This window comes from Cyclobacteriaceae bacterium, from assembly GCA_030584025.1.
Taxonomy (GTDB): Bacteria; Bacteroidota; Bacteroidia; order Cytophagales; family Cyclobacteriaceae; genus UBA2336.
Genome location: CP129487.1, coordinates 2,076,172 through 2,133,842, shown reverse-complemented (window position 1 = coordinate 2,133,842; position 57,671 = coordinate 2,076,172). Strand labels below are relative to the sequence as shown.

Annotated in this window: 37 protein-coding genes (2 of these 37 only partly in view); 28 read left to right on the top strand and 9 right to left on the bottom strand. The window is 42.6% G+C overall.

The genetic code is table 11. From position 1 onward, the window contains the following. Together QY309_09485 and QY309_09480 are read left to right on the top strand one after the other, a co-directional pair. On the top strand, positions 1 to 722 hold the 3' portion of the coding sequence (locus QY309_09485) for a SusE domain-containing protein (GenBank protein ID WKZ58100.1). 709 nt of this gene lie to the left of the window's left edge; 722 of the gene's 1,431 nt are visible here — the last part of the coding sequence; its start codon lies beyond the left edge, outside the window; the stop codon is at positions 720 to 722. A 63-nt stretch (positions 723 to 785) separates the two neighbouring features. After that, entirely contained in the window at positions 786 to 3,623 is a 2,838-nt protein-coding gene (locus QY309_09480) for an alpha-amylase family glycosyl hydrolase (GenBank protein WKZ58099.1), read from the top strand. 74 nt (positions 3,624 to 3,697) lie between these two features. Here the strand turns inward: QY309_09480 and QY309_09475 are convergent, their stop codons facing one another. Beyond that, positions 3,698 to 4,777, bottom strand: coding sequence for a glycosyl hydrolase 53 family protein (locus QY309_09475; GenBank protein ID WKZ58098.1), 1,080 nt, complete (start codon positions 4,775 to 4,777; stop codon positions 3,698 to 3,700). Between the two features lie 67 nt (positions 4,778 to 4,844). Between QY309_09475 and QY309_09470 the strand changes: the two genes are divergently transcribed. Beyond that, on the top strand, positions 4,845 to 7,427 hold the full coding sequence (locus QY309_09470; protein WKZ58097.1) for a cellulase family glycosylhydrolase: 2,583 nt from the start codon (positions 4,845 to 4,847) through the stop codon (positions 7,425 to 7,427). Positions 7,428 to 7,429: 2 nt separating this feature from the next. On the opposite strand, the gene QY309_09465 is transcribed toward QY309_09470, so the two are convergent. Further along, positions 7,430 to 8,473 carry a LacI family DNA-binding transcriptional regulator gene (locus QY309_09465; GenBank protein WKZ58096.1) on the bottom strand — a complete coding sequence of 348 codons (1,044 nt, stop codon included), beginning with the start codon at positions 8,471 to 8,473 and terminating at the stop codon, positions 7,430 to 7,432. 207 nt (positions 8,474 to 8,680) lie between these two features. On the opposite strand from QY309_09465, the gene pgmB reads away from it, so the two are divergent. The 13 genes from pgmB (at position 8,681) to QY309_09400 (ending at position 33,864) form a co-directional block, all read left to right on the top strand. Beyond that, positions 8,681 to 9,322 carry a beta-phosphoglucomutase gene (pgmB, locus tag QY309_09460; protein ID WKZ58095.1) on the top strand — a complete coding sequence of 214 codons (642 nt, stop codon included), beginning with the start codon at positions 8,681 to 8,683 and terminating at the stop codon, positions 9,320 to 9,322. 5 nt (positions 9,323 to 9,327) lie between these two features. Then, on the top strand, positions 9,328 to 11,607 hold the full coding sequence (locus QY309_09455; GenBank protein ID WKZ58094.1) for a glycoside hydrolase family 65 protein: 2,280 nt from the start codon (positions 9,328 to 9,330) through the stop codon (positions 11,605 to 11,607). Between the two features lie 202 nt (positions 11,608 to 11,809). Beyond that, positions 11,810 to 14,752 carry a SusC/RagA family TonB-linked outer membrane protein gene (locus QY309_09450; protein ID WKZ58093.1) on the top strand — a complete coding sequence of 981 codons (2,943 nt, stop codon included), beginning with the start codon at positions 11,810 to 11,812 and terminating at the stop codon, positions 14,750 to 14,752. A 20-nt stretch (positions 14,753 to 14,772) separates the two neighbouring features. Next, positions 14,773 to 16,293 (top strand): RagB/SusD family nutrient uptake outer membrane protein, encoded by a 1,521-nt coding sequence (locus QY309_09445; protein ID WKZ58092.1) that lies wholly within the window; start codon positions 14,773 to 14,775, stop codon positions 16,291 to 16,293. Between the two features lie 69 nt (positions 16,294 to 16,362). Then, entirely contained in the window at positions 16,363 to 19,659 is a 3,297-nt protein-coding gene (locus QY309_09440) for a VCBS repeat-containing protein (protein ID WKZ58091.1), read from the top strand. After that, positions 19,628 to 20,239 carry a hypothetical protein gene (locus tag QY309_09435; protein WKZ58090.1) on the top strand — a complete coding sequence of 204 codons (612 nt, stop codon included), beginning with the start codon at positions 19,628 to 19,630 and terminating at the stop codon, positions 20,237 to 20,239. Before QY309_09440 ends, QY309_09435 begins: the two co-directional genes overlap by 32 nt. Positions 20,240 to 20,256: 17 nt before the next feature. Further along, positions 20,257 to 23,577 (top strand): FG-GAP-like repeat-containing protein, encoded by a 3,321-nt coding sequence (locus QY309_09430; protein WKZ58089.1) that lies wholly within the window; start codon positions 20,257 to 20,259, stop codon positions 23,575 to 23,577. Then, positions 23,570 to 26,869 (top strand): VCBS repeat-containing protein, encoded by a 3,300-nt coding sequence (locus QY309_09425; protein ID WKZ58088.1) that lies wholly within the window; start codon positions 23,570 to 23,572, stop codon positions 26,867 to 26,869. Before QY309_09430 ends, QY309_09425 begins: the two co-directional genes overlap by 8 nt. Positions 26,870 to 26,875: 6 nt before the next feature. Beyond that, positions 26,876 to 28,906 (top strand): glycoside hydrolase family 65 protein, encoded by a 2,031-nt coding sequence (locus QY309_09420; GenBank protein ID WKZ58087.1) that lies wholly within the window; start codon positions 26,876 to 26,878, stop codon positions 28,904 to 28,906. 28 nt (positions 28,907 to 28,934) lie between these two features. Further along, positions 28,935 to 30,290, top strand: coding sequence for a vanadium-dependent haloperoxidase (locus QY309_09415; GenBank protein ID WKZ58086.1), 1,356 nt, complete (start codon positions 28,935 to 28,937; stop codon positions 30,288 to 30,290). Between the two features lie 72 nt (positions 30,291 to 30,362). Next, a complete protein-coding gene (gene treF, locus QY309_09410) occupies positions 30,363 to 31,943 on the top strand; it encodes an alpha,alpha-trehalase TreF (protein WKZ58085.1) in 1,581 nt (526 codons plus the stop codon). 26 nt (positions 31,944 to 31,969) lie between these two features. Continuing rightward, a complete protein-coding gene (locus QY309_09405; protein WKZ58084.1) occupies positions 31,970 to 32,884 on the top strand; it encodes an ROK family protein in 915 nt (304 codons plus the stop codon). A gap of 5 nt (positions 32,885 to 32,889) precedes the next feature. After that, positions 32,890 to 33,864, top strand: a complete 975-nt coding sequence (locus QY309_09400; GenBank protein WKZ58083.1) for a PfkB family carbohydrate kinase — start codon at positions 32,890 to 32,892, stop codon at positions 33,862 to 33,864. A 3-nt stretch (positions 33,865 to 33,867) separates the two neighbouring features. Here QY309_09400 and QY309_09395 read toward each other — a convergent pair whose 3' ends face one another. Next, positions 33,868 to 34,188 (bottom strand): hypothetical protein, encoded by a 321-nt coding sequence (locus QY309_09395; GenBank protein ID WKZ58082.1) that lies wholly within the window; start codon positions 34,186 to 34,188, stop codon positions 33,868 to 33,870. An 84-nt stretch (positions 34,189 to 34,272) separates the two neighbouring features. On the opposite strand from QY309_09395, the gene QY309_09390 reads away from it, so the two are divergent. Further along, on the top strand, positions 34,273 to 35,475 hold the full coding sequence (locus QY309_09390; GenBank protein ID WKZ58081.1) for an IS4 family transposase: 1,203 nt from the start codon (positions 34,273 to 34,275) through the stop codon (positions 35,473 to 35,475). A 277-nt stretch (positions 35,476 to 35,752) separates the two neighbouring features. Here QY309_09390 and QY309_09385 read toward each other — a convergent pair whose 3' ends face one another. Continuing rightward, positions 35,753 to 37,033, bottom strand: a complete 1,281-nt coding sequence (locus QY309_09385) for an MFS transporter (protein ID WKZ58080.1) — start codon at positions 37,031 to 37,033, stop codon at positions 35,753 to 35,755. Between the two features lie 161 nt (positions 37,034 to 37,194). Between QY309_09385 and QY309_09380 the strand changes: the two genes are divergently transcribed. Genes QY309_09380 through QY309_09355 form a run of 6 tightly spaced genes read left to right on the top strand, consistent with a single transcriptional unit; the run spans position 37,195 to position 41,445 of the window. Continuing rightward, the gene (locus tag QY309_09380; protein ID WKZ61692.1) at positions 37,195 to 38,328 is read left to right on the top strand and encodes a Gfo/Idh/MocA family oxidoreductase; all 1,134 of its coding nucleotides are present in this window, start codon (positions 37,195 to 37,197) and stop codon (positions 38,326 to 38,328) included. A gap of 18 nt (positions 38,329 to 38,346) precedes the next feature. Further along, on the top strand, positions 38,347 to 39,399 hold the full coding sequence (locus QY309_09375; GenBank protein ID WKZ58079.1) for a sugar phosphate isomerase/epimerase: 1,053 nt from the start codon (positions 38,347 to 38,349) through the stop codon (positions 39,397 to 39,399). Next, positions 39,396 to 39,782: a cytochrome c class I gene (locus QY309_09370; protein ID WKZ58078.1), complete on the top strand. Its 387-nt coding sequence runs from the start codon at positions 39,396 to 39,398 to the stop codon at positions 39,780 to 39,782. Before QY309_09375 ends, QY309_09370 begins: the two co-directional genes overlap by 4 nt. 5 nt (positions 39,783 to 39,787) lie before the next feature. After that, positions 39,788 to 40,213, top strand: coding sequence for a hypothetical protein (locus QY309_09365; protein ID WKZ58077.1), 426 nt, complete (start codon positions 39,788 to 39,790; stop codon positions 40,211 to 40,213). A gap of 10 nt (positions 40,214 to 40,223) precedes the next feature. Continuing rightward, a complete protein-coding gene (locus QY309_09360) occupies positions 40,224 to 41,096 on the top strand; it encodes a sugar phosphate isomerase/epimerase (GenBank protein ID WKZ58076.1) in 873 nt (290 codons plus the stop codon). Positions 41,097 to 41,118: 22 nt separating this feature from the next. After that, positions 41,119 to 41,445, top strand: coding sequence for a hypothetical protein (locus QY309_09355; protein WKZ58075.1), 327 nt, complete (start codon positions 41,119 to 41,121; stop codon positions 41,443 to 41,445). Positions 41,446 to 41,495: 50 nt separating this feature from the next. Here the strand turns inward: QY309_09355 and QY309_09350 are convergent, their stop codons facing one another. Both QY309_09350 and QY309_09345 read right to left on the bottom strand, forming a co-directional pair. Further along, on the bottom strand, positions 41,496 to 42,041 hold the full coding sequence (locus QY309_09350; GenBank protein ID WKZ58074.1) for a gluconate 2-dehydrogenase subunit 3 family protein: 546 nt from the start codon (positions 42,039 to 42,041) through the stop codon (positions 41,496 to 41,498). An 11-nt stretch (positions 42,042 to 42,052) separates the two neighbouring features. Beyond that, positions 42,053 to 43,774, bottom strand: coding sequence for a GMC family oxidoreductase (locus tag QY309_09345; GenBank protein WKZ58073.1), 1,722 nt, complete (start codon positions 43,772 to 43,774; stop codon positions 42,053 to 42,055). Between the two features lie 174 nt (positions 43,775 to 43,948). Here QY309_09345 and QY309_09340 point away from each other — a divergent pair, with 174 nt between their 5' ends. Genes QY309_09340 through QY309_09320 form a run of 5 tightly spaced genes read left to right on the top strand, consistent with a single transcriptional unit; the run spans position 43,949 to position 55,496 of the window. Continuing rightward, complete coding sequence (locus QY309_09340) at positions 43,949 to 45,745, top strand: alpha-amylase family glycosyl hydrolase (GenBank protein WKZ58072.1); 1,797 nt, start codon at positions 43,949 to 43,951, stop codon at positions 45,743 to 45,745. A gap of 6 nt (positions 45,746 to 45,751) precedes the next feature. Next, a complete protein-coding gene (locus QY309_09335) occupies positions 45,752 to 47,710 on the top strand; it encodes an alpha-1,4-glucan--maltose-1-phosphate maltosyltransferase (protein WKZ58071.1) in 1,959 nt (652 codons plus the stop codon). Between the two features lies 1 nt (position 47,711). Then, positions 47,712 to 51,059 (top strand): maltose alpha-D-glucosyltransferase, encoded by a 3,348-nt coding sequence (gene treS, locus QY309_09330; protein WKZ58070.1) that lies wholly within the window; start codon positions 47,712 to 47,714, stop codon positions 51,057 to 51,059. Between the two features lie 30 nt (positions 51,060 to 51,089). Then, entirely contained in the window at positions 51,090 to 53,063 is a 1,974-nt protein-coding gene (glgB, locus tag QY309_09325; protein WKZ58069.1) for a 1,4-alpha-glucan branching protein GlgB, read from the top strand. 36 nt (positions 53,064 to 53,099) lie between these two features. Beyond that, entirely contained in the window at positions 53,100 to 55,496 is a 2,397-nt protein-coding gene (locus tag QY309_09320) for a DUF3536 domain-containing protein (protein WKZ58068.1), read from the top strand. Position 55,497: 1 nt separating this feature from the next. On the opposite strand, the gene QY309_09315 is transcribed toward QY309_09320, so the two are convergent. The 3 genes in view from QY309_09315 to pfkA are tightly spaced (at most 2 nt apart) and all read right to left on the bottom strand, a layout consistent with a single transcriptional unit that may run on beyond the window. Continuing rightward, positions 55,498 to 55,776 carry a hypothetical protein gene (locus QY309_09315; GenBank protein ID WKZ58067.1) on the bottom strand — a complete coding sequence of 93 codons (279 nt, stop codon included), beginning with the start codon at positions 55,774 to 55,776 and terminating at the stop codon, positions 55,498 to 55,500. 2 nt (positions 55,777 to 55,778) lie between these two features. Beyond that, the gene (locus tag QY309_09310) at positions 55,779 to 56,756 is read right to left on the bottom strand and encodes an ROK family protein (protein WKZ58066.1); all 978 of its coding nucleotides are present in this window, start codon (positions 56,754 to 56,756) and stop codon (positions 55,779 to 55,781) included. Further along, positions 56,756 to 57,671 carry the 3' portion of a 6-phosphofructokinase gene (gene pfkA / locus QY309_09305; protein WKZ58065.1) on the bottom strand. 68 nt of this gene lie beyond the right edge of the window, so 916 of the gene's 984 nt are visible here — the last part of the coding sequence; its start codon lies beyond the right edge, outside the window; its stop codon occupies positions 56,756 to 56,758. The genes QY309_09310 and pfkA overlap by 1 nt, the downstream gene beginning before the upstream one ends.

Sequence of the window (57,671 nt, the reverse complement as noted above, 5' to 3'; positions counted from 1 at the left end):
CAACTGGGACCGGCACTCAAGGTGGGCCTGACATTCCGATTTCTACCTCCGGATACTACAAGATAATTTTTAACGATCAGACTGGCGAATACAGTTTTACTGCTGCAGGGTCTACCGTTTTCACTACAATCGGAGTAATTGGATCCGCAACAACAGGAAGTGATGATACAGGATGGTCAACCGACATTGATCTTGCGCAAGATCCAAATGATCCGCATATTTGGACTGGCACCATAACGCTTTTCGAAGGGGCAGCAAAGTTCCGTGCAGAAAATGATTGGGCAAACAATTGGGGTTCGGATACTTATCCTTCAGGTTACGGTGTTGGTAATGGTCCAAACATTCCGGTTTCTGTGGGTGGCACATATTTCATTTGGTTTAATGATGCCACAGGAGAGTATTTCTTTGGACCAACAGCAAATGCGAATCCTTACGCTTCTGTGGGATTAATTGGTTTTACCCTAACGGGCAATGATGATGGTTGGAATTCAGATGTTGATTTAATACAAAACCCTTCAAATCCTTATAAGTGGTCAAAGATCTATAATTTATTTGAAGGGTCTGGCAAATTCAGAGCTAACAATGATTGGGGGGTAAACTGGGGTGCGTCAGGATTTCCTTCAGCTATTGGTGTTCAAAATGGAGCTGACATTCCAGTTCTTGAAGGCTCATATTTTGTTACATTCAATACTTTAACAGGAGAGTATAAATTTTTGAAATAGTATTTTATCGGATATTTTAACATAGACCAAGACTGTAAAGTCTTGGTCTTACTTTTATCACTTATGCGAAGGTTCTGCTTATTACTTACATTACTTATTCCTGCTTTCTTAAGCGCACAGGATAAAGTCAGTATCAATCCAACTATCTCACCTGCTTCATTTCAACCAGACGATGAAATCACCGTAACCTATGATGTTACTGGAACCACCCTTGCATCATTAAGCAACGCCTGGGCATGGGTTTGGATACCCGGTAAAAATATTGATGCCAGGTATAATGTTAATCCTGCAAACGCTACAGCTGATCCAGCTAAGTTCACCAAGGTTATTGAGTCCGGAAAAACGCTTTTTCGCCTTACATTTAAGCCGCAGGATTTTTTCGTTCAGCCAATTTGCCTGGAGACTCAGTTAGGTATATTGATAAAAGCCAACGATTGGAGTGGTGGCCAATCAACGGATTATGTTGCAACGATGACTCCATTGACAACTTGCTTCCTTGTCGAATTGCTTTCTCCTTCTGTTAACCCGGTGTTTATAGATCCGGGAGAGGATCTATTAGTTGAGGCTGAATCCTCCGAGGTTGCAACCTTCATTTTATATGTGGATGGTGTGCCTGTTGATGAACAAATGTCCATAACGGATTATTCATTTTCTTACTCCATTCCTCAGTCCTCAGGATTATATGCTGCTAGTTTAGTAGTTGAAAATGCAGAAAATGATACGACCATAACATTTAAGTATATGGTTAGTTCTCCTTCTGTAGAGTCACCTCGTCCCACAGGGATCATCCCCGGTATTAACTACCACGATGATGCTACCAAAGTAACGCTTTGCCTGTGGGCACCAGGAAAAAATTCTGTTTATGCACGTGGCGATTTCAGCGATTGGGATGTGCTACCTGAAAATCAAATGAAACGCGATGGTGAATACTTCTGGTTGGAATTATCAGGATTAACAGCTGGTGAGGAGTACGCCTTTCAGTATCTGGTAGATGAAAGCGTCTGGGTGGCCGATCCGTATGCCGATAAAATTCTTGATCCGGATGACCAGTATATTCCGGAAACAACATACCCGAATCTTAAGCCTTATCCACAAAAGGCCTTACTGGATCAATGGTATTTCAACCGGTTGTCTGTTTTTCAAACTAACCAAACTCCGTACGAATGGCAAGCCACCGATTATGTGCGGCCACCAAAAGAAAAATTAGTTGTATACGAATTGCTGATACGCGATTTCTTTGGATCGGAGAATCGGAACTATCAGAATCTTATTGACACATTATCATACCTTAAGCGTTTGGGCGTAAATGCCATTGAGTTGATGCCCATCATGGAGTTTAACGGCAACGACAGTTGGGGGTATAACCCAACGTTTATGTTCGCGGTAGACAAATATTATGGCACCAAGAATAAATTAAAAGAATTTATCGATGTCTGCCATCAAAACAACATGGCTGTTATCCTGGATATTGCCATGAACCACCAGGATATTCCGAATTCCTACGCGATGATGGATTTCAATTTCTCAACATTCCGACCTACTGCGGATAATAAATGGTTTAATGTTACAGCTCGACATCCATTTAATGTTTTCTTTGATATGAACCACGAAAGCAGTTACACCAAGACTTACCTGGATACGGTAAATTATTATTGGTTGAATGAGTTTAAAATTGACGGATATCGATTTGATTTATCGAAGGGCATGAGTAATGTGAATTACTGCACGACACCTGATTGCAATACCCCAGCTGAGGTATCGGCCTGGTCTGGATACGATGCAAGCCGGGTGGCCCTTCTTAAACGAATGGCTGATAGAATTTGGGAAAGCTTTCCCGAGGCTTATGTGATTCTTGAGCATTTTGCCGCCAACAACGAAGAACGTGAATTGGCTGAATACCGCGCGGGCGAAGGTAAAGGGATGCTGTTCTGGGGCAATCTTACTCATGCCTATAATGAGAATACGATGGGCTATTTCCCTCAATCGGATATTAGCTGGGTGTATCATGGTACACGTGGGTGGTCTGTACCGCATGTTGTGGGTTACATGGAAAGTCATGATGAAGAACGCCTGATGTATAAGAATTTGCAGTTTGGTAACAGTTCAGGTAGTTACTCTGTTAAAAATTTGCCAACAGCGTTAGATCGCGTAAAAGCTGCCTCAACGTTGTTTTATACCATACCGGGCCCTAAAATGCTTTGGCAGTTTGGTGAGTTGGGATACGATGTGTCCATTGATGAGGGGGGTAGGGTTTCACCCAAGCCAGTGAAATGGGAATACCGAAGTGATTACTCACGCTATAGGTTGTACCAGCATACTGCCGATTTGATCCGTTTGAGAAACACCTATGATATTTTTACTGAAGGTGATGCTACATTGGTGGCCGGAACAAATCCTGTTAAACAGTTAACGCTAAAGAATAGTCCGTATACAACAACACCAACAGTTCCGGAAGATATGAACGTTCAGGTGGTGGTGAATTTTGACCTCACCATTCGTACGGCAAGTGTTGCTTTTCCGCACACCGGTACCTGGTACGATTATTATGCATTTGGCGAGCCGGTTAACGTGACCGCTACGCCATTCAATATCTCACTAAAACCAGGTGAGTATAAAATTTTTACTGATGTGGAGATCACCAATCCTTTAATTACATCGACTGAGAATCCGTTGGCGGAAGTGCAGGTTTCAGTTTATCCTAATCCGGCAAGTGATGTGTTGATGGTAAATTCAGATAAACCAGTTCGAAGTTTAAAATTGGTTACAGCGAATGGTGTGACGCTTTTCCCTGAACGTATAGATTCAACTACCTGGGATTTGCGTGATGTGAAGGATGGGTTTTACATTGTGGTAGTTGAGCACTATGGTCTCACACAGCGATTGAAGCTTATTAAGCAGTAATTATTTGATCATGCCTGTCATCCTGTCCACAGGACTCCTTTGGAGAGTGGGTCGAAGGGTGGCAGCGTTGGTCATTATTCCTCTTTAAATACCTCCATTGCATCAAGCGCCTGAAAGTTAAAATCGAATAAGGCCATGTTTTCCCAGGGTGAGCCATCGGTAGCTTCTTCACCTTTATAGGCTACCCACTCCGGTGCCCAATAAGCAAGCCCGAGTCCACGGGGGGTGTCGTGCATGATTTTACGCAGTTGCATCATAAAGTCGTGTTGACCTTTCTCTGTTGCTGGATAGCCATTTATGAGATGTTCAGTTAATCCTACCAGGTTATTTGTCCAATCGTTCCATTGTAGCGTAAACGGATAGCCAGTTTCGGCCAGAATAATGTCTTTATCAAAATTGTTAGCCAATCCTGTTAGTGAATTCCTAACAACATCTAAGGATTTCTCATGCCAACGGGGATAGTACGAGAGCGCAATAATGTCGTAGTCTACCGCATGGGTTTTTAGTTCATTATAAAACCAGTCGGCACCTGTAATGCCGGCATAGTGCATCATGATTTTGGTAGATGCAGAAGCATCTCGAACCGCTTTTGAGCCTTCTTTCAGTAATTGAATAAAATTATCCCGGTTATCAATTTGTCCATCTGGCCATAGTAATCCGCCATTGATTTCATTTCCGATTTGGATGTACTCAGGATTCAGAAGCGTAACAATTTTTTTTGTGTAATTGTAAACACTGTCTTTAAGATCAGTCAAAGATAAATCCTTCCAGGCTTCGGGTTTGGTTTGTGTACCAGGGTCTGCCCAGGTATCGGAGTAATGTACGGTTAACCAAATATCAAAACCAAAATTCCTTAGTTCTTCAGTAAACGCTTCAACCTCATCCAATCCTGAATGAGTTGTTTCTGGCGAATGCCACAACCTAAGCCGTATGGTGTTGCAACCGGCTTCTTTTAAAATGGTGAGCACGTCCTTGACTTCACCCGATGCATTCTTAAACTGCGTTCCGGCATTTCTGATTGCGGGCAAAAATGAGATGTCAGCAGCACGAACTTCAATAGCGGTCGACTCAGGTTCATTGGGTTTATTCGAATTTTCATCGCAGCCCTGAAGAACAGAAAATAAACTCAGGAATAACCACTTAACATATTTCATTTTAATTTCTTCTCTTATTACCGTTGATTGAGTAAAATTAACATCTTAAAGTTAATTCTGATTATACATGAAAGCATTTCCAAAACTTAGCTTGTTGGTTCTATTGCTGTTGTTCAGCCTGGTTGTGTTAGCTCAACGCAACACCGATGTTTATGTGGACAAGAATGGTGTAATGCGTTGGGGAGCTAGTAATGAGGAGGTTAAGGGTTTTGGTGTGAACTATACAACTCCGTTCGCACATGCTTATCGCACAGCAAAGAGGTTGGGTATTGATGTTGAAAAGGCTATCGATCAGGATGTGTATCATTTTGCCCGTCTGGGTTTTGATTTATACCGTGTGCATGTGTGGGATACTGAAATCAGTGATACGCTTGGAAATTTATTGGAGAATGAAAATCTGCGGTTGTTCGACTACATGGTGAAAAAAATGAAAGAACGGGGAATGAAGTTTGTGATTACCCCGATAGCCTTTTGGGGTAACGGTTGGCCCGAACCGGATGAACCAACCCCCGGGTTTTCAAGAAAGTATGGTAAGGATGCGTGCCTGACCAATCCCGAGGCAATTAAAGCACAGGAAAATTACCTGGCCCAGTTTATCAATCATGTTAACCCATATACGGGTATGGCCTACAAGCATGATCCCGATATTATTGCTTTTGAAATTTCCAACGAACCACATCATCGCGAAACAGAAGCAAACGTTACCGCCTTTATTTCCCGAATGGTGAAATCCATGCGAAGTACCGGATGTAAAAAGCCAATCTTGTATAATATCTCCCACAGCATCCATTTGGTTGATGCTTATTTTAAATCTGGTATTCAAGGTGGCACATTTCAATGGTACCCTACCGGGCTGGGGGCGAGGCACGAGTTGGGTGGAAATTTATTGCCGAATGTTGATCGTTATAGCATTCCATTTACCAATCATCCTAAGTTTAAAAGTTCCGTTAAGCTTGTGTATGAATTTGATGCTGCCGATGTAGGTCGTTCATATATCTACCCGGCCATGGCAAGGTCATTTCGTGAGGCCGGTATGCAAGTGGCTACGCATTTTGCGTATGATCCAACCTACATGGCGTATGCCAACACGGAGTATGGTACGCATTATATGAACCTGGCTTACACACCGCAGAAGGCCATCAGTCTTATGTTGGCATCGGAGGTTTTTCATAGAATTCCTATGTACAAAAGCTTTGGTCGGTACCCTGATAACACTTCGTTTGATGCCTTTCGGGTAAGCTATGAAGAGGATCTAGCTGAAATGGTAACGGATAAACAGTTCATCTACACCAACTCAACGGATACTAAAGTGCCAGCTGCGGAGAAACTAGAGCAGGTTGTGGGCAGCGGTAACTCTGCTCTTATAAAATATGAAGGAACAGGAGCTTACTTTTTAGATAAACTTGAAGATGGCGTATGGCGATTGGAAATAATGCCAGATGCGGTATGGATTAAAGATCCCTTTATTCGAACAAGTTTGAAGCAGACGATCGCTGTAATTAAATGGCGGGAGTGGCCAATGAATTTGAATTTGCCTGATCTGGGCAAGGAGTTTGAGGTGCGTGGATTGAACGAGGGAAATTCACTAACAGGAAAAGCCGCAGCGGGTAATATCAAAGTAAAACCTGGAACCTATTTATTGGTCCGAAAAGGTATTGTTACTGAAAAAAAATCAACCGATCGATGGAAAAATATTTTTCTTGGTGAATTTGTTGCTCCATCCGCTACCGTGAAAGATGTGCACGTTGTCCACGAACCGATACATGAAATATCAGCCGGAGAAGCCCATACCGTTACAGCAAAAATTGTAACTCCCGCTGAACCAGAAGCCGTTGACTTGCATGTGTGGGCAGGATTTCGACCTGAGGTAATCAAGATGACGCGTGCTAACGGTTATTCTTATACGGCTACAATTCCTGCAGAAAAGGTTCAGCCAGGATTTCTCCGGTATTTTATAACTGTAAAAGAGAATGGGCAGCATTTCACTTTCCCATCCGGTAACCAAACGCATCCGTTTGATTGGGATTTTCATGGAGATGAGGGGTATCGTGTAGCCGTTTTGCCAGAAAAAAGCCCCGTTTACCTTTTCAATGCAGCGACAGATTCCGATCAGTTATTGCGGCAATGGGTGAGGGGTTCGGCAGTTATACCAACCGGTCATGAGGGGCAGGCAGTGGTGGTAGTAAATATTGAGCAATTGTTTAGGGAAGACCCTGAAGACAAGTATAAAGAGCGCATTTACGATTACACCATGAAGTATTGCTTCGAAAGAAAAGTTTCAGCCCAAAAAACCTCGTTAACTTCAGCCAGGCAACTTGTATTTCGTGGCAGGTCGTTAAACGAAAAGCCGTGTCCGATTCAGGTAGCATTAGTGATGAAAGATGGAACTTCATATGGAACAGTAATTGAGCTAATGCCCGGCTCGCGTGATTATGAGGTACCTTTAACATCACTTAAGAAGGTAAAAACGGTAACGATGCCGCGACCTTACCCGACATTTTTGCCGTACTTCTTTGAGCCGACTTCCTCAACTGCCTTTTCAATGGAGAAAGCAGAGAGTCTTCAGATTTCAATTGGGCCGGGTATACCGGAAAATCAGTTAAAGAACAGGCATGGAATTGCTATAGAAAGTGTTTGGGTAAAACCCTGAACTTACTTTTTAGCTTTCTTTTGCGATGACTCCCGAATGATCAGGCGTGTTTTTAAAATCTTCGTTTCCGGTGTGATGTCCTCATCATCTTTCTCCTGCTTTTCGATCTGGCGGATAAGAAGTTTAGCGGCTTCCTGACCCATTTCGAAACCTGGTTGGTCAACCGAAGAAAGCGGTGGATCCATCAGCGAGCTAAAGAACCAGTTGCTGAAACCAACAAGGGCAACATCATCTGGCATTTTCAAACCTTTAGCTTTAATGGCCTGCATGGCGCCCATGGCAGCCGGATCGTTGGTGGCAAAGATGGCATCAGGAGGATTTTTCAAGCTTAGTAATTTTTCCGTTGCCTTTTTCCCTTCTTCAATAGTACCTGAAGGACATATGGCTACCAATTCTTTGTTGAAAGGCATGTTGTGTTCTTTCAATGCTTCTTTGTAGCCTTCCAAACGTTGCTTGCTAATCTCCAGGTTTGGCGGCCCTTCAATGTGTGCAATGCGTTTACATCCCTGATCAATCAGGTGAAGCGTAGCTTCTTTGGCTCCAGTAAAATCGTCTACAATAATTTTACTCGCCTGGCCGGTATCATATACCCGATCAAAGAATACAATCGGAACACCCTTGGCCAGCATGGATTCAATGTGATCAAAGTTTGTAGTCTCACGCGATACGGACATGAGCATGCCATCTACGCGGCTGTTGAACAGCGCTTTGATATCGGAAATCTCACGGGTTTGCGATTCGTTGGATTGGGCCAGGATAACATTATAACCGGCACTGTAGGCTACATCTTCTATGCCGCTGATAACGGTAGAGAAAAAGAAATGAACAATCTCGGGTATGATAACACCAATCGTGTTGGTTTTGCTTTGTCGGAGGCTAAGGGCTACAATGTTGGGTTGGTAATTTAATTTTTCGGCCAGTTCGTTCACGGCTTTTTTCGTATCCGGGCTAATATCCGGGTGGTCTTTCAAGGCGCGTGAAACTGTGGAAGGAGAAATGCCTAGCTCTCTCGCAATGTCTTTAATTGTTACCTGGTTGTATTTCATAAACTAATCTAACTCCAAAAATTCGTGACTCACTCAGGGGGACAAGTTACAATAATTTTTTGCAATCGTTTGCATAACAATCCTGCCTGTTGCGGTAACTATAATTCTTTCTGATACGCGTAATTACAATCGTTAAACCTAAAACATTTAAAAACTAAAGCTAAGTTTAAGGCAAAATTTATTTCTGATTACTAAAGTTGCAAGCCTGTGGTTGCATGTATTTTTGATTTAGACGGAGTGATTGTAGATACTGCCCGATACCATTTTTTGGCGTGGCAAAAATTGGCGAAGGAGTTAAATGTAGAGCTAACCAGCGAGCTTAACGAGCGCTTAAAAGGAGTAGGTAGAATGGAGTCGCTTAATATCATTTTGGAGTTGGGTCGTTTACAGCGCAGCGACCTTGAAAAGGAGGCTTTAGCTACACGTAAAAATGGGTGGTTTGTGGAGTTTATCGAGGCTATGAAGAAGGAAGAAATTTTTGATGGAGCAACGGAACTGTTCGCTGAGCTTAAAGCTCATGGTGTTAAGGTTGCCTTAGCTTCCAGTAGCAAAAATGCGCAAACCGTTTTAAAGAAATTGGAGATCGGTAATTATTTTGAGGCGATTGTAGATGGTAATATGATTGCCCGCTCTAAACCTGATCCAGAGATTTTTTTAAAGGCGGCAGGTATGCTTCAGGTAAATCCGAATGAATGTGTAGTAGTGGAAGATGCTGAAGCTGGAGTTGAAGCTGCCATTCGTGCGGGAATGAAATGTGTGGGAATAGGAAAGAAGGAACAATTGCATAAGGCTAATCTGGTTGTAAATCGGATTGGTCAACTGAACTATCAACTATTAAATAACCTCTGATCACCATGAAGGATTATTTCAAACATCATCCGTGGCACATTATTGAAGAAGGATTCAATCCGCACTATAACAAAATTGCTGAAAGCGTTTTCAGTATCGGTAACGGACGGATGGGGCAACGTGCCAATTTTGAAGAGGCCTATAGTGGTGAAACGTTACAGGGAAGTTATGTGGCAGGCGTTTATTATCCTGATAAAACCCGGGTAGGGTGGTGGAAGAATGGTTATCCTGAATACTTTGCCAAAGTGTTGAATGCACCTGCTTGGATTAGCGTGCACGTTACGATTGGGAATCAAAAACTGGATCTGGCCACTTGTAAGGTGGAAGAATTCAAACGCATTCTGGATATGAAGACAGGTTTACTATCACGGGCGTTCATAGCCACCCTTGCTGATGGTAAGCGATTGAAAATTGACGCGAAACGTTTTTGCAGCATGGCCAGGGGAGAGGTGGGTGCTATCCGATATGCCATTACCCCGTTGAACTTCTCATCGAAAGCCACTTTGTCTTTGTATATAGACGCAGATGTCAAGAATACTGACTCTAACTACGATGAAAAATTCTGGACTGAGGTTTACAAACATGCGGAGAAGGGTGAGTGCATAGTAACAGCTGAAACGAAGAAGACCTTCTTTCATGTGTGCTCCGGCATGCGTTATTACATTCAAGAGGAGGGAAAAGAAGTTAAAGGAAGAATCAATACAGAGTTACGTGAAAAATTTGCGGGCAATGTCATTCAGGTCGATCTGAACGAAGGAAAAGAGTTGGTGGTATACAAGTATGCAGCTATCCTATCTTCTGAAAATCATCCAAAGGAAAAACTGGTATCGCATTGTCAATACATTTTGGGTGACTTGCAGCAAACGGGTTTCGAAAAACTTCTTGCTGAGCATGAGGCCGTATGGGAACATAAGTGGAATGAATGCGACATTACCATTGAAGGGGATGTTGCCGCCCAGCAAGGAATACGGTTTAATATTTTTCAACTTACCCAAACCTATACAGGTGAAGATCAACGCTTAAACATTGGCCCAAAAGGTTTTACCGGAGAGAAATATGGAGGCAGTACCTACTGGGATACGGAAGCCTATTGCCTGCCTTTTTATTTAGGCACATCAGAACAGAAAGTGGCGCGAAATCTTTTAGTGTATCGGTATAAGCATTTGCAGAAGGCTATCGAGAATGCACAGAAGTTAGGTTTTAAAGATGGCGCAGCACTCTATCCTATGGTTACCATGAATGGGGAGGAATGCCATAACGAGTGGGAAATTACCTTTGAAGAAATACATCGGAACGGGGCGATTGCCTATGCGATCTACGATTATATCCGGTATACCGGTGATGAGGGTTACTTGATTGAGTACGGACTGGAAGTGTTGATTGGTATTTCCAGGTTCTGGGCTCAACGTGTTAATTGGTCGGAAGACAAAAAGAAGTATGTAATGCTTGGCGTCACCGGCCCGAATGAGTATGAGAATAATGTGAATAACAACTGGTACACAAATTACATCGCTACATGGACGCTGTCGTATACTAAAGAATCGCTTGCCTATGCTAAGTCGAGAGACAGCAAGGCATATAAGGAAATTATGACCAGGCTAAACTTTAAAGATGAAGAACTTACTCAATGGGAAGCTATTATCAACCAGATGTATTTTCCTGAAGATGCAAAGAGAGGCGTCTTTCTTCAGCAAGATGGTTTCCTGGATAAGGAACTGATGAGCGTTAGTCAATTGAAAAAAGAAGATCGACCATTGAATCAAAAATGGTCGTGGGATAGAATTTTACGTTCATGCTTTATCAAGCAGGCAGATGTATTGCAGGGCTTGTATTTTTTTGAAGAGCGTTTCGATAATGAAACCATCAAGCGCAATTTTGATTTTTACGAACCCATGACCGTGCACGAATCGTCTTTATCGCCTTGTGTGCATTCCATACTAGCCGCCAAACTTGGATACGAAGAAAAAGCGTACGAGATGTACCTGCGTACTGCCCGTCTTGATCTAGATGATTACAATAACGACACCGAAGATGGTTGTCACATTACCAGTATGGCAGGTACTTGGTTGAGTGTAATCAAAGGGTTTGGTGGCATGCGCGTGGTTAAGGGCCAACTTCAATTGAACCCCTTCATTCCATCAAGATGGGAGTCGTATACATTTAAAGTGAAGTTCAGAAATAGTGTAGTAAGAGTTGAAGTCCGTAAAGATTCTCAATGCGCTTTTCTTGAAGCTGGTGATCCGCTGACGATTCATATCAACGGCTCATTAGCGTCATTGCGTTAAACAAGATCATGCTTTGTGCAACTGTTGCGCCTTGAGTTGCACATTTATTATAAGCCGCAAACGTTTGCGAAGTCGTTTCCGAAGAAAATTGACTGCTTTTTGAGGCTATTTTCTTTCAATTTCGGAAACAAAAGCCCTATATTTAATAGAAGTATAACATACTAATAACCTGTTTAACACTTAACCTTAACACTTCTTAATTATGAGAAAACTCTATCTGTTAACACGAGGGTGCCTGCTAGTTCTTTTAATGCTTGGCGCTTTCACATCATTCGCGCAGCGAACCGTTACGGGCAAGGTCACGGCATCCGATGATGGCAGTGCAATTCCTGGCGTGAATATTCTGGAGAAGGGAACCAGTAATGGAACCACTTCTGATGCTGACGGCAACTATTCTATTTCAGTTGGGTCTGATGCTACGCTTGTCTTTACGTTTGTGGGTTTCGCCACGCAGGAAGTGCAGGTTGGAAATCAAACGACAATTAATGTTGCACTGAACTCAGATGTAACGGCATTGTCAGAAATTGTGGTTACAGGTTACGGATCTCAAGATAAAAAGGAGATCACGAGTTCCGTTGTTTCTTTGACTACAAAAGAATTTAACCAAGGTAATATTAACGATGCAACCCAATTGCTGCAGGGCAAGGTTCCAGGTCTAAGTATCTACAATCGTGGAGGTAACCCGAACTCAGCAGCTACAATTCGGTTGCGTGGTATTTCAACAGTTGGAGCAAACACTCAACCCCTCGTTGTTATTGATGGTGTAATTGGAGCTTCTCTTGATAACGTTGATCCAAATGATATTGAATCAGTAAGTGTTCTTAAGGATGGTTCTGCAGCTGCTATCTATGGAAGTCGTGGATCCAGTGGTGTTATTCTTGTAACAACCAAGCGAGGCTCAAGCAGAGGAGGTGTTGGTGTTAGCTATAATGGATACGTATCGGCAGCAACGGTTTTGAGGAATCAGCCAGTTATGTCAGCCAGTGAGTATGTAGATGCGGGAGGAAATGATCTTGGATCGGTAACTGATTGGCAGGACGAAGTAACAAGAACAGGTATTACTAATGTCCATAATATTGCAATCTCAGGCGGAACCCAGCAGACAACCTTCCGCATGTCCACTAACTTTCGTCAGGTTCAAGGTATTTTGGAACGTTCAGGGTTTGACCAGGTTAACACACGCGCAAATCTGAATCACAAAACACTCGATAATAAACTTCAGGTTGACCTGAATATGTCGCTCACCAATAGAAATAGCGACTTCTCATTTAATGAGGCCCTTCGCTACGCGGTTTTATTTAACCCAACTGCTCCAGTTCGCTTTGATAATGGAGAGTTTTATCAGGCTATTTTATTCGACAACTTTAACCCGGTTGCCATTATTGAGCAGAATATTAATGAGGGCAAGCGCAAGAATTTGAATTACAATGCTAAAATTGATTACGGCATTACCGATCAGATTACCCTTACGGCAAATTATGGTCAGCAGTATGAGAACAACCTTAATGGAGAATATTACTCAAGAAATTCTTTGTTCAGAGGTTTGAATCGTGGTGGATTGGCCCGTAGGTACACGTCTGACAGAAGTTTTACGTTGTTTGAAGCTTACGGTACCTACTCGAACACATTCAACAAAGTAAATCTTGATGTTTCAGCAGGATACTCATATCAGCAAGATCAATTTGAAGATATTTTTATTGAATTGGGTAATTTTCCAAGTGATGAATTGGGATACAGGGCTCTCGAAACTTCAGGTGATAGAATTTCAGGTCTTGCTAGTTTGGTTAATATTAGCAGTAGTGTTTCGCCAAAAAATAGAATCATTGCTACATTTGCTCGATTCAACCTCACATTTGATAATGCAATTTTCATCAACGGATCGGTAAGAAGGGAAGGTTCTACTAAGCTTGGTGAAAATAATCGGTTTGGAATTTTCCCTGCTGTTGGTGTTGGTGTTGATGTTAATCGATATTTAAGTTTAAATAATTTTGATGCCTTAAAAGTACGCGTGGGTTATGGTATTACTGGTTCATTGCCTAATGAGTCAGGACTTGCGCAGGATCTTTATACCTACAACTTTCAAGGCGGTGGCAGTGTTTCGAAAGTTCGTGATGCTAACCTTGATTTAAAGTGGGAACAAAAGGCTGAATTGAATTTTGGAATTGACTTTGGAATTGGGGGGAAACTTTCTGGTGCGCTGGATGTGTACACAAGAAAGATTAGCGACTTTATTTTGGAGCGAGATGTTGATGTTGCCCTATATCCTTCTGGAAGAAGATTCGAAAATGCTGGAGAATTAAAAACAACTGGTGTGGAGTTAAGCTTAACCTATGGATCGATTGATTTTGGTCAAATTAAATGGACACCTGGAGTTGTACTAAGCTCGTATAAGACTACGCTTGAATCCTTTATTATTGACCAACAAACGCGAGCTAACTTGGGTGCCCCAGGTCAAAACGGTACCAATATGATCCGCGTTGCCGTTGGTGAGGAAATTGGTCAAATATGGGGTCCTGTATTTGATGGTGTAAACGAAGGCAATGGTACACCGATATTTGCTGATTTAAATGGCGATGGTCAAGTAATTGCCGATCAGGGTTCTGCACTCTTACCTAATGGTGATTTTAAAAATCTCGGCAGTGGTATACCGGCACTTGAGCTTGGCTGGACAAACCAGATTACCATAAAGAACTGGGATATTAATGCTTTTTTCCGTGGTGCTTTTGGTCATAGTTTAGTCAATAATTTTAGGGCCTTTTATGAGCCTATTGACCTAGGAGCGATCAATTCATATAACCGAATTAAGACAGATAAGGCAGTGGATGGTTTAACCTCTGCACAGTTTAGTTCACTTTATGTTGAAAAGGCCGATTTCTTCAAGTTAGATAACTTGACGGTTGGTTATAACTTCAATACCTCGTCAAAATTAGTTCGAAGCTTTAGGGTTTACGCTAACGTTCAGAATGCTTTTGTGATTACCAAGTACACGGGTATTGATCCAGAACCTGTATTGCAGGACTTTGGTTCGGTAGATAATGGTGCTTTTGAATCAACCACTCCGGATGTACTATCACCTGGTATTGATAGACGGAACAGCTATTTCACTGCCCGCACATTTACGTTCGGTGTTAATATTGGATTTTAATTGTTAAAAAGTAGAGTGATATGAAAAACTTAATCAGATATACACTTTTTTCGACCCTGCTCTTTACCGCCATATCTTGTGATTTGGACGAAGAGATTTTAGGTGATTACACAAAGGAGTTTGATCCAGCGAATCAGGGAGTAGGTATACGGAATAATGTAAACAAACCTGCTCCAAATGATGGATTATCTGCTGCATTTACCCGTGTATTGAATGGAACAGCGAACCATGGAAGTTATTTTTCAGTAACTGAAGTATCTACCGATGAGGTGGTTATTACACAGAAAGGTGGCGATTGGTTCGATGGCGGTATTTGGCTGAATATGCATCGACATAATTTTTCACCTACGGTGGGCGGAATAAATGGTGCTTGGGTAGATACTTATGGCGGAATTTTTCAATGTAATGACCTCTTGACTGATCCGGAAATTTCTGATGGAAACCGGGCACAATTGCGTTTCTTGAGAGCTTATTTCTACTGGAGGTTGATGGATCTTTTTGGGCGGGTTAAAATTGTAACAACGCCTGGCGTTGATGTGCCTCAGTCCGATCGTGAAGACGTATTTGATTTTATTGAGTCGGAATTACTTGCGGCTATCCCGGATCTTCCGGAAGGAAGGGGCGAGTATTCACGAGCTAGTCAAGGAGCTGCTTATGCACTCTTGTCACGTCTCTATCTTAATGCAGAGGTTTATACAGGTGTGGCCATGTACGATGAAGCCATCGCGGCAGCAGATGAGGTTATTAATTCCGGGGTTTATGAATTGTCTCCGAGCTATGCTGCAGTTTTTGCACCTGATAATGTTGATAATATAGAGCACATTTTCATTGCACCGTTTGATGAAGCCACTGGGACAGGAATGAACATCGCTCAGATGACCCTTCATTACCCTAGCCAACTTACCTTTAGATTGCAACAACAACCATGGAATGGTTACTCAACTCTTGAGGATTTTTACAATTCATATCAGGATGGTGATGAGCGTAAAGAAAATAACTTTATTGTTGGACCTCAAACTGATGTTAACGGTAACCCAATTCTAGACTTGGCTTTTGATCAGGCTGATCAAGATGGGGCGGAAATAAACTATACACCTGAAATAAATGAATTAGCTCCAAATGGCTCCCGTCAGGCTGGTGCAAGGCTTGGTAAGTTTAGATTTAAAATTGGACAGAGTCCTGAAATGGACAATGATTTCCCGCTTTTGCGTTACGGTGAAGTATTGCTTAATAAAGCTGAAGCTTTAGCCAGAAAGAACGGCTTTGGTGATGCAACTGCTTTGGGTCTAGTTAATCAACTTAGAGATCGGGCAGACGCAACCCCGCTTGGAGCGCTCACTGAAGGTGAATTGTTAGCGGAGCGTGGCCGTGAGTTATTCATTGAATCTTTGCGTAGAACTGACTTAATCAGATTTGGAGCTTGGGGTAACGCTTGGTGGGAAAAAGCTTCACATGCAAATCCAAACTTGAATGTGTTCCCAATACCGATAGAACAAATAAATGCCTCAGCGGGTACGCTAACGCAGAATCCAGGGTATTGATTCGATAACTTTTTTAGTATTTGATTGATTTCAATAGCGTCTAACTTTGTTAGACGCTATTTTTATGCCATGAAAAATTTCTGGTTCCAGGTATTACTACTTGCATTGATGATAGCATCCTGTAAGGAGCCGGATAATCTCAAGGATCCACTTTTTGTAGATTTTACTAATCGATCTGGAATCAATTTTAACAACTCCTTGCAATTCACTGAGGAACTCAATCCATACACATACAGAAATTTTTATAATGGTGCAGGAGTTGCAGTAGGGGATATTAATAATGATGGTTTGGCTGATATTTACTTTGCTGGAAACCAGGTTGATAATAAACTATTTCTGAATAAGGGCGGATTTCTCTTTGAAGATGTTACGGAAATTGCTGGCGTTTCGTGTTCGGGTTCATGGGCCACTGGGGTAACTTTTGTTGATATAAATGCTGACGGCTTTTTAGATATTTATGTGTGTAAGTCAGGAAGTCCTGATGCTCCTGTACGGCATAATGAACTTTTTATTAATAATGGTAATCTTACCTTTACAGAGAAATCAAAAGAGTATGGTTTAGATGTTGTCGGACTCTCTGTGCATGCCGCTTTTTTCGACTATGATCGTGACGGTGATCTGGATTGCTACTTGCTGACTAATTCTATAAAACCTGTTGGTAACTATGATCTCATAAAGGACCGAAGGAAAATCCCGGATAGTCAAGGTGCTGGGAATAAATTCTTTGTTAATGAAGAAGGACGATTTAAGGATCGTACATCAGAAGTTGGAATTTACAATAGTGATATTGGATTTGGTTTGGGCATTACATTGGGCGATTTTAATGCTGATGGTTGGACGGACATCTACATATCAAATGATTTTTTTGAGCGGGATTATTTATATCTGAATAATAAAAAGGGTGGCTTTGTAGAGTCTTTACCTGATTTTTTTGAATCGATTAGTATGGGTTCAATGGGTGCTGATTTCGCTGACCTAAACAATGACGGTTTCGCTGAATTGTTTGTTACCGAAATGCTTCCTGATTCGTTGAGTAGAAGGAAGACTAAAACTGTATTTGAAAGTTGGGACAAATTCCTATTGAATATACACTCAGGTTATCATTACCAGTTACCAAGAAATGTACTTCAAAGACGTTTAAACAATGGGAAATACGTTGAAGTGGGCAGATACGCAGGTGTTGCTGCAACTGAATGGAGTTGGGGAGCTTTGATTTTTGATATGAATAACGATGGTTTGCGTGATATTTATGTTGCAAATGGCATATCTAAAGACTTGCTTGATCGTGATTACTTAACTTATGTTGGTAATGATGATAATATACGAAAAATAATGGCCAGTGATCAAGATGTTATTCATACACTCATTAGCAGAATGCCTGCTGGTGCCGTTTCAAACTATGCTTTTAACAATCAAGGGTTCCTTAAATTCGAAAATAAATCAACAGAGTGGGGGCTAGGTGCTCTTATGTTTTCAAGTGGTAGTGCATATGGTGATTTTGATAATGATGGCGACCTTGATTTGGTCGTTAATAATATTAATGAACCTTCCCGAATATTCAGGAATAATACCCATAGAGGAAACTACCTAACAGTTGTACCTCAAATGGACGGGTTAAATCGTTCTGCCATAGGTGCAGAGGTTAGGGTGTATTCAGAAAACAAAGCGTTCGTAGGTGATAATTTTATGGCTAGAGGCTTTCAAAGCTCTGTCCAGCCAATTGTATTTATTGGTTTGGGTAATGTTGCTACTATTGATTCTCTACTTGTAAGATGGCCTGATATGAGTCGAACTGTTTTATATAATGTTCCGGTAAATCAACGACTTGAAGTGAAAAAAAATAGTGACAAGAATCTACAGGGGGAGGAGGGTATCATTTCAGGGATAAGCACAATATTCAGTGGGAATGTTTTCTTGAGAGCTGAATCAAATAATTTATTCCGACATAAAGGAAATGGGATGAATGATTTTAATCGTGACAGATTGCTCCCGATGATGTACAGCAATGAAATGCCATTTATTGCGCGTGGAGATATAAATGGTGATGGAATTGATGAAATGTACATCGGTGGAGGTAAAGATCAAAGCGGGGGATTTATCCATTATAAAGAAGGAAAGTTTGAGTTTAAAGCTGTCCAGGATGCGGATAAGTACAAGACGTTTGAAGAGACAAGAAGTGTGTTATTTGACGTTGATGGTGATGGTGATCTCGATTTATATCTGACTTCGGGAGGCAGGTTTTATTCCAAAAGCTCAAGCAATTACATGGACAAATTATTGATTAATCAGGGTAAAGGAAATTTTTATGACTCCCCTCATCCGTTGCCATTCAGTGAAAATATATCCACCAGTGTTGTGGTGCCTATAGATTTTGATCAGGATGGAGATCTTGATTTGGTTATTGGCGCGCGTTCTCATCCGTTTAATTATGGAATAGGTGGAGGTGCGCTTTTATTTGAAAATGATGGACAAGGAAAATTTAGTGATGTTACAAAAAGCTATGCGGAATCTTTCTATTCATTAGGTATGTTAACCGATGCCCTTGCAACCGATTTTGACAATGATGGATGGATGGATTTAGTTTTGGTAGGCGATTGGGAGCCTATTAGACTTATAAGGAATACCCAAGGTAGTTTTATCGATGTTACAGATAAATACAACCTTAATTCAACCCAGGGCTGGTGGCAATGTATTACTTCAGCCGATCTGAATGGAGATGGTCGCCCTGATTTTGTTGCTGGTAATCATGGTTACAACTCATTCTTTAAAGAAACAGATAAAATGTATGTTCATGATTTTGATGGAAACGGTGCTGTTGAGCAAATTTTTTGTACCATGGTAAATGGCAAATATTATCCCTTTGCCGATAAGGATGATTTGACGGCCCAAATGCCGGGTTTGAAGAAGAAACTATTGTATTACAAAGACTATGCTCAGATGTCAATGGATGATTTGTTTAGTCGATCTTTGCTAGATCGGGCTAACTATTATGAGGTAAATATGCTCGCTTCGGTTATGCTGCTATCAAATGAATTAGGATACGAGGTTGTTAAACTGCCTGCCGAGGCTCAATATTCCCCTATTTATAGTTTAAAAGTGGCCGATATAGACGGTGATGGCATTATGGATTTATTGGCAGGAGGAAATCAATATTTCGTAAAGCCTCAGTTTGGCAGGTATGATGCTTCTCAAGGGTGGTTTTTTAAAGGTAGATTAGATCGTGGCAAATTTCACCTGGATGATGGGTTTAGCTTGGGTGTTGAGGGACAAATACGCGATATTGAGGTTTACACCAGCAAAGAGGGTACATATATTCTATTTTCAAAGTATGATGATGAGTTGGAAATTTATAAAGTTAATCGGTAGTGTATTGGTGATATTCATGATTGGGGGATGTTACCAATCTGATTATACAAAGTTGGTGAAAGAAGAGTTGGCTAAGGGAGTTCGCCAGGATTCAATATTACTCGGATTAAGCTTCGGAAATACCAGAAATGAGTTTTATGGTCGATGCTTTGATTTGAATAAAAAGCAATTGGTTTCCCAAGGTCCGGACAATGCCTCTGTACAATATGTCTGGAAAGATTCACTGGTACATGATGAACCAACTGATATGAGACTCTTATTCTATCCTGGCTTTGATGAACAGGATAAAATATCAAATATGGATATGGAATTTAGTTATTTGGGATGGGCACCTTGGAACACAAAACTTCAGTCGGATTCTTTAGAAATAAAGGTAAGGCAACTACTCCTTATGTGGTATAAGGGCAATGATTTCGTCATGGCTAATAGCGATGATGTGGAGTTTCCGGTTAAGGTGGATGGAAATAGAAGAATCATCATCTTGATTAAAGATGCCCAAACGGTACGGGTACTGGTTCAGGATATCCTACATCCGAAATTTATGCATTCAGTTACGAAGGAAAAATTTGATGATAAATGAGGTCTGGCTTTTTATATTTGGCTCGTGTAGTTATTAGTATTCTTCTGCTTCTTTTTCATACTGACTGTGAAAGATTTGCAGGTCAACAAAAAAATACTCTATTCGAATCTGTATCACCAGAAATTTCGGGAGTTACATTTAAAAATGTATTAACCTTTGATCATCAGTTTAATATCTACACATATCGGAATTTTTACAATGGAGGAGGTGTGGCATTGGGAGATGTTAACAACGATGGTTTGCTTGATATTTATTTTACTTCTAATCAGGGCTCAAATAAGCTTTATCTGAATAAGGGTGATTTTCAATTTGAAGATATTACCGAACAAGCAGGCATGGCGGGAAATAAGGCGTGGTCGACTGGTGTCAGTATGGTTGATGTTAATGGTGATGGCTGGCTTGATATATACGTGTGCAATTCCGGAGATGTTGAAGGCGATGATAAAGAAAATGAATTGTTTATTAATAACGGTGACTTGACCTTTACCGATCGTGCAAAGGAATGGGGCGTTGATGATAGGGGGTATACAACCCATGCCGTATTTTTTGACTACGATCGGGATGGCGATCTGGATTTGTATATACTGAATAACTCCTATCAAGCTATTGGAAGTTTCAACCTTCAAAAGAATGAACGGCCGAAACGTGATTCGTTGGGAGGCGACAAGCTTTTGATGAATGAAAATGGGAAGTTTATTGACGTTAGCGAGGAAGCAGGAATATTCGGTAGTATAATTGGTTTTGGCTTAGGAGTAACAGTTGGTGACATAAATAAGGATGGATGGCCCGATATATATGTCTCCAATGATTTTTTTGAACGGGACTATCTCTATATCAACAATACGGATGGTACTTTCAAAGAATGCTTGACTGAGGAAATCAATTCAGTTAGCGCAGCTTCAATGGGCGCTGATCTGGCAGATATAAATAATGATGGTTGGTCAGATATTTTTGTAACAGATATGTTGCCTTTTGATTATGGGAGATTAAAAACTGTGACCACATTTGATAACTGGGACCGATATCAATATGGTGTAAAAAATGGCTACCATCACCAGTTTACACGAAATACGCTGCAGGTAAATAATGGCAATAATACATTTAGCGAGTTGGGGAGATTGGCTGGTGTGGAAGCAACTGATTGGAGTTGGGGAGCGCTGATTTTTGATATGGACAACGATGGACTCAAAGATATTTTTGTTGCTAATGGAATATATCAGGATCTAACGAATCAAGATTACCTGCAATACATTTCAAATGAAGAGGTTATTCGTTCAATTGTAAGTGAAAATGGAGTGGATTATCAAAAGTTAGTGGAACTTATCCCTTCAAACCCCATTTCTAATTTTGCTTTTCAAAATAATGGTAATATTCAGTTTACGAATATTACCAAATCTTGGGGGCTGGATAGTCCAGGATTTTCAAATGGATCGGCTTATGGTGATCTTGACAATGATGGTGACTTGGATCTGGTTATAAATAATGTTAATGAAACAGCCTCATTATTTCGTAACCATGCAAAGGAGATTCTCCCTAATAACCGCAGTCTTCAATTTGAATTGGTAGGTGACTCATTAAACCGAGCTGCTTTCGGAGCTTCAATTATTGTAAGCCACAAAGAGCATTTGTTTTACATTGAACAAATGCCTAATAGAGGCTTCCAATCTTCTGTAGATCCTCGTCCTGTTATAGGCTTAGGTGCCATTGATACAGTTGAACGTATTGTGGTACAGTGGCCTTACGGTACAATAACAGAATTATTTGAAGTGCCAACGGATCAGCTTCTGACATTAAATATTCGTGAAAGTAAGATAGATACATCTTCTAAAGCCGTAAGCTATAATGATCCGTTGTTCAAGTCTGCCACTATTCCGGGATTGGAGCTTAAACATACTGAGAATGATTTTGTGGATTTTGATCGCGATAAGTTGTTGTTTCATATGTTAAGTAATGAAGGGCCACGCGTGTCGAAGGGAGATATTAATGGAGATGGTCTTGTTGATTTGTTTATAGGTGGGGCCAGGGATATTCCTGGTAAGATTTTTATTCAAGTGAATAATGGAGTATTTAAGGAAATAGAACAGCGTGTCTTTGTAGAAGATAGGTTATCGGAAGATCAAGGTAATGTACTCTTTGATGCTGATGCAGATGGGGACTTGGATTTATACGTTTGCAGTGGTGGGAATGAATTTTCTACGAGTTCATCAGCTTTATCTGATCGTCTTTATTTTAATGACGGTAAAGGTAACTTTAGCCGATCTAGTCAGCTACTGCCGACAAAGCAATTTGAAAGTTCGTCAGTTGTAAAGGTAACGGATTTTAATGGAGATGGTCATTTAGATCTATTTGTGGGTATTCGATGCACGCCATTTAAATATGGAGTTCCGGTAAGTGGCTATTTGCTTCAAAATAATGGCTTGGGCTTTTTTGAGGAAGTTACCGAGCGAATAGCTCCAGATTTGAAAAATATTGGAATGATAACAGATGCAACATGGGCTGATGTTGATCTTGATGGAGATGATGATCTTGTTTTGGTTGGGGAGTATATGCCGATGTCAATATTTTTAAATGAATCGGGTAAATTCATTAATAGAACAGAGTCATTTGGACTCTCAGATTATTCAGGCTGGTGGAACAGAGTAGCTGCTGCCGATCTTAACGGAGATGGGTATGTTGATTTTGTTGTTGGAAATCATGGGTTGAATTCCAGGTTCAAAGCATCTCCATCTAAACCCATCACCATGTATGTTAATGATTTTGATAAGAATGGTACAATGGAGCAAATAATCTGTATGTATTATGAAGATAAGGATTACCCAATCGTTTTACGTCACGACCTAACAAGTCAAATCCCTTCTCTAAAAAAGAAATATTTAAAATATGAGAACTTCAAAGATCAGAAAATCGAAAGCATATTTGATGCTCCAACACTTGCTGAATCGATTGTACTTCGAGTGAATTTATTACAATCAGGTGTTTTTATGAATGATGGAAGTGGTAAATTTATTTGGAGAAGTCTACCAATTGAGGCGCAGTATTCTCCGGTATATGCAATACATGTTTCTGACTTCGATAAAGACGGATTCCCAGATCTTTTACTGGGTGGTAATCTGCACCGGGCAAAGCCAGAAGTGGGTCGATACGATGCTAGCTATGGACTTTATCTGAGAGGTGACGGCAAAGGTGGATTCACTGCTATAAAAAGTGAGCAGTCAGGGGTTAAGTTTGATGGAGAGGCACGTGATTTCGTAGACATTGATATAGGTGGTAACGCTTATCTATTGGTCATTAGAAACAACGAACCTTCATTGTTATATCGCATTGATGGGAATGAGTAAGAAAAGTATTCCGATATTTTTTCTGGCGGTAATATTATCCGAAGTACTTGTTTCGTGTAAATTTAAGGAAAGTTCATTGCCCGCAGCTTTTACTAAGATTTCACCATCGTATTCTGGAGTTAGTTTTTCAAATCAACTTATTGAAACCGATGATTTTAATGTTATAGAGTATTTATACTTTTATAATGGCGGAGGGGTTGCGGTTGGTGATATTAACAATGATGGATTACCAGATATTTATTTCACATCAAATCAAAGCAGCAATAAGTTATATCTAAATCGTGGAGGTTTCCGATTTGAGGATATTACAGATAAAGCTGGGGTAAAAGGGATAGGGAATTGGTCAACCGGTGTGACAATGGTTGATGTGAATGGCGATGGATTGTTGGATATTTATCTTTGTGCGGTGGGCGGATATAAAGGATTTACTGGGCAGAATCAACTACTTATCAATAACGGTGATCTTACGTTTAGTGATCAGACTGAACAGTATGGACTTTCTTTTCAAGGATTTTCAACCCATGCGGTTTTTTTTGATGCAGACAATGATGGTGACCTTGATTTATACCTCTTAAATCATTCTGTGCATACAAGTCGCTCATATGGTAAATCTTCCTTGAGGTTTCAACATGATACTAAGGCGGGGGATAGATTCTATTTGAACAATTTAATCCCAACCGGGAAAATAGGATTTACTGAAGCTAGTAAGCAAGCGGGTATTTTAACTAGCCAAATCGGTTACGGGCTAGGTGTTGGTATTTCAGATTTGAATAATGATGGATATGCCGATATATATGTCGCCAACGATTTTCATGAAAATGATTATTTATATATAAATAATTGCAATGGTACATTCAGATTGGATACTGATATCAGTCTTCCACATACCAGCAGGTTTTCTATGGGACTTGATATCGGAGATGTTAATTTGGATGGCTGGTTTGATATCATTACACTCGACATGTTGCCTCGTGATGAGGCCGTACTGAAATCGTCTGCAGGAGAGGATCCGTATGAGATAGTACAATTCAAGCTTAATTTTGGATATGGCTACCAGGTTTCGAGAAATACCTTGCAACTTAATCAAGGGCTTCAGCATAACGGTCAATTAGTATTTAGTGATATAGCGCCTTTGATGGGAGTAGAAGCAACAGACTGGAGTTGGTCGCCCCTTTTTGCAGATTTTGATAGTGATGGTTATCTTGACTTATTTGTAGCAAATGGCATAGTGAAAAGACCTAATGATTTGGACTACATCAATTACATTTCATTAGACTCAGTTCAGTTAAATTTTAGCGATGCACAGCTAATAAGTGAAATGCCTTCTGGTAAGGTTTCAAATTATTTTTTTAGAAATGATTTAGGTGACAGTTTTGAGAACGTAACATCTAAATGGATTGGAGCTGATGATTCTTTCTCAACTGGAGCTGCTTATGCGGATTTAGATAATGATGGAGATTTGGATCTAATCATCAACAATGTTAATGATGTGGCTACATTGCTAAGAAACGACATCGTTTCGCAGAATTATATACACGTAAAATTTGATGGGAATGAAGCAAATCGACACGGAATCGGGGCAAAAGTCATGGCTTATGTGGGAGGGAAGAAAATTATTCGTGAACTTCAGTCATCGAGAGGTTGGCAATCTTCTGTTGAACCCAAACTCCATTTGGGGTTAGGCTCTGCTTCAATTATTGATTCTTTGATTGTAGTTTGGCCGGGAGGAAATTATCAAAAACTCTTCAACGTCACCACAAATCAATCGTTGACACTACATGAAAGTAATGCATCCCCTGGTTGGAATTATGGGTTAAAGAAACAAAAGGTATTTCTGAAGCAAGATTCAGTACTGGATTTTACTCACCGGGAGAACCCATTTGTTGCCTTTGAACGTGAACGGTTGTTGCCCAGTGCTGCAACAACACAAGGCCCTGGACTTGCTGTAGGTGATGTAACGGGTGATGGATTAGATGATGTGTTTATTTGCGGAGCATCAGGTCAGGCCAGTAAATTATATATCCAAACGGAATCGGGTAGGTTTAACTCTGTGCATGAAAGTCTCTTTGCTCCATCAGCAACAGCCGAAGATGTTGATGCACACTTTGTTGATGTAAATAATGATGGAGGATTAGATATACTTGTTGTAAGTGGAGGTCAGGAGTGGTTAGAAGATACAGAATACCTAAAGCCCAGGCTATATCTGAATGATGGATCAGGTTCCTTCCGATTGGATCCTGATGCGTTTCCAGAGATATATATTCACGGATCTTGTATTGAAGCCTATGATTTTGACAAAGATGGTAATGTGGATTTATTCATAGGAGGAAGAATTGAGGCGGGTAAATATGGGGTGTCTCCAAGGAGCTATCTTCTAAGGAATGATGGAAGGGGAAAGTTTATAGATGTATCCCAAGTTGCATTGCCGAAATCGAAATTGGGAATGATTACTGATGCCTGCTGGCATGATGTAAATGCCGATGGATTAGTTGATTTAATCATTGTTGGGGAATGGATGCCAATTACTATCCTCCAACAAACCAAAGCGGGAAAATTTGAGGATATGACCGAAAAATTCGGCCTTGCTAATTCCCAGGGTTGGTGGAATACAATTTTTAAGCGCGATTTGAACAAAGATGGGAGTTTTGAATTTTTGGTAGGGAATGCTGGCTTAAATTCAAGACTTAAAGCCTCTGTTGACAAACCTGTTGAATTATTTGTGGCAGATATTGATGGTAATGGAAGTCTTGATCCTGTACTTACATACTACAATGATGAAGAACGCTATCCTTTTATCTCTCGTGATAATTTGATTAAGCAAGTTCCTTCTTTAAAGAAGAAATTTATTAAATATTCTGACTTTAAGAATGTAAGAATAGAGGATATATTGGAGGCCGACAACCCGATTGTAATTCACAAAAAAGCGGAATTATTTGAATCCGTAATGCTATCATTTGGAGATCAACGAGCAGTTATTGCCTCCTTGCCTATTCAAGCGCAATCTTTTCCAATATTTTCTTTTTGCGATTTTGATATTGATAAAGATGGTGATTTGGATATTCTTATCGGGGGTAATTTGTATGCAGTTCATCCAGATATTGGAAGATTTGATGCCGGACATGGTCTAACATTATTGGGTGATGGGGAGTTGGGGTTCAAAGCATTTCCAATTTCGCAATCAGGTTTCTATGTACCTGGGGAGGTTAGAAGGATAAGTAGGATAAGATTGGCAGATAATAAGGAAGGAATTATTGTAGGTAGAAATAATAATTCAATTTTAATATTTAAATAATACTCCATGCAAAAGCTTGTTCTTGCAATCATACTTACATTCTGGGTAGTCTCTCCATTATTTTCACAATCTAATGCCTGGCATGTATCGGCTACCAACATCAACCCCTCTAACTACTATGGCGTTACCGTAGCCAACGGCATGGTCGGTATAGTGTCTTCGCCAGAACCGTTGCGCGTGAAAGATGTGGTGTTGAATGGTGTGTATGATAACTATCAACGCGGTCGTGTTTCTAATATTCTAAAGTCTTTCAATCATGTTAACATGAATTTGGATGTGGATGGACAACGGATCAACGGACGTACTATAAGCAACTATCAACAGACCCTCGACATGAAAAAGGCAGCCTTGATAACTACCTTTGATGTGGGCGATAAGGTTTCAGTACGACACACGTTAATGGCACTTCGTCATTTACCCTATACCTCGTTAAGTATCGTTACGATTTCCGCGAAGAAGGATGTTAAAATCACCCCAATGAGCGTGATCGAGGCACCCGATCACCTGGCGGACGTGAGAAACTATTTTAGTGAAATTGACAGGCCGCATGTTAAGATTCCCTTACTAACCTCAGTGGCAAAAAGTCCATCGGGCAAGCATACGGTAGCAGCCAGTAACAGCTTTATTTTTTCAGAACCACATGGTCAGGAGCCACAATTAATTCATGAAGATTGGGATTACAACATGCACCTGGCCAAATTCCACAGGAATATGAAAGCAGGAGAGATCTACACCTTTAGTATCGTTTCTTCGGCTGTTTCAACCGCACATTATGCCGATCCGCATAACGAAGCTGAACGGTTAAGTGTATACGCCATGCTGGAAGGCACGGAACGTTTGCTTACGCGACATGAAGCGGAATGGGAAAAGTTATGGAAGAGTGATATTGTAATTGATGGTGACGAACAAGCGCAACGTGATGTTCGGTTTGCGCTGTATCATCTTTATGCATTTTCGCGTGAGGGCACAGCCTACTCGCTTTCACCTATGGGGTTAAGCGGATTGGGCTATAACGGTCATGTGTTTTGGGATACAGAATTGTGGATGTATCCACCCTTGCTGGTGATGCAACCCGAGATTGCGCGTTCGCTATTGGAATATCGATTTGAACGCCTTGAGGCGGCTAAGCAAAATGCTTTTTCTCACGGTTACAAAGGCGCCATGTTCCCATGGGAATCATCGGCTGATGGTACAGAGGACACTCCAGTATGGGCACTTACCGGTCCATTTCAACATCATATTACTGGTTGCATCGGTTGGGCTTTTTGGAAGTATTACCAGGTAACAAAAGATAAAACTTTCCTTGCTGAACGTGCCTACCCTGTATTAAAAGAAGTGGCTGACTTTTGGGCTAGCCGGATAGAGCGCAAAGGTCCAGGACAATATGAAATCAATAACGTAATCGGTGCGAATGAATGGCAAGAGAATATCGACAACAATGCGTTTACCAACGGCATGGCCATAACGGTTTTGAAATACGCCACCCAGGCAGCAACCTTGTTGGGCATTAAGCCCGATCCGGATTGGATGCACGTGGCCAATAACATTCCGATACTCAAGTTCCCCGATGGTGTAACCAGGGAGAATGCCACCTATGATGGGGTTATGATTAAGCAAGCGGATGTGAACTTGCTGGCGTTTCCGCTGGATGTAATTACTACGAAAGACCAAATTGAAAAAGACCTGAAGTATTACGAACCTCGTATGGCGCCCGATGGGCCTGCTATGGGCAATTCAGTTTTGGCCACGCTTTATGCCCGTTTGGGAAATCCACAAAAGGCACATGAGTTATTTGTTAGATCATACAAATCCAATGAAGTTCCGCCTTTTGGCGTGCTGGCTGAAACGGCCGGTGGCACTAATCCATACTTTGCCACCGGAGCTGGAGGGATGTTGCAGGCCATTGTGTTCGGATTTGGCGGTTTGAATATTTCCGATCAGGGTGTTACCCAGATAAAAACCAAATTGCCGTCATCGTGGCGTTCATTGGAGATTAGAGGTGTAGGAGTAAATCGTCAGAACTACGTGGTGAAATGATTATCTTTGTTTGATTTTTTGAGCAGTTATGAAAAGGTTCATCGTATTCATCAGCATTGTTGGTATAGTACTCTCCTGTGGAAAGAAGGATGATGTGGCGTTTGATCCGGGAGAGGTTGATCCCGGCCATCTGCATCGAACGATGAAGAAGATTACAGACATCATCGTGCATGATATCTTTTCTCCGCCTGTGGCCAGTCGTATTTATGTGTATTCAAGTATTGCAGCTTATGAAGCAGCTGTGCCGGGCAATCCAAATTTTGTTAGCCTGGCCGGACAGCTACACGGTCTTGAAGAGCTACCCAAACCCGATTCAGCAAAGCAGTATTGTTTTGAATTAGCATCTGTGCATGCGTTGGCGATTGTTGGAAAGGCACTGATTTTTTCTGAAGCAGATATGCAGGCTTTTCATGATCAAACGTTGGAAGAATTTAAGAAGTCAGGAATGCCAAAGGTCATGTATGAGAATTCCATAGCCTATGGCTCAGCAGTAGCTAACCATATATTGGAATGGTCTGGAAAGGATAATTATAAACAAACACGGACATTTGAAAAGTATACGGTTCCCTTGAACGATCCGGGAAAATGGAAGCCAACACCACCGGCTTACATGGATGGTATTGAGCCGAGTTGGAATAAAATCAGAACGTTTGTTATTGATTCTGCGAGCCAGTTTGTACCAGAGCCCCCCACGCCATTCAGCACCGATGTTAATAGTCAGTTTTACAAGGAGGCACTCGAAGTTTACGAAGCAGTAAAGAGCACCAATGCTGAATATGAGGAGATCGCCAACTTCTGGGATTGCAATCCATTTAAAATGAATGTGCGTGGTCATGTTATGTTTGCCACCAAGAAGATTTCACCTGGCGGCCATTGGATCAACATCACCAATTTAAGTTGTAAGCTAGCCAACCGGGATTTTTTTGAAACAGCAGAGGCATATGCTATGGTTTCCATTGCGTTAGCCGATGGCTTTATAGTATGCTGGGATGAAAAGTACCGAAGTAAATTGGTTCGTCCTGAAACGTTTATCAATCAGTATATCGATGAAGATTGGTTGCCCTTATTACAAACCCCACCATTCCCGGAGCACACCAGCGGCCATAGCGTAATTTCAACTTCGGCAGCGGATGTATTGACTGCTTTGTTTGGTGATAATTTTCATTTTGTTGATTCTACCGAGTTGGAGTTTGGGCTACCAGCCAGAACGTTCTCCTCCTTTAAACAAGCATCAGACGAAGCTGCAATCAGCCGGTTATATGGTGGCATCCATTACCGGCCAGCCATTGATGAAGGTGTGAAGCAGGGGCATCAGGTTGGCGATTGGGTTTTAACCCATGTTCGTACGCGTAAGGATCAACTCGCCTGGAAGGACAAGCCTTAAAAAGGATTCAGCATAAATCGCTGGTAATTCCAATCTTTATTTGATATTTTAAGCTGATTATCCGATCAGCTTATGAAGCGTTCTCCAGTTTATGTTATCCTTCTTCTACTGGTAATTTCTTGCCAGAAGAAAGAGGCTGTAGTTCAGGATTTTTATGCTTCCGATTTGTTTCGGGATGTGCAGTTGGCGGCTGTTTTCCCTGATTCTAAAACCTTTGTGGATTGTGTTCCCAGAAAACCGCTGTCTGAAATTCAAGATGAGTATGCTGTTGAAAGAAATGAACCAGACTTTGATCTGAAAGCCTTTGTACTGGAACATTTTGATACCCCCGTTTCGCCAACAACCAACTTTCAGGCGGATACTTCACGTTCGGTTGAAGAACACATCATGGCACTTTGGCCAGTGCTTACCCGCCAGCCTGATGACAATAAACCTGGATCTTCATTGATCACGCTCCCACAATCCTACATTGTGCCGGGCGGCCGATTTTCTGAAATTTATTATTGGGATAGTTACTTCACCATTCTTGGGTTAAAAGCTTCCGGTAGAACGGACATGGTTGAAGCCATGGCCAATAACTTTGCCTATCTCATCGATTCAATCGGTTTTATTCCCAATGGAAACCGACAGTACTATCTGAGCCGTTCACAACCTCCGTACTTTTCCTTGATTGTAGGTGTGGCCGTGGATGGAAACGATGAGAAGTTACTCAACTACCTACCTGCACTTCAACGTGAATACGATTTCTGGATGAAGGGAAAAAACGAGTTGAAAAATGCTGGTGATGCATCCTTACGTGTTGTTAAGCTTGATGATGAAGTTGTGCTTAACCGATACTGGGACAACGATCCGCGTCCCCGGCCAGAAGCGTTTAAAGAAGATGTACACCTGCAACAACAATCCGGTCGTGATGCAGAGGATCTGTACAGAAACCTGCGTGCTGCGTGCGAATCAGGTTGGGATTTCAGTGCCCGATGGTTTGAGCCTGGACAAGGATTGGAGAGTATCCGCACCACTGAACTGATTCCGGTCGATTTGAACTGCTTGTTGTACTACCATGAATTTATGTTGCAGCGTGCCTATGCGTTGAAGGGTGATGTCGAAAAAGTTAACTTGTACGCAAAGCTTGCTGAAAGACGAAAAGCCGCCATCTTGAAATATATGTGGAATGATGAGGCAGGTTATTTCTTTGATTATCATTTTCCTACACAAACCCAATCAATCATTCCAACATTGGCCGGAAGTTTTCCGTTGTATTTTTTCGTGGCTGATCAGGAACAGGCAATTGCCGTGGAGCAAAAACTTCAGTCTGAATTTCTTGGCCCGGGCGGGTTGCGTACAACATTGAATGAAAGCAAACAGCAATGGGATGCACCCAATGGTTGGGCTCCCTTGCAGTGGATTGCTTATAGAGGCTTAAAGAATTATACCCAGGTATCAACAGCAGATACTGTTCGCTCCCGGTGGCTGTCAGTTAATACGCGGGTGTATAAGGCCACTGGTAAGATGATGGAGAAGTACAATGTGTCTGATATTACGCTGTATGCCGGTGGTGGAGAATATCCGAATCAGGATGGCTTTGGCTGGACAAACGGTGTATACATGGCCATGACAAAAGATCAGGATTGGACATTTTTTGGATTGCAGAAATAATTTGAACTAGTATTCACAATATAATTATGCGTAAGCAGCTGTGGGGAATTGATTTGGGAGGTACAAAAGTGGAAGGGGCGATTATGACTTCTTCCAGCAGTAAAGAGACTATCTTTCGCGACCGTGTACCAACGGAAGCTAACCTTGGTTATGAGCATGTGCTTCATCAAATAGGCAAACTGGTCGACATGATGGAGAAATCAGTCGGCTACCGCCCTGACTCAATTGGCATTGGAACCCCGGGCACCATGGATCCGCATACCGGCTTGTTTAAAAACAGCAATTCAACAGTGTTGAATTTTAAGCCGTTGAAGCAAGACCTGGAGTCCTTGCTAAAGATGAAAGTGATTACAGCCAATGATGCCAATTGCTTTGCTTTGGCTGAAACCAGACTTGGTGTTGTGCAGGAAAGATTTCCAAATGCCGAGGTGGTTTTCGGTGTGATCATGGGAACCGGGTGTGGCGGTGGTATTGTGGTTAATAATAAGGTTATCAACGGCTTACAAGGAATAGCGGGCGAGTGGGGACATAATTTTCTCGATGAGTCGGGCGGCCAGTGCTACTGTGGAAAGATTGGATGTGTGGAAAACATTATTGCTGGTCCTGCTCTGGAACGTTTTTATCACCAGCAAAGCGGACAGGTTTTGAAGTTGAAGGATATTTATGACCGGTACCAGGAAGGCCGCGATCCCAAAGCTATACAGACTATAAACCGGTTGCACGAAATGTTTGGTAAAGCCTTGAGTGTAGTGATCAATATTCTTGATCCGGATGTTATTGTAATAGGAGGAGGTGTTGGTAACATTCCAACATTATATGACAAAGGTATTGAACACTTGAAAAAATATGTATTCAACGACCGGTTTGATACACCAATTGTAAAACCCATGTTAGGTGACAGTGCAGGTGTATTCGGTGCTGCATTTCTTACAGAAAATTAATAAGCATGAAGCGTATAGCGGTTTTAGGCCCCATTCCCCGAGATCATATTGTAACGCACAATGGTGATTTAATACAAAAATGGGGATGCATTACCCACCCTGTCATAGCCTTGTCCATCATGGCAGGCGAGGAGCTTGAGATTTATCCGGTAGCACATGTACGAAAAGTTGATGTAGATAATGTGCGGGAAGTTTTTTCCGGATATAGGGGAATTAATATGAAGTACATAACCTCCAAAAATGATCAGGGTGATATCATCAGTCTGAAGTTTCTAGATATGAATAACCGCATGGAACGCCAAACCGGCTTCATGGATCCGATTTTACCTGAAGATGTGAAGGATATTTTGAATAGTGATGTATTTGTGTTTGTTCCAATAAGCGATTATGAAATTTCCTTAGATACGTTAAAGTACATTAAAAGCAAAAGTAAGGGCACCATCATATTTGATGCACACGGCCCAACTACAGCCTGCTTGTTTAATGGCGAGCGTCAACGCAAATTCTGGATTGATCGCGATCAGTGGCTACCGTATATCGATGTATTGAAGATGAATCTGGAAGAAGCACATGCTTCCTGGTTTAAAAAGGAATACGAAACCAGTGACTATACGGATACTTCTCATCTCGATCGGGTTGAGTTACTGAAGTTTGCTACGCATTGCCTGAATCATGGTGTGCAGTGTGTATATATCACAGCCGACTCAACCGGTTGCCTTGTATACTATAAAGAAAAAGATAAGGTGATTGAAACAATGGTTCCGGCCGTAAAGGTAAAGGAGGTGATTGACACTACCGGTTGTGGCGATTCATTTGCCGGAGGTGTGGGGTATGGCTTATTAGAAGATCCAACCAACTACATCAAAGCGGCTCAATATGGAAATACATTAGGTGCGCTTCGCACACAGGGAAAAACGTTTAATGTATTTAAGCCATTGGCGGAAGTGAAGGATATTATGCGCAACACCTACGAGGTGTAGCCATTACTTTTTAGTGTTTTGCCAATTTAGTCTTCGTTCTTTTAAATCGTTAATATAAGCTTCGTAGTGAGGATCAGTTGCCTTATGTGCACCTTTGGCGGTTTTAAGTATGCTGGCCGTATCCGTGGATATATTTAGTCTTGTAAACTTCATGCTGAATGAATCATTCTCACAGAAAAATTCATCCTTTGACAAACGTTTAAACTTTAAGCTGTTCTGAACCTGTCCCTTGTTGATTATTAATAAGCTATCATTTCTGAATTTGTACTTCATAATTAAGTCTCCTGCATTTTCATCAAATGAATAAAATATATTTTCTGTCATTATTGTCCGACTAAAATTTTAAAAGGGCGGCTTGTTTAGGGCTGCCCTTTTGGATTATGTTTGATTACCACATCAGTCATAATCATGGATAAAGTTAAGAAATTTGTCGGACAGCCGATTTTGTCTCAAATACTTTCTTGCGTTTCTACTTCACTCATCAAGCAATCGGCCCAAAAGCATAATAGCAACCGGTATTACAAGCGTATTCCACTTCGGGTTCACCTGGTAAGCCTGTTGTATGGGGTTTTCAGCTATTGCAATGGACTCCGGGAGATATGCGAAGGCATGCTGGCCTGTGAAGGTAAACTTGCTCACCTGGGATTGGATAAAGCTCCGCCCCGTAGCACATTATCGGATGCCAACAACAAACGAAGCTACCTGGTGTTTGAGACGATCTATTTCAAACTGCTCAAGCAGTACCATAGCTTTATCTCGGACAGCCGGTTGCGGGGATTGAGCATCCGCAATCTGAAAATCATCGACAGCACCACCATCCGACTATTCAGCGATATTCTTCGTGGCGTAGGACGCAATCCATTAGATGGCTCGCGCAAGAAAGGAGGCATTAAAGTTCATGCCCTCATGAATGCATTCAGTGGCGTAACGGAATTTTTGAGAATCACTGAAGCCAAAGAACACGACCGTAAATTCCTCTATCACATTAAGTTACCGGCCAACAGCTTTCTGGTTTTCGACCGTGCCTACAATCTGTACGGGCAGTTTGCCAAATGGACGAGTCAAAAAATCTGGTTCGTTACGCGCATGAAAGCCAACGCAGTATATCACGTCACTAAAGTGATTACAGACAACACAAGAAAGAAAAATGCCAAGGGGATATTGAAAGAACAATACATCACTATTGGCTATAAAGCTGATGGTGAAGAGCAGCGTTTAAAGCTCAGGCGTATCACCTTCCGTGCCGATGACGGCAAGATGTTTATCTTCATCAGTAATAATTTCAGTTTACCTGCTCAGCAAATCGCATTGATTTACAAATACCGGTGGATGATTGAGCTGCTTTTCAAGCAAATCAAGCAGAATTTCCCCATCCGCTACTTCTGGGGTGAAAGCGAAAATGCGATCAAAATACAAGTGTATTGCGTGCTGATTGCCCAACTGCTAATGGTAGTCATTCGAAAGAAAGCCGAAACCAAAAAATCGTTTGCCAACATGATTACCGTTATCAGACTGCACTTGATGAGCTACGTAGAACTCTTTGGCTTCATCCACGATACTTACAAAGCTTGGCGAAAGGCTCATGAACCCCCGCTGCCCACAATCACTTAAAATTGATGTGCCAGCTACCCCCATTTTTAATGCCTCGGTTTTTCATTATTTCTCCCTATGAGAATCATCTCTTTTTCTCTTACTTTAGTCGGACAAGAATGATTTTCTGTAATGATCACTTCTTCATAAGTATGGTTGTTGACTATTGTAACCCATAGTCCTCGAATATCATTGTACGTATTGGCGCTGTTTCTCGTGCACGCAATGAACACGATGCTTGAAAGAGTAAAAATCAGGTTGTTTCTGATGTACCTTGAAACGATAGGAAATTTTGAAATCACAATTTTGGTTGCTCTCTCTTCTCCCAGAATGTAGTAAAGAAAAGAATGGCCACGCCTAACGCCAAAGCCGATGGCATAATCCAGAAAGTAAATGCACCATCAAGCCAGCCTGCTTGCGAAGAACCATCCAGACTAATGTTATCGCCCCACCAGCCCAGGATATAATTTCCGATGAGCATACCTGCACCATAGGTAAGCAGCGCAAATAAACCTTGTGCACTGGCGCGTATGTCTTTGGGCGCTTTACGGTCAACGTATAACTGACCCGTTACAAAAAAGAAATCGTAGCAAATACCGTGAAGGGCAATACCAACAATGAGCAAGGCGGGCGATTCAGGAAATGCAGCAAACAAGAAATACCGTAGCGTCCACGCCAACATGCCCACTACCAACATCCACTTAACACCAATTCGCAGCAGGAAGAACGGAACCAATAACATGAACAATACCTCACTTACCTGACCGATCGTCATGAACGAAGCCGACTTCTCACCAAAAGCCATGGCTGAAATGAAGTCGTTGGTTCTGGCGTAGTAAAAGGCAAGTGGGATACAGATGAGAAAACTACATAGGGCAAATACCCCGAAATTTCTTTCACCCATTAATTTGATCGCATCCAAACCTAAAGCCTTGCTAAAGCTAAACGCCTGGCCTTTGGCTTGCGGTGGGGCAGGAGGAAGTGTGAAGCTGTAAACACCATAAATCAACGACATGATGGCACACATCTTCAACGGAATATTGGTGGCCTGCGCATTCTCTATACCGGTAAGCATTTTAATGAGCGGAATGTCTACCCAACCCAAAACGGTCTGTGCCACTACCAGGCCTGCTACAATCCATCCGATGGTACCCCACACACGAATGGCCGGAAATTGCTTATCTGGATTTTCGATGTTGGCAAAGGCAATGGCGTTGACCAGCGCAAGCGTAGGCATAAACAGCATGAAGTAGGCAAACATAACCCAAATGAACGTACCCGGATCGATTACTGAGGCCGCGTACCACAATAAAGCACCGCCCACCAGGTGACAAAATGCGTTTACCTTCTCGGCATTGATGTATCGATCGGCAATCAACCCCACAAATAAAGGAGCGAGTAAGCCAGCCCAATTATGCGTGGCATAGGCGCTGCCGATAATTGAGTTGATTCCTTCCGTTCCTTTAAATACTTCCAGCAGGTAACTGCCCATCGTTACGAAGAAGCCGCCCCAGATGAAAAACTGGAAGAACATCATGATGCTCAGACGAAGTTGAAGGTTGGATTGTGTGGTGGTCATGGTGGTTCAGATTATGCACCTAAAATTGCACGAATAAATCGATTGCGCAAGGCCATTTATAAATTGCAAACGTTTGCGGAAATCAGGTTTATTGTTTTACAATCTTTTGGATATATTGCTTAGCAACCAAAAACGAAGCTATAGTGAAACGAAAATTACGCATGGGCATGGTAGGCGGAGGGCTTGATGGTTTTATCGGAGCCGTACACAGAAAAGCCGCAGCCATGGATGGACAGATTGAGTTGGTGTGTGGGGTATTCAGCAGCGATCCGAAGAAATCGAAAGCTACCGGAGATTCGCTTTACCTCGATCCTTCCCGAATCTATTCAAGTTATGATGAAATGATCAAGGCTGAAAAGAAATTACCGGCAGATCAGCGAATGGATTTTGTCTCGATTGTTACGCCTAACCACATGCACTTTGCACCGGCAAAGGCGGCTCTTGAAAACGGCTTTCATGTGATCATTGATAAACCCATGACCTTGTCGTTGGTGGAAGCTAAAAAGTTGAAGCAGGTGGCCGATAAATCCGGACTTGTTTTCGCGCTCACGCATACCTACACTGGGTACCCCATGATTAAAGAAGCGCGACAATTGATTAAATCGGGTAAGCTGGGAAAAGTCCGGAAAGTTTATGTGGAATACATTCAAGGCTGGCTGCATGCACCACTTGAAAAAACCGGGCAGAAGCAGGCAAGCTGGCGATCCGATCCAAAGAAATCCGGGTTAGGTGGAGCGTTGGGCGACATCGGTACCCATGCTGCAAACCTTGCAGAATACATTACGGGGTCATCCATCACGGAGCTTTGCGCAGAACTGAATTCGGTTGTACCCGGCCGGTTGTTGGATGATGATGACATGATGTTTGTTCATTTCGATAATGGTGCGCATGGTACATTGATCGCCACACAAATTGCTGCCGGTGAAGAAAATAATTTATCGATCCGGGTGTATGGTGAAAAGGGTGGAATGGAATGGCGCCAGGAAGAACCCAATACATTGTTGCTGAAGTGGCCGGATAAGGCAAAAGAAATTTATCGTTCAGGAATGGGGTACACTTCTGATGCTTGTAAGCAAAATACCCGAACTCCATCAGGCCATCCCGAAGGTTATCTGGAAGCGTTTGCCAACCTGTACGTTGCCTTTGCTAAAGCTGTTCGCGATTATAAGCCCGGTAAAAAAATTGATCCTGCTAAATATGATTTCCCGGATGTGTATGATGGCGTGAAAGGGATGGCCTTTATTGAAGCGGCCATCAAGTCATCGAAAGGAAAGCAGAAATGGGTGAAGATTTAAAATCCTAAGAAGAATTAGATGAAAAACATAAAAGGACCTGCCATTTTTTTGGCTCAGTTCATGAGTGATGAGGCTCCGTTTGATGATATGCGTACCATTTGTAAGTGGGCAGCTTCCTTGGGGTATAAGGGTGTTCAGATACCTACATGGGATGCGCGATGCATTGATCTGAAGCGTGTGGCTGAGAGTAAAACGTATGCAGACGAGTACCGCGAAATGGTTGAAGATTGTGGTGTCCAGATCACTGAACTAAGTACGCATCTTCAGGGCCAGTTAGTAGCTGTTCATCCGGCTTACGATGTGATGTTTGATGGTTTCGCACCCAAGAGTGTTAAGGGAAACAACAAGGCCCGTACAGCATGGGCTGTTGATCAATTAAAATTAGCAGCCAAAGCCAGTAAAAATCTCGGACTAAAGGCCCACGCAACATTTTCCGGAGCCTTGTTATGGCATACCGTTTATCCGTGGCCACAACGTCCTGCCGGACTGGTTGATGCGGGATTCAAAGAACTGGCAAAACGCTGGCTTCCGATATTGAATGCGTTTGATAAAGCCGGGGTGGATGTGTGCTACGAAATACATCCCGGTGAGGATTTGCACGATGGCGTCACCTTCGAGCGGTTTTTGAAGGAGACGGGAAATCATCCACGCGTGAACATCCTGTACGATCCAAGTCATTTTGTGTTGCAGCAACTGGACTATCTGCAATACATTGATTTCTATCATCCCTACATCAAAATGTTTCATGTGAAGGATGCTGAGTTTAATCCAACAGGAAAGAGTGGCGTGTATGGAGGTTTTCAGGATTGGATAAACCGACCGGGCCGGTTCCGCTCATTGGGCGATGGTCAGGTTGATTTCAAAAGCATTTTTTCAAAACTGGCACAGTACGATTATGAGGGGTGGGCTGTGTTGGAATGGGAGTGTTGCATCAAACATCCGGAACAGGGCGCACGTGAAGGTGCTCCGTTTATTAAAAACCATATTATTCAGGTTACAGAAAAGGCGTTTGACGATTTTGCTTCGGCAGGAACAGATACTAAATTGAACAAAAAAATATTAGGACTATGATGAATAAACTCGGTATGGCAGCCCTTGTGGTTGCATTTTTAATGGCGTGCGGAAGCAAGCAGGAAACAAGTGAACAACAGGATGAGCCTGTACAACTTTCAACCAGTCAGTTGGCTGCTATTGGTAAAATCTTGGTCGATGAATCGGATTGTAAGACCTGTCATCACCCTACCAATAAAATCATTGGCCCTGCCCATACCGATGTGGCGAAGAAGTATGAATTCAACGATGAAAATATTAAGCTATTAGCCAAGCGCATCATAGAAGGTGGCTTGGGTGTTTGGGGAGAAATACCGATGAATGCCCATCCAGATCTTTCACAGGAAGATGCCGAGAAGATGGCGATATATGTGCTTTCTCTTGATGGTGAAGAAAAGAAGTAGTAGTCATGACTTCGCTGGTGTTTGAGAATGACTATGTGTTGTGCGAACTGGACGACACATTACCCGTTCTTAAGCATCGCTGGAAGAAAGAACCCCCCGGAGAGAGTTTTAGAAAAAACCTGATTGCCATTCAACAGCATTATATTGAATTGGTAAAGGAGTATCCGCACCTGGCCTGGTTGGCAGATACCCAGTTACTCGGTGAAGTTGATCGGGAAACAGAAGAATGGTTTTCAACTACCTGGGATGACTTGATTTTCAATAAAGCCAATGTAAAGATTCATGCCGTTATTCTTGGCGATGATTTATTTGCAGAATATCCCATGGAGACATTCAAGATTAATGCAGAGCAGAAATTCAGTACACACAATATTCAACTGGGCGTTTTCTCTGATGAGGAAGAGGCTTATGACTGGATAAGAACCCGATAAACGAACCCATATGAAAAGAAGATCATTTATTCAGCAAACTACATTGGCTACCGCAGCAGGTCTTGTATTGCCCTCACTCATGAGTTGTGCAACTGCGAAAGAACGAGCCATTGGCATTCAGCTCTATACGCTAAAGGATATTATCCTGAAGGATGTAAAGGGCACGCTTCAGCAAGTTGCCAACATCGGCTATAAGGAACTTGAACTTTATGGATATGGTGACGGTAAGGTGTTTAATATGCCGTATGCAGATTTCCATAAAATGGTTTCCGATATGGGTTTATCTGTTGTCAGCGGGCATTACCTTACGGGACAAGCTTTTCCCATGATGAAGGGTTCATTAGTAAATGAATGGGAGCGTGCGGTTGAAGATGCCCAAAAGATCGGGCAGAAATACATGGTGATTGCCTGGCTTCATCCAGATGAACGAAAAACGTTGGATGACTACAAGAAGGTTGTTGAGCTTCTGAACAAAGCGAATGAGACTTGTAAACAAGCCGGCATTACATTAGGGTATCACAATCACGAGTTTGAGTTTATTGAACTTGAGGGTCAGGTACCGTATTATATGATGGCTCAGGAAATGGATTCTTCCATTGCCCTTGAGTTGGATATTTATTGGAGCACATTTGCTGAAGTGGATGCGGTTGAACTTTTTGACAAGTATTCGGGCCGAATTCACTTGTGGCATGTAAAGGACATGGATAAAGTCCAGCGCAATTTGCAAACCGATGTCGGGTCTGGCGCTATCGATTACAAGCGCGTTTTTGAAGCAGCCGAAAAATCAGGATTGAAGCACTTTTTCCTGGAGCAGGAGTATTTCACACGTCCACAGATTGATGCGATCACGAGCGGCTATGCGCACTTGAAGTCAATTGTTTAGCAGCGCTCAACACTTGCTATTTATGCGACTTATTAATTCAATTCTGACCGTACTTTTTATCGTATTGGCCGCAACACACATTCAGGTTGTTGATGCCTGGAAGTGGGTATTGCTGTTTGGTGCCATGTCAGTGCTTTCTGTTATGGCAATTTTTGAGTTGTTTTTTAACAAGGTGTTGCTGATCATGTTTGTCGGTTTGCTTGCATGGAGTTTCTTTCTGTTTCCAAAAAGTGATGAGATGAGCTTGCTTCAAACTGACTTCGCTAAAGTAATCCTATGTTTACTTGTGTTAATTTTGTTTCTGCTTCGATCGCGGTGGTATAATTCCAAAAGAGCCAGGAAAGAATAAAAAAAGCCAGACGGTTACATCTGGCTTTCGAATAATTTTCAAATCTTTTCTTAGGTAGCCCAGGTCCTTCCCACTTCTTCCAACGGCATGCAACCATTGTAGTATCCGGGTACAGCTTCATAGCGTAATACTTCCGTAGCTCCGGGTTTGCTGGAGAAATAACCCAACATGGTGAGCTCTTTCATCATCATCACAAACGGGCGTTCTTCTGGTTTCTCTTCAATGGCTTTGGCATGTGCTTCTATTACAACCTTCGTTTGTTCTTCAGCTGAGATATTGATGAAGTCAGAAGTAGTGGTAAAGTCTTCGAGGGAAGTCAGAAATTTGGTGCGATCTGCCTCGTTATAAGCTTCAAAGATTAATTCTTCGATAAAAGCTGGTACACCTGCATCTTTCGCCCCGGCAGTATCCGTTTTTGGGATGATAATCTCAGCCATTTCAGTGATGACATAAGCTTGCTCCTGCGTAAAATATTTCGGCTGCCACGCTACACCGGGTTTTGCCTTGCAACCTTTAAGAATGCCCATGATGGCGGGGGCGGACACAACACCACCCATCAGAATTGCGGTTCGTTTAATTACATCTCGTCTGTTCATATCCGTGGCAATTAAAGGTTTTGTTTTTTCATTTCTTCAACAGCATAGTTTACAGCACGCGCGGTAAATGCCATATAGGTTAACGATGGATTTACGCAGGAGGCTGATGTCATAAACGATCCATCGGTAACGAATACGTTCTTACAGGCATGCACCTGGTTCCATTTATTCAATACCGATGTTTTCGGGTCGTTGCCCATGCGTGCGGTACCCATTTCATGTATACCTAATCCCATTCCGTGTTGGCTTGGATTATCATACGACCTTACGTTTTTGAAACCTGCCGCATCCAGCATTTCTGCTGCATCGTTGGCCATGTCTTTCCGCATCTTGTAATCATTCTCTTTAAACTCTGTGTCGAAGAGTAATGTAGGTAAGCCGTGCTTATCTTTCTTGTCAGGATTAATACTAACCCGATTGCTGTGATCAGGAAGAATTTCACCAAAGCCCATAATCCCAATGCTCCAACTTCCAGGCGTGGTTACAGCCTCTTTCAGGTCAGCGCCTATGCTGACCTCACTGATCAATCGCGACCAACCTTGACGACTCGCACCGCCCTGGTAACCGAAGCCACGCAGGTAGTCACGCTTGTCATTTCCAATATTTCGGAATCGAGGGATATAAACACCATTGGCTCTTCGCCCATAGTAATACACATCTTCAAAACCTTCCACCTGTGCACCTGCGCCCGCACCCAAATGATGATCCATGATGTTGCAACCTAATTCACCACTGTCGTTGCCAAAGCCATTTGGAAAACGCTTTGAGGTTGAATTCAACATAATGAACGTTGAACCCATGGTCGATGCACACAAGAAAATCACACGTGCATAAAATTCATGTTGTTCCCCGGTTTCAGCGTCTAACACTTTTACTCCGGTTGCTTTTCCTTTCTGCTCATCGTAGATCACTTCGTATACAATGGAGTTAGGACGTAAGGTCATATTACCTGTTGCTGCTGCAGCGGGCAGGGTAGAGGAGTTGCTGCTGAAGTATGCACCATACGGACAACCGCGGCTGCATAAGTTACGATACTGACAGGTTCCACGTTGTGGACTCTTATCATGTGCCAACGGTCCGGCCAGGTTGGCTACTCGACCGATGGTAAGCAGGCGACCGAATTTATCCATCATTGATTTCTTCAGCTCCTTCTCCACACAATTCAATTCCATTGGTTGAATGAACTTACTGTCGGGGAGGTGGGCCAAGCCTTCGGCTTGTCCGCTAATGCCAACAAAGGTTTCTACATGGTCGTACCACGGAGCAATGTCTTTATAGCGCACTGGCCAGTCTATCGCGATTCCGTCTTTTACGTTCGCTTCAAAGTCCATATCGCTCCAGCGGTAGCTTTGCCGGCCCCACATGATGGAGCGACCACCAACATGGTAGCCACGCATCCAGTCGAAACGTTTTCCTTCCTTTTCGGTATAGGGGTTTTCAATATCGTTTACGAACCAGTGCTTGGTTGACTGACGAATGGTGTACCCGGTTCTGTTTTGAACGCCTTGTTGCTCAAGGTCTTTAGCAGTTGGCCGATCGGCATAGGGCAAATCCCACGGATCTTTGGTGGCAGTTGGGTAATTCGGATGTTGCACATCGCGGCCACGCTCCAGCACCAGTGTTTTTAATCCTTTTTCGGTTAGTTCTTTGGCGGCCCAACCGCCACTGATGCCGGTGCCAACCACAATGGCATCGTAGGTGTTTTCTTGCACTGCTTTTACATTCAAATACATAAGGGTTCGATTTGCGATTGAAGTAAATATACAGGATCGACTTGTTTAAAAATATTTTTTTGGAGGTAAATGCGCGTGATTTCTGGTTTGCACTCCCAAAACATTCGCAATCGTTTGCATTAAATTTTGGGGCATTTCTCAGTACGCTTGGCCGATCATTCCTTATCTTTCAGAATGCTCAGATTTACCCTTATTTTAGTTGTACTTACTGCCATCTCGTGCAGCCGAAAGAAAGAAGAAATACCCCCGTTGCCTGTCATGAAAAGTGAATCCAAAAAGATTATTGTTTACCAACTCATGACCCGTCTTTTCGGGAATAAAGAAACAGTGAACAAAGCGTACGGCACGTTACAGGAAAATGGTGTGGGTAAGTTTGAGGATATCAATGATCAAGCGTTATCATCGCTTAAGGAACTGGGTATCACACATATTTGGTATACCGGAGTATTGGAACATGCGGTACTCACTGATTATTCTTCCTTTGGAATACCGTTTGATGATGCTGACGTGGTTAAGGGAAGAGCGGGATCGCCATACGCCATCAAGGATTATTACGATGTGAATCCTGATCTGGCGCGAAGTGTGCCGAATCGCATGAAGGAGTTTGAAGCACTGATTGACCGAACGCACCAACACGACATGAAGGTGCTGATCGATTTTGTACCCAATCATGTGGCGCGAGCCTATAAATCTGATGCCAAGCCGAAAGGCACCATCGATTTGGGTGAGTTTGATGATAAATCGGTTCGCTTTAAGCCTGATAATAATTTCTACTACTTACCCGGCCAGTCGTTTCAGGTTCCGGCAGATTACGTGGCGTTAGGTGAAGAAAATGAATTTCCAACTAAGGATGGAAAATTTGAGGAGACTCCAGCCAAAGTAACGGGTAACGATCAGTTTACTTCTAGTCCGGGTGTAAACGAGTGGTTTGAAACTGTGAAGCTTAACTACGGTGTAGATATTGAAAATGGCCGGACAAAACATTTTGATCCGGTACCGGATACGTGGGTGAAAATGAAAGACATTCTCGTGTATTGGGCTAATAAGAAAGTGGATGGCTTTCGGTGTGATATGGCCGAGATGGTTCCTGTCGAATTCTGGCACTGGGTTATTCCGCAAGTCAAGGCCGTAAACCCTGAAATCATTTTCATTGCCGAGATTTACAATCCCGATGCATACCGGAATTACATTGATCAAGGCAGGTTCGATTATTTGTATGACAAAGTTCTATTGTACGATACATTGCGTTTGTTGGTAAATGGTCAAAGAAGCACAGCCGATATTGATGCCATCCAACAACGATTGGCAGGTATCACAGCAAACATGCTCCACTTTTTGGAGAATCATGATGAGCAACGTATTGCATCACGTTTTTTTGCCGGCAATCCGTGGAAGGCGGCATCGGCTATGGTTATTAGTGCTACGATAGATCAGGGACCGGTAATGATTTATTTCGGGCAGGAAGTAGGAGAGCCCGGTGCCGGAACAGAAGGCTTTCAGGGTGATGATGGCCGTACTACCATTTTTGATTATTGGGGTGTGCCCCAACACCAAAAGTGGATGAATGGTGGAGCGTTTGATGGTGCCTTATTAAGCGATGATCAAAAGTCATTGCGAAATTTCTACGCTACCTTGTTAAACCTGGCTGCATCGCATCCGGCTATTGTGGCAGGCGAATACAAAGATCTCACTGCCTTTAATATTGCTGAGAAGAATTTCAATGATGATGTTTTTGCCTGTGTTCGGTATACTGCAGATAAAAAGCTGCTTATCGTAGCCGGGTTCAATTCAACACCACGAAAGATATCGGTTGCTATGCCGCCTGATGTGGCTGTCAAGCTTATGTTGGATAGGAACAAGAATTATACTTTAAAAGAGTTGCTTTGGCAAAACGAAGAAGTTGAGTGGATTGAAAATGAAATCCGGTTGGAGCTTCCGGCTTACGGTGCATATGTTTTTGAAATTGAATAACACACTATGTCTTTAGATAAAATTGGCGGTCAGTCGCGCGTAATTATTGAAAATGTTCAGCCTGAAGTGGATGGTGGTCGCTATCCGGCTAAGCGTACCGTTGGTGAACGGGTTGATGTTACGGCAGATATTTTTGCTGACGGACACGATCATGTCAGAGCAGATGTGCTCTATAAGAAGATAAGTGATAAGAACTGGAACCGAGTGTCCATGAGTCATCAAGGGAATGATTCGTGGAAAGCTTCTTTTTATACAACTGAGAAATCGAATTACGTATTTACCGTTGAGGCATGGATCGATCACCTGGAGACCTGGCACGATGGCATAAAAAAGAAAGCATCCGCCATGTTGGATGTTAAACTTGAACTTCAGGAAGGAGCGTTGTTGTTGGAACAAGTTGCCGATGGAAAAGAAAAGGAGCTTATAAGCTTGGCAAAGGCTTTTCGGGACGAAAAAAAATATCATGAAAATGTAGTAACGATACAATCACCTGATTTAGGCGAATTGGTTCATCATCATCCGCTGCGCCAACATGTTACCCGGTATGCGAAAGAACTTAGTGTTCGTGTTGAAACAACACGCGCTTTGTACAGCACGTGGTATGAACTTTTTCCACGATCTGCTGCGCAGGATGGCAGGCATGGTACATTTCAGGATGTGATTAAACTCTTGCCTCGTATATCTGCTATGGGCTTTGATGTGTTGTACCTGCCGCCCATTCATCCGATTGGCAAAGTTAATCGCAAAGGCAAGAACAATAATGTTCGATCCGTGGCCGGAGAACCTGGATCACCATGGGCGATAGGAAGCGATGAAGGTGGACACAAGGCTGTACATAGCGAGTTGGGTTCTTTAAATGACTACAAGAAATTAATTGCTGAAGCAAAGAAATCCGGAATTGACATAGCGCTCGATCTGGCTTTTCAATGTGCGCCTGATCATCCATATGTAAAGCAACATCCCGAATGGTTTAAGCAACGCCCGGATGGATCGATTCAATACGCTGAAAACCCACCTAAGAAGTATCAGGATATTTATCCGTTCAATTTTGAAACGACTGCCTGGCAGGAATTATGGGAAGAATTGAAATCTGTAATTCTGTTTTGGGTAGAGCAAGGCGTAACGATTTTCAGGGTTGATAATCCACATACCAAACCCATTCCTTTTTGGGAGTGGGCCATTGGTGAAGTACATAAGCAACATCCGGATGTAATCTTTTTATCGGAAGCATTTACGCGCCCTAAGATTATGGCCTCGCTGGCCAAATCCGGATTTACACAATCGTACACGTACTTTACCTGGCGGGTGAGTAAACATGAACTGATTGAATACATGAATGAGTTGGTGTTCGGTCCTTCACGCAATTATTTTCGCCCGAATTTCTGGCCCAACACCCCTGACATTTTGCCTTACCACCTGCAACATCAGGGTGAAAATATTTTCATCATCCGATTTGCCTTGGCGGCTACACTTTCTTCCAACTACGGAATTTACGGTCCGCCCTATGAATTTTATGAGAATAATCCGATTCCCGGTAAGGAGGAATATGTCAATTCTGAAAAATTTGAAATCAAGCAATACGATTGGAAGCGCGTTAACCGGATGACGGATATTATCTCGTTAGTGAACAAAGCACGAAAGCAACACCTCGCCCTTCAGTCAACTTGGAACATTCATTTTTGCAACATCGAGGACGCTTCCCTTTTGGCTTATCTCAAATATACGGATGACCTTAACGATTTGATTTTAGTGATCGTTAACCTTGATCAGCATAATATACATCAGGGCTATGTTCAACTTCCACTCCATCTCCTGAAATTGAATGGTGGTATTAATATTAAGCTTCACGACCTGATGACAGATGAACATTACACATGGACGCAGGAGTGGAATTATGTGGAGCTTAATCCGCATAAGCTTCCGTTTCATTTGTTTAAATTAGAAATTCACGAATCTCAAATGTGACATGGGTGCCTCTCAAAAAAATACAGAAGCATTGTGGTTTAAAGATGCCATCTTCTATGAATTGTCGGTACGGGCATTTTATGACAGCAACGGTGACGGCATTGGTGATTTCAATGGGTTGATTCAAAAACTCGATTACCTGGAAGATCTGGGCATCAACACGCTGTGGTTGCTTCCTTTTTATCCATCGCCATTGAAAGACGATGGCTATGATGTAACTGATCATTATGACATTCATCCGGATTACGGTACGCTTTCAGATTTTAAAACATTTTTGAAAGAAGCACATGCACGGGGTATAAAAGTGATCACCGAACTGATTCTCAACCACACTTCTGATCAACATCCTTGGTTTAAGCGGGCAAGAAAAGCCAAATCGGGTACACGGTATCGTGAGTTTTATGTGTGGAGTGATACGCCTGAAAAATATAAAGAGGCCAGACAAATTGTACAGAGCGATGAAGCTTCAAACTGGTCGTGGGATAATGAAGCTAAGGCGTATTACTGGCATCGGTTTTATCGCCATCAACCTGAATTGAATTACGAAAATCCGGAAGTGCAAATGGAGATGATCAAGGTCATCGACTTTTGGATGAAGATGGGCGTGGATGGTTTTCGTATGGCTTCTGTTCCGTTTTTATTTGAAGAGGAGGGAACCAGTTGTGAGAACTTGCCACAGACACACGCGTTTCTGAAGCGCATTCGTTCACACATCGATAAGCATTATAAAGATAAGGTGTTGATGGCTGAGGCTAACCTGTGGCCGGAAGACGCAGCTGCCTACTTTGGTAACGGACAGGAATGCCACATGAATTTTAACTATCCGTTAATGCCAAGGTTATTTCTTGGATTACGTACGGAAGACAGTTATCCGATTGTAGATATACTGGAACAGACTCCTGACACACCGGAAAATTGTCAATGGGCGCTATTCTTACGCAACCACGATGAACTGGGTTTGGAAATGGTTACGGAAGAAGAGAAGGATTACCTGTTTAAAGCTTACGCCACTGATCCGCATACCAAATACAACGTGGGTATCCGAAGACGGTTGGCACCTTTGCTCAACAACGATCGAAGAAAAATTGAATTGTTGTACACCATTCTCTTTTCACTACCCGGCACACCTGTGTTGTACTATGGCGATGAAATTGGAATGGGCGATAATATTTACCTGGGTGATCGGTTTGGTGTGCGTACACCCATGCAATGGAGCATGAACCTGAATGCAGGTTTTTCAGATGCAAATCCTCAAAAACTTTATTTGCCGGTAATTACCGATCCGGTTTATCGTTATGAGTCCGTTAACGTGGCCACACAAAGCGAAAACCCATCATCACTGTTATGGTGGTTGCGTCAGGTAATTGCCATGCGCAAGCGCTTGAGTGTGTTTGGCAGAGGCGATATGAAATTCATAGACAGTACCAACAGCAAGGTGCTGTGCTTTATGCGATCCTATGAAAAGCAACGAATCATCCTGGTAGCCAACCTCTCCCAGTTTTCACAAGTTGCAACCTTAAACCTTTCAGAGTTTAAGGATTGTGATGTAACCGAAGTATTCAGCCAGAACCGATTTATGAATGTGGGAGAAGGCCAGTACTCCATTACCATCGGTCCGTACGGATATTACTGGCTTCAACTGGATACAGCCGAGAAACGAACCAAATCGGAATCAAGCGGAGAGTTACCGCTGTTCTCAACCGATATGTCGTGGGAGAAGGTTTTCAACTCATACAATGAAAAGCGATTCTTTGAGCGGAAGATTCTTCCTCCTTTTATGAAAAAGTGCCGCTGGTTTGGAGGCAAAGCCAAGGTGATCAGCAAAATGGGCATCAACAAGATGATCCCGGTTAAGGTAAGTGGACAAACACATTATTTAACGGTTGTTGAAGTGCACTACGTGCAGCGCTTACCTGAACTTTACTTTTTACCGCTTTCTTTTGCCCCGGCTGATACCGTTATAGAGCGAGTTGAATATCATGCACAAAGTGTAGTGTGTCGTGCCGAAATACAAGATGAGGTTGGTTTTGTAATGGACAGCAGTTACGATAAACAGTTTCGCGATTTCCTGCTTGTAAATATGGACAAGCGTGCACGTGTAAAAGTGGACGATGGTGTGCTTGAATTCAATTCAAGCGTGTTTAATAAGATTGTGATTGATGGTGAAATTGATTCTAAGGTGTTGAAAGCGGATCAGAGCAACACAGCCATCATTTACAATGAAAATTATTTCTTTAAATTTTACAGGAAGCTTGAACGCGAGATCAATCCTGACCTGGAGATTGTTCGCTTTCTTTCCGAACATACGAGTTTCTCCAACAGTCCGAAGTACACTGGCAGTGTTGAGTTTGTAGATGTTAACGGAAAGGTGATGGTCTTTGGCCTTCTTCAGGAAAAAGTGGAGAACCAGGGTGATGCCTGGGGCATGACAATCGATTCGGTAGGTCGTTTCTTTGAACGGGTGATAACCAAAGCAAAAAAGGAAAAATTACCTAAGCTCATCAACAAAGCAAGCATTGCGTTTGAAGAAGCACCGGAACTGATTCAGGAATTTATTGGTCGTGGCTTTTACGAACGCGTGGTGCGGTTAGGTCAGCGTACTGCCGAAATGCACCTGGCGTTGGCATCCGATAGCAGTAATCCGGCTTTTGCTCCGGAATACTTCACCTCCAATTACCAGCGTTCACTGTACTCATCACTGCGTAAGCTGGTTCGCGATCGTTTTAATTTGTTAGAGTCTTCATTGTCAAAACTATCTCCGGAAATACGGGAATTGAGCAAGAAACTTCTGGCTATGGAAAATGAGGTGTTGGAGTGCTTCAAGGAAATTTATGAAGTGCGCATCAATGCCATTAAAACCCGCATCCATGGCGATTACCATTTGGGGCAGGTGTTGTTTACAGGTAAGGATTTTGTGATCATCGACTTTGAAGGAGAGCCCGGATTTTCGTTCAGCGAAAGACGATTGAAAAAGAATCCATTGAAAGATGTTGCAGGTATGATGCGTTCGTTCCAGTATGCGGCATTCGGTAAAATTTTATTAAACGAGAACTACCGTGATCGCGACATGGAGTTTCTTGAAAACTGGGCGGAGCAGTGGCAACACTATGTGAGTCGCTTTTATTTTGGTGCCTACCTGGAGCGAATGGGACTTGGGAAGGAATTATCCGATGAAAATGAAATCCTTATTCGCACATTTCTTTTAGAGAAAGCGATTTACGAGTTAGGCTATGAGTTAAATGGCCGGCCGGATTGGGTAATTATTCCCTTGCGCGGAATCATGTATCATATGAATCGCTATCAGCAAGCCAAAGAAGAAGAAAAGCAAAAGAAAAAGTCGAAGAAATAAACAACGAACCATCGGACTAAAAATACACGCATGGGAAAGAAAAAAGCATCACCCAAAACAACAGAAAACTCTTCGCTGGAATCGAACAGCTTGCTTACCGATTTTGATATACACCTATTCAAAACCGGCAAGCATTTCAAGTTGTATGAGAAAATGGGTTCTCATATAACGACCATGAATGGAAAGAAGGGAACTTACTTTGCGGTTTGGGCACCCAATGCACGTGCCGTATCGGTAATAGGAAACTTTAATGGATGGAATAATGGAATGCATGCTTTGAATCCGCGTTGGGATGAGTCCGGTATTTGGGAAGGTTTTTTTACAGATATCCACAAAGGTGAAGTGTATAAGTACGCCATTCATTCTAACACGGGTGATTACCTGGAAAAGGCCGATCCGTTTGCCATGTTTGCAGAAGTGCCGCCCAAAACAGCATCTATTGTTTGGGAAACCAATTACACATGGAAGGATAAAAAATGGTTGGAGAAAAGAAAATCGGAAACAGGTAAAACGAAACCGTACTCCGTTTATGAGTTGCATATCGGCTCGTGGCGAAGAAAGCTGGAGGATGGTAATCGGTCACTCAGCTATGGTGAACTTGCTACCGAGTTGGTTGACTATGTAAAAGAGATGGGCTTCACACACGTTGAATTTTTGCCGGTAATGGAGCATCCGTTTTTTGGTTCATGGGGTTACCAGGTTACCGGTTATTATGCGCCTTCAAGTCGATATGGTGCGCCAGAAGATTTTATGTATTTGGTGGATTGTCTGCACCAGGCTGGGATTGGAGTAATACTCGATTGGGTGCCTTCTCATTTTCCGGGCGATGATCATGGCTTGTATAAGTTTGACGGCACTCATCTCTATGAGCACGAAGATCCGCGCAAGGGTTTCCATCCCGATTGGAAGAGCTACATTTTCAATTACGGCAGAAACGAAGTCCGGTCAATCTTAATCAGCAACGCCATCTACTGGCTTGATCGGTTTCACATTGACGGATTGCGGGTAGATGCCGTAGCCAGTATGTTATATCTCGATTATTCCAGGAAAGAAGGGGAGTGGATTCCGAATCAATATGGCGGTAGAGAAAATATTGAGTCGATTGTGTTTCTGAAAGAATTCAATGAACAGGTTTACAGTCATTTCCCGGATATCATTACCATTGCTGAAGAGTCAACCGCATGGCCCGGTGTATCACGACCAACGTATTTGGGTGGCCTTGGCTTCGGCCAGAAGTGGATGATGGGATGGATGCACGATACACTGCACTATTTTCAAAATGATCCGGTTCACCGGAAGTATCATCAGAATGAAATTACATTCAGTATCATGTATGCCTTTACGGAGAATTTCATACTTCCGCTTTCGCATGATGAAGTGGTACATGGTAAAGGTTCATTGATGGGGCGTATGCCCGGAGATGAATGGCGGAGATTTGCAAACCTGCGGTTGTTGTTTGGGTACATGTATACCCATCCGGGCACCAAGTTGTTATTCATGGGAGGCGAGTTTGGACAAACATCCGAATGGAATCATGATCACAGCCTCGATTGGCATTTGCTTCAATATGCACCACACAAAGGTGTTCAGTCATTGATGAAAGATTTGAATGCGCTGTATAAACAAGAACCCGCCTTGTATAAATATGCATTTGAAGAACGTGGTTTTGAATGGGTGGATTATTCTGATCATCAAAACAGTGTCATGATCTATCAGCGCAAAGCGGATGAAAAGCATGAACTGTTGCTGGTGATTTGCAATTTTACCCCGCAAACCTTGTCGCAGTATCGTGTGGGCGTGCCATACCGCGGGCAGTGGAAAGAAATTTTCAATTCGGATGATCTGAAATATGGTGGCAGCGGAGCACTAAATCAGGGAAATCTGAATACATCACCTATAAAATATCATAACCGGGATTATTCTGTAGCCCTAACCTTGCCACCGTTGGGCATTACCGTAATTAAATTGGAACAGGAAGAGGCGGAATTTGATATCGGTTCGTAAGCTTGCGTAAGGCTTGCATTAGCATTTTTTATTTTCATGGAGAAGTACATTTGTATTCACGGTCATTTTTATCAGCCTCCGCGTGAGAATGCGTGGCTTGAAGTTATTGAGGTTCAGGATTCGGCTCACCCGTACCACGATTGGAACGAGCGCATCTCGGCAGAGTGCTATGCACCCAATGCCGCTTCGCGCATTTTGGAGAATGGTGTGATTAAAAACATTGTAAATAATTACAGTCGCATCAGTTTCAATTTTGGCCCTACGTTGCTGTCGTGGATGGAGATCAATGATCCGGAGACGTACAACGCTATACTTGAAGCCGATAAGGAAAGCGAAAAGATTTTTGATGGACATGGTTCGGCATTGGGGCAGGTATTTAACCACATGATTATGCCCCTAGCCAATGAGCGGGATAAGCATACACAAATTCATTGGGGCATTCGGGATTTTGAACACCGATTTGGACGTACACCGGAAGGCATGTGGCTGGCTGAAACGGCAGCCGATACGACCACGCTTGAGGTATTGGCCCAACACAACATCAAGTTTACCATTCTTGCCCCACGGCAGGCAAAGGCTTTTCGGAAGGTAGGAACCGAAGCTTGGCAAACCGTAACGGATACTGGTATTGATCCGCGTAAGGCGTACAAGATTAATTTGCCTTCCGAAAAAAGTATCGCTGTCTTTTTTTATGATGGCGATATTTCGCAAGGGGTTGCCTTTAACGGTTTGTTGAATGATGGGGAGAAATTTTCAAATGCGCTGCGAAACGGATTTGATGCAGATGACACTGAGCCACAGCTTGTAAACATTGCCACCGATGGTGAATCGTATGGGCATCACCACAAACACGGGGATATGGCCCTGGCGTTTTGCCTGGATCACATTCATCGGTTAAAGCATAACCATTTGATGAATTATGCGCAGTTCCTGAAAAAATTTCCTCCTTTATATGAAGCACAAATTCACGAAAACAGCTCATGGAGTTGTGTACACGGTGTAGAGCGTTGGCGCAGCGATTGTGGGTGCAGTACCGGTGGTAATCCGTACTGGAATCAGAAATGGCGTAAACCCTTACGGGAAGCGTTGGATTGGCTTCGGGATGAGTTGGTTCAAATTTATGAGCGCGAAGCTTCAGGCATCTTAAAAGACCCGTGGAAAGCGCGCGATGAATACATCAATGTTATTCTGAAGCGTAATGACGATACCATCCGCAAATTTTTGAAGGATCATTGCATTAAAGTGGTAGAGCAAAACAAAGTGTTCCGGTTGCTGGAAATGCAACGTAATGCCTTGTTGATGTACACCAGTTGCGGTTGGTTCTTCGATGAAGTTTCGGGTATTGAGACGGTTCAGATTTTACAGTATGCCTGTCGGGCGATTCAGTTGTTGCATCAAACTGCTGGTGCCGATTTTGAGGAAGAATTTATCCGCAGATTAGAGCAGGCTCCCAGTAACATTCCATCCCTGGAAAATGCCGGGAATGTGTACAGGCGGTATGTAGTACCTTCCAAAACAAACCTGCAACGTGTAGGTATGCACTATGCGGTGGCTTCGTTGTTTGAAGAAGACCCGGAGAATACTCCGATTTTCAACTACACTACATCAAACGAATTCTTTTTGCGCAAGGAGGCCGGAGAGCAGCGCCTTTCATTGGGTATTACCAAGGTTCAGTCGAATGTAACGCGTTCGGAAAGACGCATTGCCTTTGCCGTGGTGTATATGGGTAAGCACAACATTATCGGTAACCTGAAACTGGATATGCCGCCTGAGGATTTTGAAAGCATGAAACTTCGGGTGGTGAATGCGTTTGATGAAAGCCGGTTAGGTGATGTGCTTTCCATTATGCAAACGTATTTTGGTGAGGACCGCTATACACTTTGGCAGTTGTTTAAAGATGAAAAGCGCAAAGTGCTCGACATGATTACCAAACAAAGTATGGGCGAACTGGAAGAGTCATTGCGCAGGGTATACAACCGCGATTATCCGCTGGTTAATGCGTTGTCGAACAACGATATTCCCATTCCGCGTGCGTACACCACCACATTCGAGTACATCCTGAATGCCGATCTGATTAATTGTTTTCAAACGGAACGAATTAATGTGAAGGAGCTGGAACGGATAATAGGCGAACTGGCCAAGTGGGAACTGAGTATCGAAGATCCGGGAACGGTAGAGCGCCTGGCAGGGGAAAGCATTTATAAAGAGTTAAGAAGAATAAGTGCTGAACGCAGCAATGTAAAGCGCATTGAGCGCCTAAACCGGGTGTTTCCGTTGCTCAGAAAATTCAAACTGGAACCGATCTTGTACAAAAGTCAGAATCTTTACTTCGAAATTTCCCAAAGCAGTAAAGATTCAAACACACTTAAGCCCGAATGGCTTAATCAATTTAAACGATTGGGTGAAAATTTGAATGTTAAGGTGGCGTATTAAATTACAAATTGGGCAACATGACCTGTGTGGCTTGAATGACCTCATGTACTTCCGGAATGGAAATAGGTTGTTTGCTCTTTGTGTAGAGTACAAATCCTTTATAGGAAGTAAGATAAAGATGAGATTGTGTGAAAATTCCCGCCTTGGATTGCACCACCAATAGTGCTTTGTTATCATTCAGAATTTTTCTGAACGTTACTTCTTCAACTTTGATAAACGCGCCCATCATTTTCAGGGCGGTGTAATGTTGAAAGTAAGGTCCGGGTACGCCAGGGATCATGCCTAAACAGAAATTTTATCTTTTTCTTCCAGGTGATTCCAAACCAGACTGCTGGCGCCTAAAATTGGAGCGGCCTGATTCTGCAAGCCGGAAGGTAAAATTTTAACCTTGCCCCTGAACAACGGCATCAGGTTGGCTTCCATGTGTTTGATGGTGGGTTTGAAAATCAAATCACCGGCTAATGAAAGTCCGCCAAACAAGAAAATGGCTTCCGGATCGGTATGAACAACGGTCTCGGCCAACTTGGTACCGAGAATTCTTCCGGTGTATTCAAAGGCTTCACGCGCCACCACATCACCGCGAATGGCAGCCTCGGTAATCATTTTTGTATTCAGGTTGTCGAAACTGATGCCACGCAATTCACTTGGCTCCAGGTGATCGGCCAATAGCTTATACACCGATCGCTTGATTCCGGTAGCGGATACATACGTTTCCAAACATCCACGTTTTCCACAATTACAAAAACGACCGGCATAATTTACAGTAGTATGCCCAAGTTCACCGGCAATGCCGTGTTTGCCATTAATAAGTTTTCCATTCGCAACAAAACCACTACCCAAGCCTGTGCCTAATGTTATCACCACAAAATCTTTCATGTCACGCGCGGCCCCATAAACCATTTCACCTACTGCTGCGGCATTCGCATCATTGGTTACCAGTACCGGTACGCCCAACGGTTTGGATAGCATTTCGGCCAAGGGAATAATGCCTTTCCATTTCAGGTTGGTAGCGTGTTCAATGGTGCCTTTGTAATAATTGCCGTTGGCAGCACCAACGCCTACACCCACAAGATGATACGAGCGATCCAATCCGGCAATGGCCGCGTGAATGGCTTTAACAAGATCATTGATTAAATCAGAGAACTCTTCATGTTCCTGCGTTTTGATCCTGTCTTGAAATAAAACATTACCCGAGCGGTCTACGATACCGTATTTCGTGTTGGTTCCGCCAATGTCAACGCCAATGGTAATTTCTTTCATCAGATGGATAGTATTTTGGCAATGCGCAGCATGTCCATATTGATTTCATGCGGCCGGTTCATTACCGAGTCAAAAAGGTTATATACAATGTTATTATCACGAACGCCAACCATGGCATCCGTCTTTCCTTCCATAAGTCCTTCTACTGCGGCAACACCCAACTTACTGGCCAGCACACGATCAAAGTAGGTGGGTGTACCACCGCGCTGCAGGTGGCCGAGTATGGTAACTTTTATATCAAAGTAGTCGGTACGTTCCGCAACCTTGCGGGCAATTTCGTTAGCGCCACCAATTTTTGAACCTTCTGCTATCACCACCAGGTTCGATCGTTTGTTAGTGATTTCACCAGCGGTAAGCAACTCATAAACTTTATCAAAAGAGGTTTCGCTTTCAGGAATAATGATAGCACCCGCACCACCGGCAATGCCGCTATACAACGCAATGTAGCCGGAGTTACGACCCATTACTTCGATAAAGAATAAACGGTTGTGTGAGAGAGCTGTGTCGCGGATTTTATCTATCGCTTCAACCGCTGTGTTGGTGGCGGTGTCAAAACCAATGGTGTAGTCGGTACCGGCAATGTCGTTATCAATTGTTCCGGGTATACACAAGGAGGGAAGTTGAAATTCCTGATAAAGTTTATGTAAACCGGTGAAGGTTCCATCGCCACCAATGGCAATCAGCGCATCAATGCCTTCCTTTCGAAGTTGTTCATATGCCTGCTTGCGGCCTTCGGCTGTTTTAAACTCATCGCTACGCGCGGTTTTCAAAATGGTACCACCACGCTGAAGAATATTTCCTACGGATCGTGCGCCCAGTTTCACGAAGTCGCCTTCAATCATGCCCTCATAGCCGCGCATGATGCCGAAAACTTCTTTCTTGTGAAAGATACCTGTACGCACAACCGCACGAATG

Coding starts and splice junctions, on each gene's coding strand:
- treS (WKZ58070.1), top strand. CDS start 47,712: ATGGGTGCCTCTCAAAAAAATACAGAAGCATTGTGGTTTAAAGATGCC.
- QY309_09450 (WKZ58093.1), top strand. CDS start 11,810: ATGAGAAAACTCTATCTGTTAACACGAGGGTGCCTGCTAGTTCTTTTA.
- QY309_09310 (WKZ58066.1), bottom strand. CDS start 56,756: ATGAAAGAAATTACCATTGGCGTTGACATTGGCGGAACCAACACGAAA.
- QY309_09400 (WKZ58083.1), top strand. CDS start 32,890: ATGAAGCGTATAGCGGTTTTAGGCCCCATTCCCCGAGATCATATTGTA.
- QY309_09405 (WKZ58084.1), top strand. CDS start 31,970: ATGCGTAAGCAGCTGTGGGGAATTGATTTGGGAGGTACAAAAGTGGAA.
- QY309_09385 (WKZ58080.1), bottom strand. CDS start 37,033: ATGACCACCACACAATCCAACCTTCAACTTCGTCTGAGCATCATGATG.
- QY309_09365 (WKZ58077.1), top strand. CDS start 39,788: ATGACTTCGCTGGTGTTTGAGAATGACTATGTGTTGTGCGAACTGGAC.
- QY309_09415 (WKZ58086.1), top strand. CDS start 28,935: ATGAAAAGGTTCATCGTATTCATCAGCATTGTTGGTATAGTACTCTCC.
- QY309_09395 (WKZ58082.1), bottom strand. CDS start 34,188: ATGACAGAAAATATATTTTATTCATTTGATGAAAATGCAGGAGACTTA.
- QY309_09350 (WKZ58074.1), bottom strand. CDS start 42,041: ATGAACAGACGAGATGTAATTAAACGAACCGCAATTCTGATGGGTGGT.
- QY309_09360 (WKZ58076.1), top strand. CDS start 40,224: ATGAAAAGAAGATCATTTATTCAGCAAACTACATTGGCTACCGCAGCA.
- QY309_09445 (WKZ58092.1), top strand. CDS start 14,773: ATGAAAAACTTAATCAGATATACACTTTTTTCGACCCTGCTCTTTACC.
- QY309_09315 (WKZ58067.1), bottom strand. CDS start 55,776: ATGATCCCTGGCGTACCCGGACCTTACTTTCAACATTACACCGCCCTG.
- QY309_09345 (WKZ58073.1), bottom strand. CDS start 43,774: ATGTATTTGAATGTAAAAGCAGTGCAAGAAAACACCTACGATGCCATT.
- QY309_09440 (WKZ58091.1), top strand. CDS start 16,363: ATGAAAAATTTCTGGTTCCAGGTATTACTACTTGCATTGATGATAGCA.
- QY309_09475 (WKZ58098.1), bottom strand. CDS start 4,777: ATGAAATATGTTAAGTGGTTATTCCTGAGTTTATTTTCTGTTCTTCAG.
- QY309_09470 (WKZ58097.1), top strand. CDS start 4,845: ATGAAAGCATTTCCAAAACTTAGCTTGTTGGTTCTATTGCTGTTGTTC.
- glgB (WKZ58069.1), top strand. CDS start 51,090: ATGGGAAAGAAAAAAGCATCACCCAAAACAACAGAAAACTCTTCGCTG.
- QY309_09340 (WKZ58072.1), top strand. CDS start 43,949: ATGCTCAGATTTACCCTTATTTTAGTTGTACTTACTGCCATCTCGTGC.
- QY309_09425 (WKZ58088.1), top strand. CDS start 23,570: ATGAGTAAGAAAAGTATTCCGATATTTTTTCTGGCGGTAATATTATCC.
- QY309_09375 (WKZ58079.1), top strand. CDS start 38,347: ATGAAAAACATAAAAGGACCTGCCATTTTTTTGGCTCAGTTCATGAGT.
- QY309_09370 (WKZ58078.1), top strand. CDS start 39,396: ATGATGAATAAACTCGGTATGGCAGCCCTTGTGGTTGCATTTTTAATG.
- QY309_09480 (WKZ58099.1), top strand. CDS start 786: ATGCGAAGGTTCTGCTTATTACTTACATTACTTATTCCTGCTTTCTTA.
- QY309_09465 (WKZ58096.1), bottom strand. CDS start 8,473: ATGAAATACAACCAGGTAACAATTAAAGACATTGCGAGAGAGCTAGGC.
- QY309_09335 (WKZ58071.1), top strand. CDS start 45,752: ATGTCTTTAGATAAAATTGGCGGTCAGTCGCGCGTAATTATTGAAAAT.
- QY309_09455 (WKZ58094.1), top strand. CDS start 9,328: ATGAAGGATTATTTCAAACATCATCCGTGGCACATTATTGAAGAAGGA.
- QY309_09320 (WKZ58068.1), top strand. CDS start 53,100: ATGGAGAAGTACATTTGTATTCACGGTCATTTTTATCAGCCTCCGCGT.
- QY309_09380 (WKZ61692.1), top strand. CDS start 37,195: ATGGGCATGGTAGGCGGAGGGCTTGATGGTTTTATCGGAGCCGTACAC.
- QY309_09390 (WKZ58081.1), top strand. CDS start 34,273: ATGGATAAAGTTAAGAAATTTGTCGGACAGCCGATTTTGTCTCAAATA.
- QY309_09420 (WKZ58087.1), top strand. CDS start 26,876: ATGCAAAAGCTTGTTCTTGCAATCATACTTACATTCTGGGTAGTCTCT.
- QY309_09355 (WKZ58075.1), top strand. CDS start 41,119: ATGCGACTTATTAATTCAATTCTGACCGTACTTTTTATCGTATTGGCC.
- treF (WKZ58085.1), top strand. CDS start 30,363: ATGAAGCGTTCTCCAGTTTATGTTATCCTTCTTCTACTGGTAATTTCT.
- QY309_09435 (WKZ58090.1), top strand. CDS start 19,628: ATGAGTTGGAAATTTATAAAGTTAATCGGTAGTGTATTGGTGATATTC.